This is a genomic window from Spirochaetota bacterium (genome assembly GCA_004297825.1).
GTDB lineage: Bacteria > Spirochaetota > UBA4802 > UBA4802 > UBA5368 > FW300-bin19.
This window is the reverse complement of record SCSX01000086.1, coordinates 1-57,671: the sequence shown is the minus strand read 5'-3', so window position 1 is coordinate 57,671 and position 57,671 is coordinate 1. Positions and strand designations below refer to the sequence as shown.

46 protein-coding genes and 5 tRNA genes (1 of these 51 running past the window's edge) are annotated in these 57,671 nt (G+C 56.3%); 15 read left to right on the top strand and 36 right to left on the bottom strand.

Annotated elements, in window-relative coordinates; translation table 11 throughout:
* The coding region annotated (locus EPN93_19305; GenBank protein TAL30748.1) for a phosphohydrolase crosses the window boundary (this coding region is incomplete at its 5' end): on the top strand, window positions 1–194 show 194 of its 349 nt. 155 nt of the annotated region lie to the left of the window's left edge.
* A 6-nt stretch (window positions 195–200) separates the two neighbouring features.
* Here the strand turns inward: EPN93_19305 and EPN93_19300 are convergent.
* Window positions 201–1,214: an aspartate-semialdehyde dehydrogenase gene (locus EPN93_19300; protein ID TAL30747.1), complete on the bottom strand. Its 1,014-nt coding sequence runs from the start codon at window positions 1,212–1,214 to the stop codon at window positions 201–203.
* Window positions 1,215–1,365: 151 nt separating this feature from the next.
* On the opposite strand from EPN93_19300, the gene EPN93_19295 reads away from it, so the two are divergent.
* A complete protein-coding gene (locus EPN93_19295) occupies window positions 1,366–2,931 on the top strand; it encodes a PAS domain S-box protein (GenBank protein ID TAL30746.1) in 1,566 nt (521 codons plus the stop codon).
* Window positions 2,932–3,008: 77 nt separating this feature from the next.
* Window positions 3,009–4,055 carry an N-acetyl-gamma-glutamyl-phosphate reductase gene (argC, locus tag EPN93_19290; protein TAL30745.1) on the top strand — a complete coding sequence of 349 codons (1,047 nt, stop codon included), beginning with the start codon at window positions 3,009–3,011 and terminating at the stop codon, window positions 4,053–4,055.
* On the opposite strand, the gene EPN93_19285 is transcribed toward argC, so the two are convergent.
* Window positions 4,056–4,730 (bottom strand): protein-L-isoaspartate(D-aspartate) O-methyltransferase, encoded by a 675-nt coding sequence (locus tag EPN93_19285; GenBank protein TAL30749.1) that lies wholly within the window; start codon window positions 4,728–4,730, stop codon window positions 4,056–4,058.
* Between the two features lie 218 nt (window positions 4,731–4,948).
* Here EPN93_19285 and ptsP point away from each other — a divergent pair, with 218 nt between their 5' ends.
* Window positions 4,949–6,691 (top strand): phosphoenolpyruvate--protein phosphotransferase, encoded by a 1,743-nt coding sequence (gene ptsP, locus EPN93_19280; GenBank protein ID TAL30744.1) that lies wholly within the window; start codon window positions 4,949–4,951, stop codon window positions 6,689–6,691.
* A 6-nt stretch (window positions 6,692–6,697) separates the two neighbouring features.
* The gene (locus EPN93_19275; GenBank protein TAL30743.1) at window positions 6,698–7,453 is read left to right on the top strand and encodes a class I SAM-dependent methyltransferase; all 756 of its coding nucleotides are present in this window, start codon (window positions 6,698–6,700) and stop codon (window positions 7,451–7,453) included.
* Window positions 7,454–7,513: 60 nt separating this feature from the next.
* Here the strand turns inward: EPN93_19275 and EPN93_19270 are convergent, their stop codons facing one another.
* The 17 genes from EPN93_19270 to thiC form a co-directional block, all read right to left on the bottom strand.
* Window positions 7,514–9,979: an endopeptidase La gene (locus EPN93_19270; protein TAL30742.1), complete on the bottom strand. Its 2,466-nt coding sequence runs from the start codon at window positions 9,977–9,979 to the stop codon at window positions 7,514–7,516.
* Window positions 9,980–9,998: 19 nt separating this feature from the next.
* Window positions 9,999–11,261, bottom strand: a complete 1,263-nt coding sequence (gene clpX, locus EPN93_19265; protein ID TAL30741.1) for an ATP-dependent Clp protease ATP-binding subunit ClpX — start codon at window positions 11,259–11,261, stop codon at window positions 9,999–10,001.
* An 83-nt stretch (window positions 11,262–11,344) separates the two neighbouring features.
* Entirely contained in the window at window positions 11,345–11,935 is a 591-nt protein-coding gene (gene clpP / locus EPN93_19260) for an ATP-dependent Clp endopeptidase proteolytic subunit ClpP (protein ID TAL30740.1), read from the bottom strand.
* Between the two features lie 163 nt (window positions 11,936–12,098).
* Window positions 12,099–13,436, bottom strand: coding sequence for a trigger factor (gene tig / locus EPN93_19255; protein ID TAL30739.1), 1,338 nt, complete (start codon window positions 13,434–13,436; stop codon window positions 12,099–12,101).
* 365 nt (window positions 13,437–13,801) lie between these two features.
* A tRNA-Gly gene (locus EPN93_19250) sits at window positions 13,802–13,873 on the bottom strand.
* Between the two features lies 1 nt (window position 13,874).
* A tRNA-Leu gene (locus EPN93_19245) sits at window positions 13,875–13,959 on the bottom strand.
* Between the two features lie 82 nt (window positions 13,960–14,041).
* A tRNA-Lys gene (locus EPN93_19240) sits at window positions 14,042–14,114 on the bottom strand.
* Window positions 14,115–14,164: 50 nt separating this feature from the next.
* A complete protein-coding gene (locus EPN93_19235) occupies window positions 14,165–15,823 on the bottom strand; it encodes a formate--tetrahydrofolate ligase (GenBank protein TAL30738.1) in 1,659 nt (552 codons plus the stop codon).
* A gap of 36 nt (window positions 15,824–15,859) precedes the next feature.
* On the bottom strand, window positions 15,860–16,399 hold the full coding sequence (locus tag EPN93_19230; GenBank protein TAL30737.1) for an ACT domain-containing protein: 540 nt from the start codon (window positions 16,397–16,399) through the stop codon (window positions 15,860–15,862).
* A 164-nt stretch (window positions 16,400–16,563) separates the two neighbouring features.
* Complete coding sequence (locus EPN93_19225; protein ID TAL30736.1) at window positions 16,564–17,769, bottom strand: DNA polymerase IV; 1,206 nt, start codon at window positions 17,767–17,769, stop codon at window positions 16,564–16,566.
* Between the two features lie 133 nt (window positions 17,770–17,902).
* Complete coding sequence (locus EPN93_19220) at window positions 17,903–18,829, bottom strand: hypothetical protein (GenBank protein ID TAL30735.1); 927 nt, start codon at window positions 18,827–18,829, stop codon at window positions 17,903–17,905.
* 176 nt (window positions 18,830–19,005) lie between these two features.
* Window positions 19,006–20,169 carry a 3-phosphoglycerate dehydrogenase gene (locus EPN93_19215; GenBank protein TAL30734.1) on the bottom strand — a complete coding sequence of 388 codons (1,164 nt, stop codon included), beginning with the start codon at window positions 20,167–20,169 and terminating at the stop codon, window positions 19,006–19,008.
* Between the two features lie 11 nt (window positions 20,170–20,180).
* Window positions 20,181–21,263 carry a 3-phosphoserine/phosphohydroxythreonine transaminase gene (gene serC / locus EPN93_19210; GenBank protein TAL30733.1) on the bottom strand — a complete coding sequence of 361 codons (1,083 nt, stop codon included), beginning with the start codon at window positions 21,261–21,263 and terminating at the stop codon, window positions 20,181–20,183.
* A gap of 64 nt (window positions 21,264–21,327) precedes the next feature.
* Complete coding sequence (locus EPN93_19205) at window positions 21,328–21,981, bottom strand: redox-sensing transcriptional repressor Rex (protein TAL30732.1); 654 nt, start codon at window positions 21,979–21,981, stop codon at window positions 21,328–21,330.
* A 220-nt stretch (window positions 21,982–22,201) separates the two neighbouring features.
* The gene (locus tag EPN93_19200) at window positions 22,202–23,740 is read right to left on the bottom strand and encodes an NAD(P)/FAD-dependent oxidoreductase (protein TAL30731.1); all 1,539 of its coding nucleotides are present in this window, start codon (window positions 23,738–23,740) and stop codon (window positions 22,202–22,204) included.
* Window positions 23,737–24,447 (bottom strand): hypothetical protein, encoded by a 711-nt coding sequence (locus EPN93_19195; protein TAL30730.1) that lies wholly within the window; start codon window positions 24,445–24,447, stop codon window positions 23,737–23,739. Before EPN93_19195 ends, EPN93_19200 begins: the two co-directional genes overlap by 4 nt.
* A 41-nt stretch (window positions 24,448–24,488) precedes the next feature.
* Window positions 24,489–25,769: a phosphomethylpyrimidine synthase ThiC gene (gene thiC / locus EPN93_19190; GenBank protein ID TAL30729.1), complete on the bottom strand. Its 1,281-nt coding sequence runs from the start codon at window positions 25,767–25,769 to the stop codon at window positions 24,489–24,491.
* 112 nt (window positions 25,770–25,881) lie between these two features.
* On the opposite strand from thiC, the gene EPN93_19185 reads away from it, so the two are divergent.
* The 6 genes from EPN93_19185 (at window position 25,882) to EPN93_19160 (ending at window position 31,099) form a co-directional block, all read left to right on the top strand.
* Window positions 25,882–26,463 (top strand): nitroreductase, encoded by a 582-nt coding sequence (locus EPN93_19185; protein TAL30728.1) that lies wholly within the window; start codon window positions 25,882–25,884, stop codon window positions 26,461–26,463.
* Window positions 26,464–26,580: 117 nt separating this feature from the next.
* Window positions 26,581–26,653: transfer RNA gene (locus EPN93_19180), tRNA-Met, on the top strand.
* A gap of 4 nt (window positions 26,654–26,657) precedes the next feature.
* Window positions 26,658–26,731 (top strand) — tRNA-Met (locus EPN93_19175).
* A gap of 244 nt (window positions 26,732–26,975) precedes the next feature.
* A complete protein-coding gene (locus EPN93_19170) occupies window positions 26,976–29,840 on the top strand; it encodes a response regulator (GenBank protein TAL30727.1) in 2,865 nt (954 codons plus the stop codon).
* Between the two features lie 460 nt (window positions 29,841–30,300).
* A complete protein-coding gene (locus tag EPN93_19165) occupies window positions 30,301–30,828 on the top strand; it encodes a hypothetical protein (protein TAL30726.1) in 528 nt (175 codons plus the stop codon).
* Window positions 30,725–31,099: a tetratricopeptide repeat protein gene (locus tag EPN93_19160; protein ID TAL30725.1), complete on the top strand. Its 375-nt coding sequence runs from the start codon at window positions 30,725–30,727 to the stop codon at window positions 31,097–31,099. The genes EPN93_19165 and EPN93_19160 overlap by 104 nt, the downstream gene beginning before the upstream one ends.
* A gap of 24 nt (window positions 31,100–31,123) precedes the next feature.
* On the opposite strand, the gene EPN93_19155 is transcribed toward EPN93_19160, so the two are convergent.
* From EPN93_19155 to EPN93_19120, 8 genes are all read right to left on the bottom strand, one after another.
* Window positions 31,124–32,290, bottom strand: coding sequence for a hypothetical protein (locus EPN93_19155; GenBank protein TAL30724.1), 1,167 nt, complete (start codon window positions 32,288–32,290; stop codon window positions 31,124–31,126).
* A 63-nt stretch (window positions 32,291–32,353) separates the two neighbouring features.
* Window positions 32,354–32,581, bottom strand: coding sequence for a DUF2273 domain-containing protein (locus tag EPN93_19150; GenBank protein ID TAL30723.1), 228 nt, complete (start codon window positions 32,579–32,581; stop codon window positions 32,354–32,356).
* Window positions 32,581–33,144: an elongation factor P gene (gene efp / locus EPN93_19145; GenBank protein TAL30722.1), complete on the bottom strand. Its 564-nt coding sequence runs from the start codon at window positions 33,142–33,144 to the stop codon at window positions 32,581–32,583. Before efp ends, EPN93_19150 begins: the two co-directional genes overlap by 1 nt.
* Window positions 33,145–33,153: 9 nt before the next feature.
* A complete protein-coding gene (locus tag EPN93_19140; GenBank protein TAL30721.1) occupies window positions 33,154–34,314 on the bottom strand; it encodes an aminopeptidase P family protein in 1,161 nt (386 codons plus the stop codon).
* Window positions 34,227–34,676, bottom strand: a complete 450-nt coding sequence (aroQ, locus tag EPN93_19135; protein TAL30720.1) for a type II 3-dehydroquinate dehydratase — start codon at window positions 34,674–34,676, stop codon at window positions 34,227–34,229. Before aroQ ends, EPN93_19140 begins: the two co-directional genes overlap by 88 nt.
* 12 nt (window positions 34,677–34,688) lie before the next feature.
* On the bottom strand, window positions 34,689–37,529 hold the full coding sequence (locus EPN93_19130) for a tetratricopeptide repeat protein (protein TAL30719.1): 2,841 nt from the start codon (window positions 37,527–37,529) through the stop codon (window positions 34,689–34,691).
* Window positions 37,526–38,755, bottom strand: coding sequence for a CinA family nicotinamide mononucleotide deamidase-related protein (locus EPN93_19125; protein TAL30718.1), 1,230 nt, complete (start codon window positions 38,753–38,755; stop codon window positions 37,526–37,528). Before EPN93_19125 ends, EPN93_19130 begins: the two co-directional genes overlap by 4 nt.
* Before the next feature lie 2 nt (window positions 38,756–38,757).
* A complete protein-coding gene (locus tag EPN93_19120; protein ID TAL30717.1) occupies window positions 38,758–40,425 on the bottom strand; it encodes an arginine--tRNA ligase in 1,668 nt (555 codons plus the stop codon).
* A 208-nt stretch (window positions 40,426–40,633) separates the two neighbouring features.
* On the opposite strand from EPN93_19120, the gene EPN93_19115 reads away from it, so the two are divergent.
* On the top strand, window positions 40,634–42,631 hold the full coding sequence (locus EPN93_19115; GenBank protein TAL30716.1) for an adenylate/guanylate cyclase domain-containing protein: 1,998 nt from the start codon (window positions 40,634–40,636) through the stop codon (window positions 42,629–42,631).
* On the opposite strand, the gene EPN93_19110 is transcribed toward EPN93_19115, so the two are convergent.
* Window positions 42,614–44,911 (bottom strand): hypothetical protein, encoded by a 2,298-nt coding sequence (locus EPN93_19110; protein TAL30715.1) that lies wholly within the window; start codon window positions 44,909–44,911, stop codon window positions 42,614–42,616. The two genes, EPN93_19115 and EPN93_19110, sit on opposite strands and share 18 nt — an antisense overlap.
* Before the next feature lie 104 nt (window positions 44,912–45,015).
* On the opposite strand from EPN93_19110, the gene EPN93_19105 reads away from it, so the two are divergent.
* The gene (locus tag EPN93_19105; protein ID TAL30714.1) at window positions 45,016–45,339 is read left to right on the top strand and encodes an inorganic pyrophosphatase Ppa; all 324 of its coding nucleotides are present in this window, start codon (window positions 45,016–45,018) and stop codon (window positions 45,337–45,339) included.
* Window positions 45,340–45,461: 122 nt separating this feature from the next.
* Window positions 45,462–46,622, top strand: coding sequence for a hypothetical protein (locus tag EPN93_19100; protein ID TAL30713.1), 1,161 nt, complete (start codon window positions 45,462–45,464; stop codon window positions 46,620–46,622).
* On the opposite strand, the gene EPN93_19095 is transcribed toward EPN93_19100, so the two are convergent.
* The 7 genes from EPN93_19095 to EPN93_19065 all read right to left on the bottom strand — a co-directional run bounded on the left by EPN93_19095 (window position 46,605) and on the right by EPN93_19065 (window position 55,389).
* Complete coding sequence (locus EPN93_19095) at window positions 46,605–48,824, bottom strand: tetratricopeptide repeat protein (GenBank protein ID TAL30712.1); 2,220 nt, start codon at window positions 48,822–48,824, stop codon at window positions 46,605–46,607. The genes EPN93_19100 and EPN93_19095 overlap by 18 nt on opposite strands.
* A gap of 88 nt (window positions 48,825–48,912) precedes the next feature.
* Entirely contained in the window at window positions 48,913–50,205 is a 1,293-nt protein-coding gene (locus EPN93_19090) for a hypothetical protein (GenBank protein TAL30711.1), read from the bottom strand.
* Window positions 50,183–50,839 carry a serine/threonine protein phosphatase gene (locus EPN93_19085; GenBank protein ID TAL30710.1) on the bottom strand — a complete coding sequence of 219 codons (657 nt, stop codon included), beginning with the start codon at window positions 50,837–50,839 and terminating at the stop codon, window positions 50,183–50,185. Before EPN93_19085 ends, EPN93_19090 begins: the two co-directional genes overlap by 23 nt.
* Window positions 50,840–50,843: 4 nt before the next feature.
* Window positions 50,844–51,755, bottom strand: coding sequence for a hypothetical protein (locus tag EPN93_19080; protein ID TAL30709.1), 912 nt, complete (start codon window positions 51,753–51,755; stop codon window positions 50,844–50,846).
* 19 nt (window positions 51,756–51,774) lie between these two features.
* Complete coding sequence (locus EPN93_19075) at window positions 51,775–52,764, bottom strand: ABC transporter permease (GenBank protein ID TAL30708.1); 990 nt, start codon at window positions 52,762–52,764, stop codon at window positions 51,775–51,777.
* Complete coding sequence (locus EPN93_19070; protein ID TAL30707.1) at window positions 52,761–53,762, bottom strand: ABC transporter permease; 1,002 nt, start codon at window positions 53,760–53,762, stop codon at window positions 52,761–52,763. The genes EPN93_19075 and EPN93_19070 overlap by 4 nt, the downstream gene beginning before the upstream one ends.
* Window positions 53,755–55,389, bottom strand: a complete 1,635-nt coding sequence (locus EPN93_19065) for a hypothetical protein (protein ID TAL30706.1) — start codon at window positions 55,387–55,389, stop codon at window positions 53,755–53,757. Before EPN93_19065 ends, EPN93_19070 begins: the two co-directional genes overlap by 8 nt.
* 83 nt (window positions 55,390–55,472) lie before the next feature.
* Here EPN93_19065 and EPN93_19060 point away from each other — a divergent pair, with 83 nt between their 5' ends.
* The gene (locus EPN93_19060; GenBank protein ID TAL30705.1) at window positions 55,473–56,714 is read left to right on the top strand and encodes an HD domain-containing protein; all 1,242 of its coding nucleotides are present in this window, start codon (window positions 55,473–55,475) and stop codon (window positions 56,712–56,714) included.
* 4 nt (window positions 56,715–56,718) lie between these two features.
* Here EPN93_19060 and EPN93_19055 read toward each other — a convergent pair whose 3' ends face one another.
* Complete coding sequence (locus EPN93_19055) at window positions 56,719–57,510, bottom strand: lipoate--protein ligase family protein (GenBank protein ID TAL30704.1); 792 nt, start codon at window positions 57,508–57,510, stop codon at window positions 56,719–56,721.
* Window positions 57,511–57,671 lie beyond the last annotated feature (161 nt).

Genomic DNA, 57,671 nt, shown 5'->3' with positions numbered 1-57,671 from the left:
TCGTCGCCCTCGCCGACGTCTATGACGCGCTGTCCTCCCGCCGCGTCTACAAGAACGCCTGGGAGGAGGATTCGGTGATCGATGAGATAAAAAAGCTCAGGGGAACAAAGTTCGACCCCGAGCTTGTCGATATCTTTTTCGAGACACTGGACCTTCTCAGGTCCATCCGCCAGCGCTACCCCGATTCCGAATAATCGCCGCTAGACGAGGTTCTTCTTTATGAGCAGTTCGGCGATCTGCACCGCGTTGAGCGCCGCGCCCTTGCGGATGTTGTCAGATACCACCCACATGTTGATTCCGTTCGCGATCGATTCATCCTCGCGGATGCGTCCCACGAACACATCGTCCTTTCCCGTCGCGTCCGTCGCAAGCGGATACTCGTTCCGTGAAGGATCATCCACGACGGTGACACCGGGGAAGCCCCTTAGAAGCGCGCGCACTTCGTCCGGGGTAATCTTCTTCCCGGTTTCGATATTCACCGATTCCGAGTGCGCGTACAGGACGGGCACGCGCACGGTGGTCGCGGTGACGCGAATGGAATCGTCGCCCATGATCTTCTTGGTCTCGAGAACCATCTTCATTTCTTCCTTGGTATAACCGTTCGGAAGGAAGACGTCGATATGCGGGAGGGCGTTGAACGCGATCTGGTGCGCGTATACCTTTCGCTGGGATATGGGCTTTCCCTGGACGATGTCGCGCGTCTGGATATTGAGCTCCTCGATCGCCTTCAGGCCCGTACCCGATACCGACTGGTAGGTGCTCACCACGATGCGCGTAATGCGCGCGGCGTCGTGGATGGGTTTGAGCGCGACCACCATCTGTATGGTGGAGCAGTTCGGGTTGGCGATTATGCCCTTGTTCCAGTCTACGTCATTCGGGTTTACTTCCGGTACCACGAGCGGGACATCGGGCTCCATGCGCCATGCCGAGCTGTTATCCACGACCACGCATCCCGCCTGGGCGGCCTTGCGCGCAACCTGCTTGCTGATCGAGGCGCCGGCCGAGAAGAGGCCTATCTGGTATCCGTCGAAACAGCCGTCCGCCACCGCCTCGACCTTCACCGTGCGTCCGCCGAAATCTATCTCGTTCCCCACGGTCGTGTTTCCCAGGAATTTTATCTTGTCGATGGGGAACTTCCGCTCAAGGAGTATTTTCCGGAATTCGATTCCCACGGCGCCCGTCGCGCCCAGGACCACCACATTGTATTTTTTCATATTCGCCCTCCCGTAAATGCACGCGCAAAACGCGGAAACCTGGATTTAAACGAATTGCAATTAAACATTACAGACCGTATTGTCAAGACAATTTGCTTGCAATTTTCCGGTTTCAACCGTACGCTTGCGGGGATATCTTGCCTGTGAGCCGATGATGGGAAAAAAAATTCTCATAGTAGAAGATGAACCGATAATCGCCGAGGACCTGCGGCTCACGCTGGAGGGCATAGGCTACTCGGTTGTCGGAACGTTCTCCGGCGGCAGGGATGCCCTCCAGGCCGCAAGAACCCTCGCGCCCAGTGCCGTCATAATGGACATCGTACTAAAAAATGGCGATGACGGAATCGAATACACCCGTCAGATACAAAGGGAGTGCGACGTCCCCATCGTCTACCTTACGGCCCATATGGACAGGGGCACGTTCGATCGCGCCCAGGAAACCTATCCCTATGGCTACCTGGTCAAGCCGGTGGGAGCAAGCGAGCTGTTTTCTTCCATCGAGACGGCAATTCACCGTCACACGCTCGAAAAAAAACTGAAGGAGAGCGAGCATCGGTACCGCCTCCTTTCCGAGCTGGTGAGCGACGGCGCCAGCAGCGTCCGGATCGACCCCGACGGCTCGTTTCACCTGGAATGGTCCACCAATTATTTCCGGGAAAAACTCGGCTATGCGCGGGGCGAGCTCGCATCGATCGAATCCTGGGCCAGGGCGATACACCGGGACGATATGCCGCTATTCTTCCGTTCTATGGACCTTTTAAGACGCGGGGAGCCGGTATCCGGGGATTTCAGGGTCCTTGCAAAGTCCGGCGCGCTTCACTGGATACACGCGACCGTGTACCCGGAATGGGACGAATCCCAGCAGCGCCTGTGCCGCGTAATCACCGCGATCCAGGACGTCACGGAGCGTAAATCGGCCGAGGAGGCGCTCCGGAAAAACGAGGAGCGCCTACAGCTAATCGCGAACAACATGCAGGACATAATCTGCCAGGTAGACCGCGAGGGCATCATCGTCTACCTGAGTCCGTCCTTCCGGCAGCTTACGGGATTCGATCCGGACGAAAAACTGGGGACGCACATATTCGACGGAATTCATCCCGAGGACGTGGGAATCGTCATGGATGCGGTGAAAAAAGCGGCGGGCGACACCATGACGGGACGTGTCCGATATCGCTATCGGCACAGGGACGGCCATTACCTTCTTCTCGAAACGCACGGCAGGTTGCTCATGGGCGACGGAAACGAGATCATGAGCGCCGTGTTCGTCGCGCGCGACATCACGGAGCGCGCCGAGTCCTCAGCCCGGATCGATGAAAATGAAAACTTCTTCCGATCGCTGGCCGAAAATCTTCCCGGCATCGTATATCGCACGAGCCTTAACGACGGAAGCGAGACTTGTTTCTACAACGACATGCTCCGGCAAATCACGGGCTTCCCGCCGGAGGAATTGAACCCCGGCGGGCCATGCCGCATCGAATGCCGGATTCACCCGGAGGACCGCGAACGGGTTGCCTGTACCGTCCGCGAAGCCCTTCTTAACGGGACCGCATTCACCATCGAATACCGTTTCATGCACAAGGACGGCGGCGTCAGGCACTTTCTCGAACGCGGGAGGCCCGTGTGCGACGAACACGGCAGGTCCGAATGCATTGAAGGCATCATCCTCGACGTGACCGACTCGGTCAAATTACGCCCTCGCCTCGTCAGTGAGAATTGACGGGTTTACCGGCAAAAAAATCATTTACTTCCCCGGCGGCTCTACTACAAATCGCTTTCCACGTGCGGAGGAATCTCATGAAAAAGGCACTTATTATCGGCGCGACGGGGTTCGGGGGCCTGGGCCTCATCGAGATACTGCTGCGCCACCCGGGCATTCAAATCACGCAGATCGCGGCGCGCAAGGATGCCGGCGTCCCCATCAGCAGGGTTTTTCCGCACCTGCGGGGATATTTCGACATGGTGGTGGGCCGCCCCGAAGATATCGATTACAGCGGTGCCGATATCGCCTTTTTCTCGACGCCAGACCGCGCGGGAATGACGCTCATCCGGGAGTTTCGCGACAGGGGCATACCGGTAATAGATTACAGCGGGGATTTCAGGTTTAAAACGACCGACGAGTACGCGGTCTACGCAAAAAACAAGGGGATGGAAACCGGGCATCTCGCCGCCGATACGCTGGCCGATGCGGTATATGGTCTTCCGGAGATCTACGCGGACCGCATCCGCGGCGCGAAGCTCGTGGGGAATCCCGGCTGTTTCGCGATTTGCATGACGCTGGGCCTGCTGCCCGCCGTGGAGAAAAAGCTTATCGGCCCCGGTCCCGTGATTTGCGACGGGAAGACCGGCGTCTCCGGTGCCGGAAAGAACCCGGGCGAAAGCAACTTCTACCCGCAGCGCTATGAAAACGTGAACACCTACCGCGAGGGAAGGCACCAGCATCTCATCGAGGTCGAAAACGTTCTGAACGAAAGGGGGTCAGAGCCGGTAAAAATTCTTTTCGTTCCGCAGATAGTGCCCCTCAGTCGGGGGATACTTGTGACCTCCTACGCGCCTGCACCAGTTGGGTGCTCCACGAACGACGTCCTGGATATCTACCGGGCTTATTACGCGGACAAGCCTTTCGTCAAAGTGATCGACACCTCGCCCAATACGACCGATGTGCGCGGGTCGAACCTGTGCGTGATCCGTCCCATGGTGGACGAACGCACGGGTATGCTGTTCGTTACGAGCGTGATCGATAATCTCATGAAGGGGCAATCGGGAAACGCGGTGCAGAATGCGAACCTTATGCTGGGTTTCGATGAAACGGCGGGAATCGACCGGCTGCCCTTCTATCCGTGATCATCTCCCCCGGATCATGGGGACAAAGCGCACATAGGTCACGGTACGCTGGCTCACCGCGCCGTTCTGCTTCCTTATCGTAACGAGCTCCTGGTTGAAATCGCCTACCGGCGCCACCATTATGCCGCCGTCGCGCAGCTGATCCAGGAGGGTTTGCGGCACCGCGGGCGGACTTGCCGTGAGGATGATCACGTCGAACGGCGCCGCTTCGGGCCACCCCTGGTATCCGTCCCCCACGCGCGTCCGGATATTTTTATATCCCATCGCGGTAAGCCGTGATGCCGCGGCCTTTCCCAGGGGCTCCACGATCTCTATCGAGTAGACCGCGGCCGCGAGCGTGGAGAGGATCGCGGTCTGGTACCCGGAACCGGTGCCGATTTCCAGGACCTTCTCCTCCCCTTTGAGCTCACAGAGCTCGGTCATGAGCGCGACGATATAGGGCTGCGAAATCGTCTGGCCGTATCCAATCGGAAGCGGGTGATCCTCGTACGCGCTCGTGATATTCTCCTCCGGAACGAACCGGTGCCGGTCGATGGACCTCATGGCTTCAAGGACGCGCGTATCGGTCACCCCGCGCGCCTCGATCTGCTTTTTCACCATGATGTCTTTTAATCGATCCACGGTTGTTTCCCCCTTGGAACTGCACACCAGGCACGAGCCCGCACACGCGAGCATCAGCGCGACAACAATCTCCGTGGAATCATGTCTCCGGCCCCGCATGTCATGCTCCATGGTTTTTCTGAATTATAAGGTATGAACAACATTCATAATAATCAAACTAAAAAATCAATTATTGACATGGCGCGGTATTTTGCTCTTGACAGGTCCTTTTTTTCTTTACTAACTCTGGTTTTGCGTCCATAAGGATACAGACAAGTCAATCGGGAATTTTTATGCGCACTGTTATTACTGGAATCATCGCATCCCCCGGGATAAAAATCGGCAGGGTCTACCTGTATCGCGGCAACAACATTATCATTCCCAAGTACACCATTGGTGAAGACCAGGTCGAGGACGAGCTGAAGCGCTATCACGCTGCCCTCGAGAAAACGAAAAACGACATTCTCGATATCCAGGAACAGATATCGAAAACGCTTTCGAGGGACATGGTTGATATATTCTCCAGCCATCTCATGGTGCTTGAAGATCCCATCGTCGCGGAAAAGGTCATGCGGAGGATTCGCGAAGAGAAGCGCAACGCGGAATGGATCATCAACGACATTTCGCTCGATCTCATCAAGGGGCTCGGCTCCATCGAGGACGTTTATCTGCGCGAGCGCATAATCGATATTTCCGACATCAACAAGCGACTGGTGAACAATCTCCAGAAAACGACCACCGAATCGCTCAAGGATTTAAAGGAAGAGGTGATCGTCTTCGCGACGGATCTCACCCCCTCCGACACCGCGATGATGAACAAGCGCTACGTGCTCGCCTTCGTCACCGACAGCGGGGGCCGAACCTCGCACACGGCGATCATGGCGCGCGCCCTCGAGATACCCGCGATCGTGGGCACCCTCAACGGTACCGAGCTGGTGCTGGACGGCGACATGGTCATCGTCGATGCGATTCATGGAAAAGTCGTCGTCGATCCTACGCCCGACGAGATCGCCGAATACACCACCTACCAGGAGGACCTGGTACAACTCGAAGCCGAGCTCGCGAAGCTTACGCACCTCCCCTCGACCACGATCGACAACGAGGTCATTCACATCTACGGCAACATCGAGATACCCGAAGAAATGGAGATGCTGCGCCAGCACGGGGCCCAGGGAATAGGCCTGTTCAGGTCCGAGTTTCTATTCCTGGACAAAGCCCTTCCCGACGAAGAGCGCCAGTTCCAGGCGTACAAAAAGGTGCTCGAGTATTTCAAGCCGATGCCCGTCACCATACGCACGCTCGACGTGGGCGGTGACAAGATCTATGCGTATAACAAGCAGTCCCGCGAACGCAATCCGTTTCTTGGCTGCCGCGCGATCCGCTTCAGCCTGGAAAACGAATCGCTTTTCCGCACCCAGCTTCGCGCGATCCTGCGCGCGAGTGAATATGGCAACGCCAAGCTCATGTTTCCCATGATTTCCACCATCGAGGAGATCATCAAGGCGCGCGCAATAGTCCACGAAACCATGGATGAGCTCCGGCGGGAGAAGGTCCCCTTCAACCGGGAGATCCCGCTGGGCATGATGATAGAAGTGCCGTCCGCCGCGATCAACGCCGACAAGCTCGCGCATTACGCGGATTTCTTCTCGATCGGAACCAACGACCTGGTCCAGTACACCATCGCCGTGGACAGGATAAGCGAGAAAATCGCCTATCTCTACAATCCGCTGAATCTCGCCGTTCTAAGACTCTTGAAGAGCGTGGTCGAGATCGCCAACAGCACTGGTACCCCCATCTCGATTTGCGGGGAAATGGCGGGAGAGCCAAAGTACACGATGCTCCTGCTGGGCCTGGGACTGCGCAATTTTTCCATGGGCACCGCCTTCATGTACCAGATCAAGCGCATGGTGCGCTCGGTAAAGATCAGCGAATGCGAAAAGCTGGTCGAGGACCTCATGGACCTGGAAACCACGATCGATATCGAATCCCACCTTATCGGCTACCTGAATAAAAAGTTTCCCATGATGGTATTCTGACCCGGAATGAAGCTCTACCACGAACTGGCCGAATACTACTTCGCGATTGAAGAAGCGCATCGGAACATCCAGGCGGACCTTTCTCTCATCCGTACGATAACAGGCGCAAATCCCGATCCCACGATTCTCGACCTTGGATGCGGAACCGGCGAACACCTGGGGATGCTGGCGTCGCGCGGATTCCGCTGCACGGGAATCGATTCGAGCGAGGACATGCTTGCCATCGCCGGGAAGCGGAATCAGTCCCCCTCGATCTCCTTTCTCCGCCAGGATATGCTCTCGTTCGATTATTACGAGCAATTCGACATCGTTACATGCCTCTTTGGCTCGTTCGATTACCTGCTCGATGACGCAGATGTCGACAAGGTGCTGTGGAATACATGGCGGGCGCTCAAACCGGGCGGCGCGGCGCTTTTCGAGGTGTGGAACGCAAACCCGGTGCGCGAGATATCATCGAAGCCCATGTCCACGGTTTCGATGATACGCTACAAGGACAGGAACATCGAGCGCAGGAGGGGATTCGCGCTCCTGACCAGCGCCCCAAGGACCATTGTCGAGGTCCGCTACGTGTACCTGGTCGCCTGCGGGGACAGGAGCGATACGCTGCGCGACAAGCATGTCATGCGCGCATTTGATCGAAAGGAAATAGAACGTTTCGTCGCCGATAACGGGTTCGCACTCAAGGGAATGTATTCGAATTCTGCGCTCGATCCTTACAAGGACACCTCGAATAAAATCATAGTACATTTCGTGAAGGAATAAAACGAAACGCCCCGCGTTAGATGCGGGGCGTTTTCATAAAGACGATGCTTCCGTTACCGCTCAGGCATTAACGGGGCCGTTTGTGGGAAGCTCGCCGGTTCCGTGATCCCCGGCGCCCCTGTCCGCGTTATCCGCCATGGATTCGCCCAGCCTGTCCTGGAGCATCTTCGCTTTTTCCTGGTCTTTGAAGAACCCCCCCGGGTTTTCAAGCGCCAGGAAAAGAACCTCTTCCATGGTGCTTACCGGGTGGAATACCATCTGCTTGCGCACGTACTCCGGTATCTTTTCCAAATCCTTTTCGTTATCCTTGGGAATGACCACGTGATGAATGTCGGCACGGTGTGCGGCAAGAATTTTTTCCTTGAGTCCGCCAATCTGCAGAACCTTGCCGCGGAGCGTAATCTCCCCTGTCATGGCAACGTCGCATCGGACGGGTATGTTTGAAAGGAGGGACGCCATGACAACTCCCATGGTGATCCCCGCCGACGGCCCGTCCTTGGGAATCGCGCCCTCGGGCACGTGAAGGTGAAGGTCGAAACGCTTGATCGTCTCCTCGGCGATGTTGAAGTACTGCTGGTTGGCTTTGACATAGGTGAACGCGGCATGGGCGGATTCCTGCATGACTTCGCCGAGCTGGCCCGTGAGTATAAGGGCGCCCTTGCCCTTGATGAGTGAAGCCTCTATCTGGAGAATATCGCCGCCCACTTCCGTCCAGGCAAGACCGTTGGCGAGACCCACTTCGCTCTTTTGCTCCTTGGTGCCGTATTTGAATTTTTTGGCGCCCAGGTATTCCACGAGGTCGGATTCGGTGAGGATTTTCTTATAATCCTTGCCATGCCTCACCACGTCCCGTGCCACCTTGCGGCATACCTTCGCGATCACACGCTCAAGGCTCCTCACGCCCGACTCCCTGGTATAGTGCCGTATCGTGAACAGCATCATGTCTTCCGGGTATTCTATGTTGTCCATCGTGAGCCCGTTTTCGGCGACCTGTTTCGCAAGCAGGAATTTTATCCCGATATTCAGCTTCTCCGGTTCGGTATAGCTTGTAATTTCGAGGATCTCCATCCTGTCCTGGAGGGGCAGCGGGATGCGGTGCTGCACGTTGGCCGTCGTGATGAACATGACATCGGACAGGTCATACGGCACCTCCATGTAATGGTCGACGAAGGCATTGTTCTGTTCGGGGTCGAGAACCTCCAGGAGCGCGGATGACGGATCCCCCCTGAAGTCCATCGACATCTTGTCGACCTCATCCAGCAGGAACACCGGGTTGATCGTTCCGGCCTTTTTCATCATCTGGATGATGCGCCCGGGAAGCGCACCTACATAGGTGCGCCGGTGCCCGCGGATTTCGGCCTCGTCCCGCACCCCGCCGAGCGACATGCGGACGAATTTCCTTCCGAGCGCGCGCGCGACGGACATCCCGAGCGAAGTCTTGCCCACACCGGGAGGACCCACGAAGCAGAGTATGGGGCCCTTGAGCTTCTTGGACAGGTGGCGTACGGCGATAAATTCGATGATGCGCTCCTTCACCTCGTCGAGCCCGTAGTGGTCCTCGTTTAAGACATCCATCGCGTGATCGATGTCGCGGTTATCCGTGGTTTTCTTGTGCCAGGGAACGTCCCTTAACCATTCGATGTACGACCGGACCACCGCCGATTCGGCCGAAAGCGGGGGCATCTTCTCCAGGCGCTTGAGCTCCTTGAGCGCTTTCGATTTAGCTTCCTTGTTGAGCTTGGCGTCCTCGATGGAGGTTTTCAGGTCCTCGATCTCGTCGGTGCCGTCATCGCCCTGTCCCAGCTCCTTCTTGATCACCTTCATCTGCTCGTTCAGGTAGTATTCCTTCTGGGTCTTCTCCATCTGCTTCCGGACTTTGCCCTGGATCTTCTTCTCGATATACATGATATCGATCTCACCGTTGATGAGCTCGATAAGCTTGTCCATACGGTCTTTCGGGTTGCCGATCTCCAAAAGCGACTGCTTGAGCTCGAGCCTCATGGCGATATACGAAGCGACCACGTCGGTCAGGTGCGAGATGTCCTCGATGCCGTTTACCGTGGTAAGCGCCTCCTGGGGCACCTTCTTGTTCAGCTTGATGTATTTCTCGAAATGCTCCAGTATGAGCCGCTTCATGGCGGGAACATCGGAGTCCTGTTCCAGGGAACGCTCGATATCCCGCGTCTCGACCTCGTAGTACTCGTCGTTTTTCTCGCCGAAATCGCTGATATAGGCGCGGGAAAGTCCCTCGACGAGCACCTTGATGGTGCCATCGGGAAGTTTGAGCAACTGCAAAATCTCGGAAACCGTGCCCACCTCGTAAAGGTCCTCCTTGCGGGGAGTGGTAAGCTGCGCCTCCGTCTGGGTGGCGAGCACGATGAGACGGTCGCCCTTCATCGCCGCATCGAGGGCGTTGATTGATTTCTCCCTTCCCACGAACAGCGGTATTACCATATGAGGAAAAACCACCACGTCCCGGAGCGGGAGGAGCGGATATTTTTTCGAATAATCGATAGTTCGCTTCATTGTTGGTTCACCCTGTCAGCTACGCTGACTTTTCTTCTTCGACTTTATACGATATCAACGCCGGCTCCAGGCCCTTTATGAAACCGCTCGAAATGACGATTTTCGCGACGCTTTCGCGTGTGGGGATTTCGTACATGAGCTCCATGAGGAGCTTTTCGAGTACGGAGCGCAGGCCCCTGGCGCCCGATTCCTTTTCCTGCGCGATGTTCGCGATTTCGTCAATCGCCTCATCCGAGAAAACGAGCTCCACCTCTTCGAATGAGAATATTTTCTGGAACTGCTTAACCAGCGCATTCTTCGGCTCGATCAGGATTCGCTTGAGCGCCTCCCTGTCAAGCTCCTGGAGCGCGGAGACTATGGGAAGGCGTCCAACGAATTCGGGTATCAGACCGAATTTGATGAGGTCGTCGGTATTACATTCCGCGAGAAGGTTGCCAATCTTGATCTCCTTCACCGATTTGATATCTGCACCGAATCCCATTGCCTTGTTGCCAAGCCGCTTCTGGACCAGCTTTTCGAATCCGACGAATGCTCCCCCGCAGATGAAAAGGATATTCTTGGTGTTTATGGGAATGAATTCCTGGTGCGGGTGCTTCCTTCCCCCCTGGGGCGGAACGTTCGCGACCGTGCCCTCGATAATCTTGAGAAGGGCCTGCTGTACCCCCTCACCGGACACGTCCCTGGTGATGGAAGGATTCTCGGATTTCCGTGATATCTTGTCGATTTCATCGATGTAAATGATTCCCATCTCGGCGCGCTTTACATCGCCGTCCGCGCTCTGGATCAGCCTGAGGAGGATATTTTCGACATCCTCGCCCACGTACCCGGCCTCGGTGAGCGACGTCGCGTCGGCGATGGCGAAGGGAACGCGCAAAATCTTCGCAAGGGTCTGCGCGAGCAGGGTCTTGCCCGAGCCCGTGGGCCCGATAAGCAGAATATTGCTTTTCTCCAGTTCTACATCGTCCTTGCGAATTCCCGTGTTCGAGGCGATACGCTTGTAATGATTGTACACGGCAACCGAAAGAACCCTCTTCGCTTCCTCCTGGCCGATAACATACTGGTCAAGAATTTCCTTTATCTGGACGGGCTTGGGAAGGTTTCCGAAATTTTTTTCGAGGTTGGTCGATTCCCAATCTTCGGACACGATCTCGTTGCAGAGCTCGATGCATTCGTCGCAGATGTATACGCCCGGCCCCGCGACGAGCTTTTTCACGATTTCCTGATTCTTCCCGCAGAACGAACAACTCAGCTTGGTCCCGCTATCCTTCTTTTTAGTCGCCATACTCCCTCTTTAAAAGGGCATGGTCCCAATCAGGAACCATGGTCTCCCGTATTAAAAATAATGCGCCGGCCGTTAAAAACCACTTACGAGGCCGCCTTTTTCTCGATCACCTTGTCGATAAGCCCGTATTCCAGCGCTTCCAGGGGATCCATGAAGAAGTCCCTGTCAAGGTCCCGGTCCACCTTCTCCACCGGCTGTCCCGTATGCCGGCTATATATATCGTTGAGCCTCTTCTTTATCTTCAGTATTTCGTTCGCGTGGATCATTATATCGCTGGCCTGCCCCTGGAATCCGGCGGAAGGCTGGTGGATCATGATTCTTGAATTGGGGAGCGCGGATCGCTTGCCCTTCCCGCCCGCCGCGAGAAGCAGCGACGCCATGGATGCCGCCTGCCCTATGCAAATAGTCGCGACATCGGGTTTGATATACTGCATGGTGTCGTAAATCGCCATGCCCGAGGTCACCACGCCGCCGGGCGAATTGATATAAAGGAAAATATCCTTGTCCGGGTCCTCGGCTTCGAGGAAGAGCATCTGCGCGATGATCAGGCTGGAAATGTGATCGTCGATCGGCTCACCCAGGAAAATGATCCGGTCTTTCAGCAGACGGGAATAGATATCGTATGCGCGTTCCCCGCGCGAAGTCTGCTCAATAACCATTGGTACAAGGCTCATCTGTATCTTACCTCTCACGTTTTTTTAGGAAAACACTTGTTAGGATATGTGTCGGCACCGTGACTATGGTTACCGTACCCATTTTTGGCGGATTGAACGCACCGCCCTGACTCCCCGTTTCACTAAATATTTATATAGCACAATTCCGGGCGATCTTCAAAAATTATTCTCCCTTCATGAATTCCTGGAGGGAAACCTTCTTCTGCTTAGAAATAGTCGCGTTTATATAGATAAAATCAAGCGCGGTATCCAGAAGGAGTTCGGATTCGATCGACTCCCGGGAACCGTTCTGTTCGATAGTCTGAAGGAGCTCCTCCACCGGCTTGTTGTATCGGCGCGCGAGCAATTCCACGAATTCCCGGAATTTTTCCTCGGGTACCTTGAGCTCTTCCTTGAAACCGATCTCGGAGAGCACCAGCGTCGATTTAACGTTCGCCTGCGCCTCCTCACGAAGCTGCTTTTCGAAATCCTCCGCGTTCAATCCCAACGCCGCGGCGAATTCGTTAATATTCTGCGCGGTATACCCGGTACGCTCCTGCACCTTCTTAAAAAGGGCAAACATCTCTTTTTCCAGAAGCGAGTTCGGGATATCGAATGTGCTGTGGGTGACGATTTCTTTCATGAGCTGGCCTTTCGCCTCGCTCTTTGCTTTCTGTGAAACATAGGTTTCCAGGTTTTCGCGCATCTTTTTCTTGAGGTCGTCCAGGGTGGAGTACTCCCCCAGGTCCTTGGCAAAATCGTCATCGAGCGCGGGCAGGATGAGCTTGTTGACTTCGGTTACCCCCAGAATGTAACGCGCGGTCTGCCCCGCGAGCTCTTTCACAGAGTAATCCTTCGAGTATTTCATTTTAACTTCTTTCAGCTCTTCTGTTTTCATCCCCTTGAGCGCGTCATCGAAGCTGCCTTCATCCTTGTCCTTGCCCACGATTATCGAATATTCCTTGAACTCGACCTTGTCGGCCTCCGCGGGGTCCACGTCGTCGATTCGCTTCACCTTGATCTTTACGAAGTCGCCCTTCTCCACGACCGCGCCGTCTTCCTTCTTGGAGACCGTGGCGTTGCGCTCGCGTAGCGAGTCGATCTCCCGCATGACGTCCGCGTCAGTGACCTCGCAGCTTCGCTCCTTCGCGCCGACACCCTTGTATGAAACCATCTCGACAGTGGGGATGGTTTCGAATACCGCGGAAAATTTGAACCCCTGCCCCCGCGACACCTTGTCGAAGGTGAATTCGGGGGGCGCGATGGGGCGATAGCTTTTTTCGGTCACCGCGTCGAGGTAGGTGCTCTTCAATAAATTCTCGGCGACTTCCTGGTCGGCCGCTTCCATGAACTTGCGCTCGATGACTTCGAGGGGGGCCTTCCCCCTCCGGAATCCGTCAAGCTTTGCGTTGTTTTTTATTTTATCGAGCACCGATTTGTATTCGAGCTCCACCCTGTTTTCGGGAACCTCGAGCGTTATTTCCATCCGTGCGTTTTCCAGTTTCTTTTCCGATATGATCAAGGCGGTTCTCCTTACTGTGTGTGAATTGAGATATATGCAATCGCGCGTGTGCCTGGACCCGGGCTGCCATGGGGGCTTCGAAAGCTGATCGTCGTATCAGCTTCGGGGTGTATCGGTTCTGCGGTACCGCCCTATGCGCGCCCCTGGGTACGCCGGCGCCGTCCATGCGGACAGACATACCTGCTTGATTTTGGGTGTCATTAACTGAAAATTAGCAGAATAAATCAATAACAAAATTTCGACCGCAGCAGTCATGCTCGACAGTCTCTTTTCCATTTTTAGACGGCGGGGTATCCCGGTTGACCGGGCGGAGTCGGCAGGCAGGTTTCTAAAACAAAGCCCTCGGAATCTCCGGGGGCCTTATGAGCGGGAAACGGGATTCGAACCCGCGACGTCAACCTTGGCAAGGTTGCACTCTACCACTGAGTTATTCCCGCGTTGTGCGAGCGAAGGGACTCGAACCCCCACGCCTTTCGGTACCAGATCCTAAGTCTGGCGCGTCTGCCAGTTCCGCCACGCTCGCCCGTGCTGCAAGAATCGCGCTCGAATGCCAAAAATCAAGCATTTTTTGGAACATGAATGCATCAAGGCCGCGCACTGGAATTTGGGTTGCCCGAGAATCGAACTCGGAACCTACTGATTAAGAGTCAGGTGCTCTGCCAGTTGAGCTAGCAACCCGTAAGGAGACTTACCTTATTTTGTAAGCGGATTTCGTGTCAAGATTTTTTTCAGAAAATTCCCGTTATAGTGCCGTCGTCGTCAATGTCGATATTGTTGGCGGCCGGGATCTTCGGCAGACCGGGCATGCGTAGAATCTCGCCCGTGATCGGAATGAGAAATCCCGCGCCGGAAGCGATCTTTATCTCGCGTACCGTGACGATGAAATCCTTGGGCAGGCCCAGGAGCGAGGGATTATCGGACAGCGATTGCTGCGTCTTGGCGATGCATACGGGCAGCCGGTCATAACCGAGCTTCTTGATTGTCTCAATATTACGCTTGGCAAGCGGCTGGTAGTCGATCGATACGGCGCCGTATATCTCGCTCGCCACCTTGAATATTTTGTCTTCCACCGGCCAGTTCCAGTCGTAGAGGGCTTTACACGATCCCTGCGACCGGTCGAGAATATCGATGATCCGCTCAGCGAGATCCGTTCCGCCGTCACCCCCCCGCGCGTGCACGTCGACGCGGGCGATGTTCATTCCCTCGTCCTCCGCGGCACGCACCACCATGTCGATCTCTTCATCGGTGTCACCCGCGAACCTGTTGAGCGCGATAACGCAGGGCACGCCGAATTTCGCGATGTTCTCGTAGTGCTTTCGCAGGTTGGCGAGCCCCGCGATGGCGGCCCGGTAATCGGGAACGGTCAGATGTTCGCGCTCGATGCCCCCGTGGTACTTGAGGGCGCGGACCGTCGCCACGAGCACGACGATACCCGGCGAAAGCTCCCCGTACGGCGCCACGATATCGAAATACTTTTCCGCACCCAGGTCGAAACCGAAACCCGCCTCCGTGACCACGTAATCGGCAAGCCGGAGTGCCATGTCGGTAGCGAGAATGCTGTTGGTTCCCTGCGCGATGTTCGCGAATGGTCCGCCGTGGATAATCGCGGGCACATGCTCGCTCGTCTGGACGAGGTTGGGCATGAGCGCGTATTTTAAGAGCGCCGTGACGGAGCCCTCCAGCTTGAGCTCGCCCGCGGTTACGGGCCTGTTATCCTGCGTGAATCCGACAAGGATGTTCCTGATCTTTTGCTTGAGTTCCCCGTACGAGCGCGAAAGACAGAGGATCGCCATGATCTCGCTCGAGGGGACGATATCGAAGCCCGTTTCCCGGGGAACGCCGTTTCCCGCGCCGCCCAGCCCGATGACCATGTCGCGCAGCGTACGGTCGTTCATGTCCATCACGCGCCGCCATGTGATCTTGCGCGCATCGAGCCCGAGCTCGTTCCCATGGAAAATATGATTATCGACAAGCGCCGAGAGCAGGTTGTGGGCGCTCTCGATGGCGTGGAAGTCGTTGTTGAAATGCAGGTTGATGTCTTCCATGGGTTCGAGCCGTGACGCGCCCCCGCCCGTGGCCCCCCCCTTGACCCCGAACACGGGACCCAGGGACGGCTCCCTGAGCGCGACGGTGACGGACTTCCCGAGCTTCGCGAAAGCCTGCGAAAGCCCTATGGAAACCGTGGTCTTGCCCTCTCCCGCGGGCGTGGGCGTCATCGCGGATACGAGTATGAGCTTCGCGCCGGGCCGGCGCTTCGTCCGTGAGAGCAGGTCCAGTTTTATTTTGGCCTTATAGTCCCCGTAGAGCTCAATGAACTCGCGGGGAATTCCCATCGATTGGGCGATCTCGATTATCGGCTTCAGCCGCACTGTCTTAGTTTTTGCCATGGCTCCGCTGAACGCTTGTTGAGATAGTATTTCCCGTCACCGGTTGATAACGGCCTCGATCCTGATATCGATATTGAGCTCGTCGCCCACCCGCGCCACGTCCTTCCGCACATCGGCGATGCGCACGTTCGCGGGTATGGTGAAATAGCAGGTCATGTGGAACACGTTCGCGCCGGTGAACGCGTTGTAGTCCACCTGGGTCTCGAACTCCTCGACGTTGATATCCTTTTCCTTGAGCACCTTGCAGACCTTGTGCACGATTCCCGGGTGGTCCATGGAAGTGGCGATCATCCGGTAGGGAATGGACGGCTTCACCTCGCGGTGCCCCGGCGCCTTCGTCTGGCGCACGTGAATATCGAGCCCGGTTTTGGCGCGCAGCGAATCCAGGTCGTCGATAAGCGACTTGATGTCCTCGGTCCTCCCGGAGGTGAGGATGATCCCGCCGAACTCGTTTCCCATGGTGCTCATGCGGGAGCGCTCGATGTTGATGCCCCGCGCGGTGAAATATTCGGAAATCTCCGACACCAGTCCCGGCCTGTCGGGACCCATTGATGAGAACACCAGGAACGATTTCATGGCGACCTCCCGTTTTTTATATGCACTATCGCGCGGACGCGACTTTCCGGCGCATCGGTCCCGCCGGAACTAGGGGATAGTAGAAACGCTGCATCATGTTGTCAACGACAAAGCGCACGAGGAGGGGATTCGGGGGGCCGATGCGCCTGTCGGCGATCGACAAATCAATCCGGTGTATTTTTCAACAAGGTCGCGCGGGTCACCTTGTCACCGAACCGCGATTTCATCGAATCGAGAAGCGAATCGGTACCGGGCGACTGCGGGGAATCCGGGGGGGGGCCCGCTGACTCTTCGAAAAGGGTGAGCTGTCGGGCGGATTCGGGACCGGGTTCCCGGAGCCCCGTGATGGCGATTCCCACCAGCCGCACCTTCCTGCCTTCACGGTCGAAATTCCGGAAATGGCCCAGAGCGGTATCGAGGATCGTTCTCGTGTCGTCAATTGCGGCGTCCAGGGTCCGGCTTCTCGTGTACGTTTTGAAACCCTCGACCCGGATTTTGAGCGAGATCGTTTTACACCTGAGCCCGTCCCTGCGCATGCGCCGGGAGAGCGTATCGGCGAGGTGCGTGAGGGTGTGCTCGATCAAAGCCTCGTCGTCGACATCACGTTCGAAGGTCGTCTCCTCGCTGAACGACTTGCGCTCCCATTCCAGGCTGATCTCGCGGTCATCGATCCCCTGCGCCAGTGTCCACAGGTGCGTTCCCATTTTTCCCAGTATGCGCTCAAGCGAGGCGCGCGTGCACGCGGCCACGTCCCCGATAGTCATGAGCCCCATAGTATGCAAAATTTCAACGGTCTTTTTCCCGGCCCCCCAGAGGGCCTTCACCGGCAGGGGGGCCAGAAATTCCCGCTCCCTCCCCGGCGGGCACACCGTGAGGCCGTCGGGCTTGTCGAGCTCGGAGGCGATCTTGGCGATCGATTTATTGGTGGCTACCCCCGCGCTTGCCGTAAGCCCGGTTTGCGATTGTATGGCGTCCTTGATCTTTCTCCCGATTTCGGCAGGGGCACCCCAGAGCCACTCGCATCCCGAGCAGTCAAGGAACGCCTCGTCGATGCTCAATTGCTCGACCAGCGGGGTGAAGCTTTTTAAAATATCCATGACCTGCGAGGAGAGCTCCTGGTAGCGATGAAAGCGCGGTGGCAGGAACGCTGCGTGCGGGCAGAGCGAAAACGCCTTTGAAATGGGAAGCGCGGAATGGATCCCGAACGCGCGCGCCTCGTACGATGCCGCAGAGACCACGCCCCTGCCCCTTCCCCCCTTGGGATCGGCGCCCACCACGACCGGCCGGCCCCGGAGCGCGGGATTGTCCATTTGCTCCACGGCGGCGTAAAAGGCGTCCATGTCGACGTGCAGAATGATCCTGTCACCCATACATCTACACGTATATATAGTATATCGGCGAATGTCAATATTTTTTCAATTTTTCTCGACGGTACATGAAGCCCGGATAGAAGGCGCGCAAGCGCTTGCGCGCCTTCTATCCGGGCGCGCCTTCGTGTAACGTTTAAACCCGCACGAGGTTTACCTGGGGCCCCGCTTCCACGACAAGCGTGTCGGCGGTCTCGTAGAGATCCCCGTCCATCATAAAGTGTATCGGCCCCGGTGCCCGCACCACCATGTTCTTCGCGACGGTTTCCAGGTAGCGGGGATGCCTGAGCGGTTTGCCGGATTTAAAGCGGAAAATGTTCCGGACGAGCGTCCCCGGGGTGAAGCCCGCGAAGATCACGTGATAGGTGCCTGGCTCCTCGTATGCCCGGAAAAGGGGCCTGAACCCGATCCCCACGTTGTCGACCGTGGCAGCGAGTATGCCCAGGAAGTCCCTGAACGGCACGCGCTCGCCGTCCACCTCGATGCCCGCGCAGAACCGCGAAAACAGGGTTCCCGCCTGGTTTCCGAACATGCCCGCGGCGATTCCCTTCGCGGCGACCCGGACCGCCTTCACGGGGCCCGCGTCCCCCCCTTCATAATATTCCCTGAGGAAATTCGACGCTATTCCAAGCCCAAAAATGAAGCAGCAGCGATCCCCGACCATGATCGTGTCCCGCGGATGCAGCTCTATCGTGCGCCCCTTGTCGAGCGCCACTATCATTCTTCGAAGGATTTCCGGTCCCTTTCCCTTGAGCCCGATGGTGCGGGAAACCGTGTCCATGGTGCCGCCCTTGAGCACAATCACGGGAGGGAGCTTTCTCCCGAACACGCTGAAGAAATGCGTGAGCACGTGGTGCATGGTCCCGTCCCCGCCGCAGATCCCCAGGTAGGAAATTTGGCGTTTCCGGAATTCCAGGGCCACCGCGCGGATCTCGGCGACGCTGCTCGTGGCGCGCACGATCACGCGCTCACCGCCGATTTTCGCATATATCTTCACGGGATCGCGGGGCATCTTCCTGTTCTTTTTCGCGTTGAGGTTGATGATGATTCCAATGATCGGCACGATGGCGGGAGCCCCCTTTTAATTGGTGAACGGGCAAGGCTACAAAAGCATTGCAGCGTGGACAAGCCTTTTCCCGCGCATGAAAATAAAAAGAAACAAAAATCCCCCAAATACGAAGGCGCGCAAACGTTTGCGCGCCTTCGTAAGATTGCAGCTTGGCATTTTATTGTGCAGGCTTACAGCACCCGAACCATGATCACGCCGTGAATGCTTTTAATCTTGCTTACCACGTCGTCGCCGATATCGCTGTCGGTATCGATAATGTTGTAGGCGTAATCGCCCCGGCTCTTGTTCAGCATCTCGTTGATGTTGATGTTCTTCTCGGCCAGGACAGGCGTGATCTGCCCGATCATGTTGGGGATGTTCTTGTTGGCGATCGTTATGCGCTTCTGCCCGGAAGGCGGAAGCACGCACTCGGGGAAATTCACCGAATTCTTGATGTTCCCGTACTCGAGGTAGTCCTTAAGCTGCTCGACGGCCATGAACGCGCAGTTTTCCTCGGACTCGGGCGTGGAGGCGCCCAGGTGGGGGACGGGAATAACCTGAGGGATGTCCAGGAGATCGTCCTCCGGGAAATCGGTCACGTACCATGATACGATGCCCTGGCCGATCGCGTCCTTGATGTCCGCGTTCTTAACCAGCCCGCCGCGCGCGAAATTGAGTATGCGGACCCCCTTTTTCATCAAGGCGAATTTTTCCTTGTTCAGCAGGCCCTTCGTCTTGTCGTTGAGCGGCACATGGATCGATATATAGTCCGATTCCGCGATGAGGTTGTCCAGGCTTATCGCCCGCTTCACCGAGCGCGAAAGTCCCCAGGCGGCCTCCACCGAGATAAAGGGATCGTATCCCCAGACTTCCATCCCCAGGGCCTGTGCGTCATTGGCGACCATGACCCCGATCGCCCCGAGGCCTATCAGCCCCAGCCTCTTGCCCTTGATCTCGGGGCCCTCGAAATTGGATTTTTCCTTTTCGACGATCTTGGGCACCTGCTCGCCCTTGCCCTTCTGGGCCTTGACCCACTGTATGCCGTCGAACACCTTGCGCGAAGAGATGAGCATCCCCAGGATCACGAGCTCCTTGACCGCGTTCGCGTTCGCCCCGGGGGAATTGAACACCACGATCCCGTTCTCCGCGCATTTTTCGACCGGGATGTTGTTCACACCCGCGCCCGCGCGCGCGATCGCCTTCACCGAGGCGGGTATTTCCATGTCGAGCATGTTGAAGCTGCGCACCAGTATGGCGTCGGGATGCAGTATCTCCGACGCGTACTCGTATTTTTCGTGCGGAAAGAGATCCAGCCCCAGCGGGGAGATCTTGTTGAGCGTCTGTACCTTGTACATGGATGTCCTCCCTATTTGTTTTCCGTCTCGAATTTCTTCATGAAATCGACGAGCTTCTTCACGCCCTCGACCGGCATCGCGTTGTAGATGCTGGCGCGCATTCCGCCCACGAGCCGGTGGCCTTTGAGCGTGGTCAGCCCATTCTTCGTCGCTTCCTTGATGAACTTATCGTTCAGTTCGTCGGAGGGGCTGATAAAGGGCACGTTCATGAGGGAGCGGTCTTCCTTCGCGATGGGGCTCTTGAAGAAGGGGGACTCGTCCAGATAATTGTAGAGAATATTCGCCTTGTCCTCGTTGATCTTCTGCATCCCGGCAACCCCGCCCAGGTCGCGCACCCATTCGAATACGAGCTTCGCGATGTAGATGGCGTAGGTGGGCGGGGTGTTGAACATTGAGCCGTTTTCGGAGTGCGTCTTGTAGTTCATCATCGTGGGAATGCTGTCGGCGGCATGGCCGATAAGGTCGTCCCTGACAATCACGACAGTCACCCCCGCGGGGCCGATGTTCTTCTGGGCGCCCGCGAAGATCACCCCGAATTTGCTCACATCCATGACCTCGGAGAGTATATGGGAGGACATGTCCGCGACCAGCGGAACCTTGCCGGTCTCGGGAAGCGTACGGAAGCGCGTGCCCTCGATGGTGTTGTTGGAGCAGATGTAAAAGAAATCCGCGTCCGGGGTGAAGGTGCTCTTGTCGAGCTTGGGAATGTAAGAGAACTTCTTGTCCTCGGAGGTGCCCACCACCTTCACCGTCCCGAACTTCTTCGCCTCGGGCATGGCCTTCTTGGTCCATTCCCCGGTGTGCACGAAATCGGCCTTTTTGCTGTTGCGGAACAGGTTAAGCGGAACCATCGCGAACTGCAGGGACGCGCCGCCCTGGAGGAAGAGGACCTTGTAGTTGGCGGGAATATTCATGATCTCGCGCAGCGTCGCCTCGGCCCCGTTGATGATCGCCTCGTACTCCTTGGAGCGATGGCTCATCTCCATGACCGACATGCCGGAGGCGCCGTACTCGACGAGCTCGGTTGCAGCCTTCTTAAGCACCGCTTCGGGAAGCATCGCGGGACCCGCGGAAAAATTGTAGACTCTTGCCATGATGTATCTCCTTGTATGAAATTGCTCAGTGTTCGGCACTGATTGAATATGCGAAAAAAGGCTCCTATGCCCCACCCTGCGCCAGGAGCGCCGCGAGCATCCTGAGTTCCCCGATAAAATCGAGGTTGATCACGTGCACCGACGCATCCCTTGCCTTGAGCACCCGGGGCGACAGGTTGACGATCCCTTTCACCCCTCCCTCCACAAGCCGGTCGGCCAGCTCGCGCATGTCGGCCCCGGGGACGGTGATCACGGCAACCTCGATGCGCTCCCTGCGCACCACCTCGGGGATATCGTACGCGGGAAAGACCGGCACCCGCGCCTCGATCGTCTCGACCAGGTTGAGGTTGGAATCGAACCCCGCCACGATGGTGAATCCGCTGTTGAAGAACCCAGGATGTCCCATGAGCGCGAGGCCCAGTTGGTCGAGTCCCACCACGCACGCCCTGCTTCCCCTGTCGAGCCCCAGTCTCGCGGCGATGGCCCCCATGAGCCTTCGCGTGTCGAAACCGCTCCCGCTCACGCCGGTCTCGCTCAGGTAGCTGAAATCCTTGCGGACCGTATGCGACCCGGCGCCAATAGAATCCCCGATCTCGCGGGAGGATATCGTTTCCGTCCCCCGCGCGGCGAGGTCGCCCAGCAGCGAATATACCCTGCAAAGCCTGCCCAAGACCGGCCTTGGTATTTTCCCCCTGGCGTTGCGTAATCTGGAAGGCATGATTTAGCTTGTGATTTATTTCACAAATTATGTCAAACATTATTTCAGGCTGAAGGATATTTCTGGAATATTTCGAATTTTATTCAGGAAAAACGAGTGGATTCGTGAATATTTTCACGGAATTGTCCGCTACACATGTTTTGTATGCATTAAAGAATTTGGGCGTTCGCCGATACGCGAGGTCGCCTGGATCTCCACCGGTTATGGACAGATACCCCGCTCAGCCGGGAATACTGTTTTCTTTCATTATCATTCTCGCCGCCCGCCAGGCTCCCTCGACGACATTGTTCATGCCCGCCCCGCTCTCGCTCTGTGCGCCGATAAACCATAGTCCCCTTACCGGTGTCCGGTGGGGCGCCCCCTTCGTCCCCATAACCGGCGCGCAGCCGCCGAACGCGTGGTGTTTCAGGTGGGTGCGCGCGCGGAAATCCTCCGGGGTAAATACGGTTTTCGTCCGGGCCCCCGCGCGCAGTCCCGGGATGATCTCCTCGGCGAACCGGAGCAGCGTGTCGGCGAGCTCTTCTTTCCTGTCGCTCCAGGACCCTTTATTGAGCGTATTGGGGGCAACGGTGTATACGGTAACCGCGTACTTGCCGGCAGGAGCACTTGTGTTCGAAAATATCGATGGAATATATATGAGAAATCCGTCATTTCCCTCGTGGTAGACGCCCTTCTGCAGATTGTCGACGGCCTCTTCGACGTCGTATGTTCTGTAGTAATAGCACACGGCGTCCTTTTGAAACGGGCGCGGGTCGAAGTCGATGCCCAGGTGGACCATGAGGATCGACTGCATGAGCGGAATACTTTCGATATGCGCCGCAAATTTTTTCGGGAGGAGCTCTTTTCCCACGAGATCGAGAAACGCCTCCTTCGCCCCGCCGCTTGCGAGAACCAGGTCCGCATCATACCGGGAACCGTCCCCGCAGAGCACCCCCTTGACCATGTTGTTTTCGATCATGATCCTGGTCGCCACGACCCCCGTGATAATCCTGCCTCCGCGCGCCTTTATCGCGCCCGCGAGGGCGTCTATGATCGTCCTGCACCCTCCCTGGACGAGCCTGTAGCTGGGCTGCTTTGTACCGGGCGCAATATCGAGCGGGACGCGCCTGTCGAACGCCGGTTCCGGGTTCACGGCCGGGATGCCGAGTCCCGGGAACTGGCTGGGGCGCACCACGAAGTCGGCGAGTATGGAGATGAAGATCGCCTTGAGCCTGTTGTCGGTGAAAAGATAATCGGACATTTTCTGCGCGCTCCAGCGTATCCTGGGGACGAGCGGCAGCAGTGTGGCGTATAACTTCACCTTGAGCGCGAACGCGGACAAGCCCTTTGCGCGCTCGGCCTTCCGTGCGATCGTGATGAGCTTCATGAACCGTACGTACATGCGGTAATATCGGTCCAACCCCTTTCTTTCCGCGGGGAATCGTTCGGCAAGGAAATCCTTTCTCCACCACGTACCCGCGTACTTTTCGGGAGGGCGGATGGTCATGTCGGGGAATACGTAGGTGCGGTCGGAACGCTCCGTGACGATCTGTTCGAGTACGCCAAGTTCCTCGAGAACGATACCCGCCTGTTCGCCCGGACCGAATCCCTCGAGGACGAGCTGACCCATGTCCCAGGAATAGCCGTCGCGTGTAAAGCCCCCGGTCACGCCCCCGATATCGTCGTTCTGCTCGAGCACGGTCACCGCGCAGCCGTACCTCGAAAGGTACGCGCCCGCGGTCATCCCCGCGATGCCCGATCCGATTATCACCACCTTCATATGGTTCCTCCCTTCGTGTCTGTCCCTGTATTTTTCCGACCTGCGATTTCACCAGGCCGATCGGGAACGCCGAAGTAATTGTCCAGCGAATGGACGCGCGCGCTGTCGTTTCGAAATTCCTCGAGCGCGCAAAAAATTCCCGCCCTCTCGCGCGCGTCGATTGTCCGCGGCGATCCGTATCGTGTCGTTATTATTTTCAGGAGGGCCGCGTGATGGATAAGGAGCCCGTAATAAAACCAGTCCCCGGTCAACCGTGCGGCGAAATTAATATGATGCGGTTCGAGCGCCTCACCCGCGGTGCAGGTGAATGTCTTTCCCCGGTAACTGAGGAAACAGTCCGCGATTTCTCCGCGCGCACGTGTTCCCGGATGAAGAATGCATCCGATCGTCGCGCCGTCGCCCACGAAACCTGCGAACGGACAGTGCGCGGCGCTCTCGAAAAGGGGCGGCGGCTCGGGGATCGAGAATCTTTCCGCGGGGAAATAATAGGAACCGGTAAGCGCGCTCCGGCTCGATCTCATTACCGATACGAGATATTCGCGGGAGTAAGCCTCCAGCCGCGCTGTGCGCGCGGAAAACACGCGCCCGAGCTCCTCGCGCGTACAGGAGAGGTTGTGACTTCCGCAGCACATCGCGCAGGAAGCGCCGAATCCAGGCCTGCATATATTCAGTGCGTTTTCGTCACACTGCCGCGCCACTGGGTCCATTCATCCTCGCTTTGTATCAAGGCGGCCCGTTACGGATTATTCTATTTCTCGAGCACCTTCCTGCTTCTCTTTACCGCGCAGAGGTCGCCGCACATGCTGCAGACGTCTCCCTCGACCGGGGACGACGCCCTGTAGGCGCGCGCCTTTTCAGGATCCATCGCGAGACTGAACATCCCCTCCCAGTCGAGGTTTTTCCTGGCTTCGCTCATTTTATGATCCCAATCCAGGGCACCGGGTATGCCCTTGGCGATATCAGCCGCGTGCGCGGCGATGCGCGAGGCGATGATGCCCTCTTTCACGTCCGCGACATCCGGCAGCCTCAGGTGTTCCGCGGGCGTGACGTAGCAGAGAAAATCGGCACCCGCGGCACCCGCGATGGCGCCCCCGATCGCGGAGGTGATATGGTCATAGCCGGGCGCCACGTCGGTGACGAGGGGACCCAGTACGTAGAAGGGGGCGCCATGGCAGAGTTTCTTTTCCAACTGCATGTTCGCGGCGATTTCGTGGATGGGGACATGGCCCGGACCCTCGATCATGACCTGGACATCGGCCTCCCAGGCGCGCTTGGTGAGCTCGCCCAGGAAGATGAGCTCCTGTATCTGCGGGGCGTCGGTCGCGTCGTGGAGGCTCCCCGGGCGCAGCCCGTCTCCAAGACTCAGCGTGACGTCGAATTCCCTGCAAATATCGAGCAGCCTGTCGAAATGCTCATAGAAGGGGTTTTCCCTTCCCTTCTGCTCCATCCAATCGAGGAGTATAGATCCTCCCCGGCTGACCACGTGCGTGAGCCTCATGTTGCGTTTGAGGCGCTCCACCGCAACCGATGTGAGCCCCGCGTGAATGGTGAGGAAATCGACGCCGTCCTCCGCGTGCTCACGCACGGCGCCAAAGAGGTCGTCGACGGTCAGGTCCCCGACCACGGAATCGCGGCGGATCGCGGCATCGTACACGGGCACGGTACCGAACATGACGCTGCATGAACTCAGGGCCAGCTTTCTGAATTTGCGGCTGTCGGGGTTTAGGCTCAGGTCCATCACCGAATCGGCATGCAGGTCGACCGCACGCTTCACCTTTTCAAGCTCCAGCTCGTAATTGCAGCACGCCTGGGAAACCCCGATATTCACGTTAATCTTGGTGGTAAGCCCGGTCCCTATTCCCTTCGCCTTGAGCGCCAGATGGTTTTTATTGGCCGGGACGACTATCGAACCCCGTACCATTCCTTCCATGAAGGCCTGTTCCGATATTTTTTCTTCCTGGATCGCCTCGCGCATTTGCCGGGTTATAATCCCCTTTCGCGCGGCTTCCCTCTGCGTTGCATAGTTCATTGATTTCGATCCGTCCGGTACAGTTGAATTTGAAATGCGTCTTAATTTACTGTTGACATACTAAATATATACTTCACCCTCATCAACAACAAATTCCAGTCAACCGCATTTAATGCTTCCCGGAGGAACCGTAATGGAGCTCATGGACGCGATTCGAGGCAGAAGAAGCATCCGCCGCTTTACCGAACAGCCCGTCACCCACGATGAAATCAAGGAGATACTGGACGCGGCGCGCCAGGCGCCCTCCTGGGCGAATACCCAGGCGTGGGAATTCGTCGTTGTGCGCGACCGCGCGCGAATCGAGGCGATAGCCGGTTCGTATGTCGAAAAAAATCCGGCGACAAAGTGTACTTTGTCGGCATCCGCGGTCATAGTTGCCTGCGCGCGGTCCGGGGTCTCCGGATGCTACGGCGGCAAGGATCTGACCAAGTTTCCCCACTGGTTCATGTTCGACCTCGGCATGGCGGTCCAGAATCTGTGCCTGCGCGCGCACGAGATGGGCCTGGGAACCGTCGTGGTGGGGCTTCTCGATCATACGGCGTGCAGCAAGGCGATCGCGCTTCCGGAAGGGGTCGAATCGGTAGTGGTAATCCCGATCGGACGTCCCGCCGTCGCCGCCAAGGAGGGTCCTCCGCGCAAGCCGCTCGGCGAGATTTGCCATCTCGATTCGTTCGACGGACGATTCATCGATTAATCGCGGGTAGTATCGGAACCACGTATTAATTTTTTTTTCATTTGCGGGAGTTCTGTCCGCGCAGGTCAAGAAAAAGTGTTGACACCATACCTCCATTTCACTACTTTGCTACCAGATCGCGCGGTGGAGCAGCTGGTAGCTCGTTGGGCTCATAACCCAAAGGTCGCAGGTTCAAATCCTGCCCGCGCTAATATGGCGGAGTAGCCCAGCTGGTTAGAGCAGCGGAATCATAATCCGCGTGTCGGGGGTTCGAGTCCCTCCTCCGCTACGTATTAAAATCCCCGGATCCACCGGGGTTTTTTAGTTTATACCCGCAGCTATACTTCGAATTGCTTTCAAGTGATAAGATGCACAGTATTTCCGCATTTTACCGCATCCATGTCCCCCATAAAAGAGCCACAAGCAGCTCAGCGGTATGAATGGCGTGTTTTTTTAATAATCTGAATGTCGGTGCGCAATTCACCCCGAAATGAAGTTTATTGACAATCTTGATTTGAAGGCCACAATAAGGCATGACCATTCGCCGCCTGACAATTGAATTCATTAACCCGCTGCTGATTCTGTGCTTCCTTGCGGCCTTGTCAGGCAGTGCATGCAATCCCGGGTCGTCGAAAACCGGGAAGCCCATGGCCGTCAAGGGGACCATCGATCTCCGGGGCTGGAATTGCGAACGGGATGGATCTATAAATCTCGACGGGGAGTGGGAATTCTACTGGGACCGCGTACTTGAACCGTCCGACTTCCTGAATGCTGCGTACCAGGAGGGCCGCAGGTATATCAACGTACCCGGGTTGTGGAAAAATCAGTCGATCAACGGCGCCATGCTGCCCGGTGAGGGTCAATGCACATACCGTATGCGTATGCTGTACGGCCCCGGCGAAAAGGCGAAAACCCTGACAATTCACCGCATATACGCGGCGTACAGGCTCTGGATCAACGGCGTACTGGCGGATCAAAGGGGAATGGCCGACGGGGTATTAAAAGATAGAAAGGATTATGTGTACGTTCACAACAAGGGGAATTCGACTTTCACCCCCCTTGACGGAATAAATGAAATAATCATCCAGGTGACCAATAGCGAGTTCGCATCCGGAGGCATCGACAGGTCGGTCCAACTGGATGACGGGGAAATCTCCTCACGGAGGTCATTTCTCAATTACACGATCGACATGATCATTGTCGGCCTGCTGCTGTTCAGCGCAATCCATAATCTTATTTTCTATTTTTTCCGCAAAGCAGACGCGGCCTCGCTGTATATGGGATTAGCCGGTCTTGTACTGGCCATTAACACCTATAACATTCATTCTCCGATTTTATCGGGCGGCCTTTCATATCCCGCGAATCCCTTTTTAATCAACTTTATCACGGTAATTTTCATGCCTGTTCTTTTCTTCATGACTTTCAAATCGCTGTTTCCCGATGATTTTTCAACGCGCGTCGTATGGATTATGCAGGCGATAGCCGCAGCCTGCCTCCTTCCGCAGTTTCTTTTCGGTTTCAGAATCGTGGAGCGTATAATCGTCTTCTATTTCGCGGTTACTCTTGTTTTAATCATGTATGGCCTGTATGGTTCAATAAAAACTATCATGGAACAGAGGGATGATGCCGTACTATTCTCGATAGGTTTCTGTTCGGTGTATTTTACAGGCATTAATAATGTGCTTTATTTCCTCAGGGTCATCAATACCGGCAATCTGCTCCATTATGGAATGGCGGTGTTCTGTTTATCGACTACCATGGTCATATCGCGAAGGTTCGCCCGGGCCCTTCGGAATGTCGAGACAATGTCCGGGGAACTCGAGGCAAAGAACATCTCCCTTGAAACGCTGGACCGGCTCAAGGACCAGTTCCTCGCCAACACCTCCCACGAACTGCGAACACCGCTGCACGGCATGATCGGCTTATCCGAGTCCATGCTCGCGGGAGCAGCCGGAGACCTTCCGCCCAAGGCGCGCGAGAACCTGTCACTCATCGCATCGAGCGGCCAGAGTCTCTCGAACATGGTCAACGACATTCTGGACATGGCCAGGATTCAGGACGGGGGCCTCTCCCTCAACCTGCGTCCCATTGATCTCGGGGTGCTTTGTGAAATGGTGGTAAAGCTCTCCCTGCCCCTGGTGGGCGGCAAGAACCTTAAACTCCTTAACAGCGTCGCCGACGACCTGCCCCGGGCGTTAGCCGATGAGGACCGCGTGCGCCAGGTGCTCAACAACCTGGTCGGCAATGCGATTAAGTTTACGAACACGGGAACCGTCGAGATATCTGCACGGGTCGTTTACGGTGAGGACGGGGATCCCGGCGGAAGTTCCTTCATCGAGGTAAGCGTATCGGACACCGGCATAGGCGTCCCGGATGACTACAAAGAAATGATATTCGAGCCGTACCGCCAGGTCGACGGAAGCGATACGCGCTCGTATTCCGGCACGGGCCTGGGTCTCGCCATCGCAAAGCAGATCATCGAGCTGCACGGCGGCAGGATCACCGTCGCGCCGGCAGAAAAAGGGGGCTCGGTGTTTTCATTCACCCTGCCCGCATCCGACGATCCCTCGCCCCTCGCCCTGGACCACGTTATTATCGAGGGCATCAACGAAGTACAGCCGGCGGCCGACGCCGCCGACCTTGCCCGACTTCCGGCGGGGATAAACGACACGGTATTCGACGGGAACCCGGTTTTCCTGGTCGTGGACGACGACCCGGTCAATGTCAGGGTCATACAGGGCTACTTCGAATCGAAGCGATGCGTCGTGAAAACCGCCTTTGACGGCCTGGGTGCCCTCGATATACTGGACCAGGGCGACCCCATTGACCTCGTGCTCCTGGATATCATGATGCCGGTCATGTCCGGTTTCGAGGTATGCAGACGGATTCGTGAAAAGCGGACGCCCGAGGAACTCCCCGTGATAATGCTCACCGCCAAGAACATGATGTCCGATATAGACGCGGCGTTCGAGGCGGGGGCCAACGATTACATCGTGAAGCCCTTCCGGATGAGCGAGCTGGTCGCGCGTGTGGGCACTATGCTGAAGCTCCGGCACGTCAGGAAATCGGTGGCCGAGGGAATCACCATCCGCGACCGGAACCGGGCCTATTCCCTTAAATTCGTAGAGATCATCTATATCACATCGCATGCGAAAAGCATCGTTATCAACACGGCCGAGGGCGATATAGAAGTACCGGTCCTCATGAAAGAGATCATCCATCGGTTGCCGCCAGACATATTTATCAGGATTCATAAAAGCTACATCATCAATATCCATCATATTCACAGCCTTTCTCATGTCCAGTCGGGCCGCTACCGGGTTCGTCTCAGGGATACGGACGACACCAATCTCCCTGTCGGACCCGTTTTCCTGGCGAACCTCCGAAATAAAATGTAATTCGACGCACAGTTCATTCCATGAGAAGCACATCTTGTTCCACGCCTATTGACATACCGTAGTTGCCAAATTAATCTTTTAATCAGCGAGGGCCCCTTATTAAGGCCTTTTTATAAAGAGCGCTAACGTGGTACGGCGGCGATCTTCCACTCCGGCGGATCATGACCGGAATGGAAATCCGATGGACGGTTTCATGGAAAAAATAACTGTGCATCTACTGCCCCAATGTCTGCTGCTTATGGCGGGATTGTCACTTTTTTGCATTGCCTTCACCAGGGGGAATCGGCGATCGGAAACGACTATGTTCGCACTTCTGTGCCTGTGGTCGTCTTTAATAGCGCTTAATCTTGTGCCGAATCTTTTCTTCAGGGGCGATACCGGGCGGGTCATGCGAATGGAGCGGGCCATTCATGCCCTGTACGTGTTTGCTCCCTAGATGGGAATTCTATTCATACATTCAGTGATACACCGCAGGAACGCGGCGATAACGGTTGCAGGTTTCGCCCTGAGCGCGGTCATATCGCTCTCGACCTTTACCGATTACTATCTCAACGGTCTCTGGGAATACCAGTGGGGATACATGGCCAGGGCCGGCATCATGATGCAGCTATTCTACATATACTCCCTGCTGACGATGGTATATGGAATCATCATGTTCGCGAGGAGGAACAGGGTCGAGGCCGATGAAAGCGAGCGCGTCAAGCTCCGGCTCCTGGTATTTTCCATAATTCTGTTCTTCCAGTTGAAGCTGGGCAGCATCCCGGCGATGCACGGAATCGATTTCTATCCCCTGGGAAACTTCGCCTTCATCCCCCTGGTTCTTATGGCCTGGGGCATGTACCGGCATGACATTATCAGTATGAACTGGAGCTCGATGGATCGTCATGACGCCGCCGTCATCGGCATCTTCATCCTTACGGAGTTCCCGCCCTCGGACAACGAGCAGGAATACGGCGCTCTGCAATATGGGGAACGTGTACTTGCTTAACAAGGCATACGCGCAGGCGGTCGACTTCTACGGCCGAGCCCTTGCACAGAAGAGTGATGATGTGAACTCGCGCATCAATTACGCGCGCGCCCTCTACGAGATGGGAGATTACACCAACGCCAGTGAGGCCTACAAGCTTGTCGTTTCTATCAACCCGGGGCTCGCGCTCAGGTACGGCTACCTGGCGCGTGCGACCGATTCAGTGGAAACCACCAGGAGGTCCTGGGACACCGGGGAGAGGACTGAGCTTAACGCGTGGAGCGTAGACTAAGCCGGCGAAAAGGGAGCACCTGGGTTAGCGGTTATTTCCTGTCATGTCCGCTTTCACCGACCTCGCTTCGACATATAGTCTGGTTTCCTGGGCGGCCGACATGAATAGCCCGGTCACCTCAACCGCGTCCCCGTCCCGCACCGTGATCGCATTTTCAGGCGAGTAGACGTCCACGATCCCGTTCGCGGGCGGAGCCTTCTGCATGAGCATCGAAAAAATCATTTTCTCGTCCTTTCGCTTCAGGTCCGCCACTACGCCGTTCCAGGTAACCATACATCCGTGGTACAGCAAGGGTTTCGCCGCGACCTCGGCGAACGAAAGCCTTTCGGGGACGCGCTCGTCCTGCGCCAGGATAAATGAGCGAAGAAATTCCGCCTTCTCCTTTACCACGGGGGAGCTGTTCGCATTCAACAGCCGGTTGAGCTTTTGGAGCGCGTCGTTATACCGCTCATCTTTCATGAACCGCCTTGCTGCGTTGAAATCCCGCGCCAATTCCTCCGCGTTAGAATAGACGTACTCAGTCTTCTTTCCCTTCTCCACGAGTTCGCCCCAGGTCCTGTCCGGCACCATCCTGTCGTAATCCGGGACCGAAGCGGCGGTCTTATCCTTGAGCCTGGCGGCGACCAGTTCGCGGATTTCAACGCGGTAGTGGTAAACCAGGATAGCGAGCAGCGCCGCCGTCATGATCGCACCTGTAATGAGCAGGATGAGCCTAAGTCGCGCGCGTATGCGGTGGTGAGGCCTCGTCACTTTCCGGGAGCCGTTTTTTGGCGGGGAAGGTATGTCGACGTAATGCGCGAACCGCGCGCTGCGCTGGAGGGCGGGGAAATCGTTCTCCCCCCTGAGCGCCTCCATGGCCCGTTTCACGATGCGGTCATTAGGGTAGCGCTGCGCGATATCGAGGTAGCGGGAAATAACGGGCCCGGCGTCCGCCGACGATTTGAGCAGCAGGAAGGCCTCGAGGCGGAGGGCCGGGAGATAGTCCTGTCTCAGGGATCGCGCGCGCTTCACCAGAAGCTCAACGCGCGCGAGCTCGCCGGAATGCAGGTACGCGCATGCGAGGAGGAAGTAGAAATACGGTTCCGAGGGCCTCGATGAGGTCACCTTTTCGAGGACGGGTACGGCGTCGCGGTAGCGTTTTTTTCTGATGAGCCTGTATGCGTCGTTAACCAGGGGATGTGCTTCCTTCACCCTCGCGCGTCCTCCGGGTATGCGGCGTCCGCCGGGCAGTGCCCCCGGCATGCTGGCATGGGCTTATCGGCCCCTGTTCCTCATGAAGTCCTTGATCTGGTCCAACAGGTTCACCTTCTTGTCCCAGCTCTTGCCGATGAAATAGCCGATCAGGACGAGCAGCAACAGCACCATCATTTTCAGGAACCCGACGGTGAACATGAGTATGCCGAACACGAAGCCCAAGAGCGCACCGATCGCGCTTCCCGGGTTATCGTTGATCCAGTCCAGTATGAAGCGAATGGCACTCATTACTTCTTAACCCTCTCTACGTATTCGCCCGTGCGCGTGTCGATCTTGAGGACGTCGCCCTCGTTGACGAACAAGGGTACGTGCACCTGAGCGCCGGTTTCGAGTTTGACGGGTTTGGTGACATTGGTTGCAGTGTCGCCCTTCACGCCGGGCTCCGCGTAAACGACCTTGAGCGCCACGAACGTGGGAGGCTCGATGGTCAGCGCGCGCCCCTCGTAATAGGACATCGCGACGGTGTCGCCTTCTTTAATGTAATCGAGTATGTTACCGACGGCTTCCATCCCGATCGATTCCTGCTCGTAGCTTTCCATATCCATAAATACCAGGCCGTCTCCCTCCTGGTACAGATACTGCATCGTCTTGGATTCGATGTGCACATCCTCGATCTTCTCACCGCCGCGGAATGTCTTGTCGACCACGGAGCCGCGCCTGACCGATTTGAGCTTTGTCCGAACGAAGGCGGCACCGCGCGCGGGCTTAACATGCTGGTATTCCAGCACTGTAAAGAGTTCACCGTCAAGCTTGATGACGACCCCGCGCTTGAAGTCATTACTCGTAATCATGTGAACCCCTTAGACGACAATTAATTCTTTGGAAGATCTGGTGAGCACCCTGCTGCCGGTTTCTGTGACGGCCACAACGTCCTCGATCCTCACGCCGCCCTTTCCCGGGATATAGATTCCCGGCTCGACGGTCACGACCATGTCCTGGGCCAGGGGGATACGCCCGCGCGCCTTGAGGGCCGGCATCTCATGGACCTCGAGTCCCACCCCGTGTCCAAGCGAGTGCCCGAATGCCCATCCGAAACCCTTGTCTGCAATATGGGAACGCGCCGCCTTATCGATCGCGCCCGAAAGCATACCTGGCTTTATCGCGCGGATGGCTTTTTCCTGTGCGGTGCGAACGACGGTGTAGATCTTCCGAAACTCGGGAGCAACGCTACGTACGAAGACGGTTCTTGTCAAGTCTGAATTATAACCCTGGTAGTCGCAGCCCATATCGATCATCACCATTTCGCCCTCACGGATCTTACGGGTCAGCGAGGTGCTGTAGTGGGGCATCGATGAACCGGGTCCCGCCGCGACGATAGAATCGAAGGAGGCGCGCCGGCATCCGTGCTTCTTGTAAAAATAATCGATTTCGATGGCGATGTCCCATTCCTTCACGCCCGGTTTGATGAGCGGGCAAAGGTGGGCGAAGCACTCGTCCGCTATCCCCACGGCTTTTTCGAGTATCTGTATCTCTTCCGGGGATTTACGCATTCTTCGTGCGTTGACAATATCACCCCCCGCCTTGAGCGTGACGGGCGCCAGTTCCGTTTTCATCTGGAAAAAACTGGAGATGGGGAGTCCGTGCTCCTCAAGGCATAGGCGTGATACTTTATTCTTCCTCAATAGCGCGCGTATCGTGGCCACGAGGTCGCTTTTTTGCAATATGAACCGGACACCATCCGGGAGAATGGAACGTGCGTATTCTTCATAGCGCGAATCGGATATAAGGTACGCGTCTTCCTCATCGATAACAAGCGCAGCGTAGGAACCGGCGAATCCGGTAAGGTAACGGATATTCACGAGGTCCGATACGAGGTACGGCGCCTTCCGGGCGGAAATAAGCTCTTTCCTCACATCGGCGAGCCTTTCCGGCTTCATGGGCGCCCCTCCAGGTGTTCGATTATCGCATAGAGCCCGGCGATGTACGAATACCGGCCGAAGCCCGATATCTGTCCCACGCATACCGCCGCGATGATTGACCTGGTTCGAAATTCTTCACGGGCATGTATGTTCGATAGATGAACTTCGACGGCCGGTATACCCGCCGCGGCGATCGCGTCACGAATGGCGATCGAGGTGTGCGTGTACGCGCCGGGATTGATGATAAGGCCCTGGCACGCACGGCTTTGCTGGATGAAGTCAATGAGTGCGCCCTCGGAATTCGACTGGAAGAAGACAATATCCGCTCCAAGCTTCAAGGCCTCGCCGGTCAGGGTTGCGTTGATGTCGTCAAGGGTCGCGGCCCCGTAAATTTCCGGCTCGCGCGTCCCGAGCATGTTCAGGTTGGGACCGTTCACCACGGCGATCGTGTATTTTTTCTTCATCGATATATCCCCCTATTCCTTCGGCTGGAGCCCGGTTTCCATGAACGCCCTCAAATTCTCCGCCTGTATCTTTCCCGAGATATTTTCTTCCGCGAGGATCTCCCGGATCACCTGCTCCGCCGCTTCCCGGTTCTGGGTCTCGTTGAGAAGTATGGAAAGGTTGATCCTGGCCTTGAGACCGAAATCGCTGCCCCGCGGCGCGCCCTCCGCGGCTTTTTGAAAATACACGAGTGCGGTATTTTTCCTGTTATGGAGATAAAGGCTCAGCATTCCCAGGTAATACATGGATTCGGCCTTGTACTCGCTTTCCGTCTGCGACAGCTTGTACAAATAATAATAGGCATTGTCCAGTTGATCTTTTTCAAAATTGAGCTTTCCCGTGTAAAAGTTGATGAATTGCTCGTTCCCCGGAAAATTCGCGAGATACATCGCGTACATGTTGAGCATTTCCAGGTTGCCCGCGGTGAAATAATAGGATATCGCCTCCCTTAAAATCTTTTCCCCGGCCGGGAGCGCCAGCATCCTGTTGAGCGTTCGCGTGAGAAGGATGACGGCTTCCGTTCCCTTTCCCCCGCGAAAATACGCAACTATAGTGAGCGCCGTTTTCCTGTCCTCAAGGCCTGGCTCCAGTATCCCCGCGAGTGTCGCGAGAGCGGCCTCGTATTGTTTCTTTTCGATCAGAATCCCGGAGGACTCTATCCTGGCCCGGTCGGCAAGCGGCGATGCCTGGCATTCCTTAATGAGCCTGGTGAAATAATCGATTGCCTGATCGGGCATGTTTTTCTCCATGTAATACATGCCCAGCAGGTGCAGGGATTCCGCGTACAGCAGGGTGTCATTCTGCAAAAAAGAGCTCACCGTTTGCGCCGTGATAAGATCACCGACCTTGATCGAAGTCCTTGCGATTATGAGAAGGTCCTGGGGCGCGTAATCGCTCAGGGGGCCCGTGAAAATCTTCTTGTAGGCCGATTCGTAATCACCGAGCATGTAATAGCTTCTCCCCAGCCAGAGTGCTGCCTGCTTCGCGGTGTATTCGTCCATGGGGGGCAATTTTCCCTCGGTGCAGGAACGCACCACCTCCTGGTAAACCCCTCCGGCATACAGTGATATGAGCCTGTACAGGAACACCGAACCGGCGAGCGGCCTCCACTTCACGGACAGGTAGCGCGCATAGAAGCTTTCCGCCGCGGCGAAATCCTTGCGGTCGAAACGCTCGTCACCCCATTTAAGGTTTATTTCCCCGGCGATTTCCGTCTCGGGAAATGCGTTTACGATTATCTCCAGGTAGCGCCTGTTGTCCTGCTTTCGCTCGCCTATGAGTTTCGCATAACGGAAGAGAAGCGCATCGGCCCCCTGCCTGTCTAGGTAGCCTGCGACGATCGCGTTCATTGCCAGCTCGGCCGATGCGATATCGTTCAACGCAAGATTTGCAAAAGCGAGAATCTCGAAGCCTTCGTACTTTTTCTCCGCTCCCGGGGTCTGAATATATCTTCCGGCCAGTTCCAGCGCCCTCTTGTTATTGCCCAATTTCCAATATGCATATGAAGCGAAGTAATTCGACTCGCGTGCATAAATGGAGCCGGTTCCCGCAACGATAATTTTTTCGAATCCCTGAACCGCCTTCTCGAAATTCCCGCGATCGAGGGCTACCCGTGAAAGTAAAAATTGCACGAGCTCGATGTCCCGCTGTTCCGCGTAGGTGTTCAAGAGAAGTCCGAGCAGGCGCTCCGCGTCTTCGAGCCTGCCCGCGTCGATATACGCGCGGCTCAGGGAAATCATCGCGATCTTCTGATCCTTCGGGTCTTCCAGCGAAACGGCGTCTTCAAGATAGGGAATAGCGTCCTTGGGATTGCGGCGAATGTATATTTCGCTCAGCGCGAGCGCGGCCTGGCTCCTTAGACCCATCTTGCGAGTGGAATTACGCACTTCCTCGAGAGCCTCGATGCCTTCTCTTTCGCGCCCCTCCGTCAGTAAAATTTTCCCCAGTTCGTACTTTGCGTTGAAATAGAGATCCGATTTTTTCCCGATGAGGATGAAAGATTCCAGGTACAGCTTGGCGGAGTAGGCGTCGCCCATCGCCAGTGAGGAGGTCGCCTTGTAATATTGGGCGTCCGAAAACGGCGCCTCGTTCAGGAGCGAATCCGGAATGTCAAAAAACATTCTCAGGGCGTCGCCGTGCCTGTTCTTCAGCTGGTATATCCTGCCGATAATAAGCCTCGCGTGGGCCTCGACGGGCCTTTCCGACTTTGAGGCAAGCAGGGATTCCAGTACCGAAAGCGCCTCATCGTAATTCTGGTTGAGGAAAAACGCTTCCCCGATCCGTACTATGCGCTGGTTGTTCAGGAGGGCGTTCAAGGATGCGGTGCCCGCCTCCTTCCATTCGATTACGGCCTCGTCGTACCTGCCCTGCATGAAATATATTTCGGCTATCCTGTCCCTCGCGGTGATCGCGAGCGGGGAGGACTTTGACTGGTCGATAAATCTCCGGAATTCGTCAATGGCGCGGATAAATTCCTTCAGGTAGTAATGCGACTCGGCGATCCAGAACCTGGATTCGGCGCAGAGTTCCTGCGACGTGCAGGTGAGGACGAACCTGTTGAATTCGAAAATCGCCGCCTTGTACTTCTTCTGGTTGAAGACCGAAAGCGCGAGATAATACCAGGCCTTGTCCCGATACTCCGAGCTGTCCCCGTTCTCCACGACCTTCCTGAACAGCAGTTCGGCCGATCCGAAATTTCCCGATTTAAAAGCCTCGCTTGCCTGCTCGAAATGCGACTGGACACCATTGGCCGCGAAGGCGACCTGGCAGCAAAGCAACAGCAAGGCGATAACCACGTGCGAAATGCGCATCATATAGATTTACAGAATATCCTGATAGTGTTGAGGGCCTGCATGGAGGCCATTGTCCTGACGCGCTCCCGGTCTCCCATGATCATGGAGCTGAACGTGCGGGTCCCCGAGCGTGTCGCAAATCCGAAACATACCGTACCGACCGGTTTTGTATCCGTTCCGCCCCCCGGGCCGGCTATGCCGGTAATCGAAACGGCGATATCCGCACCAGACCGCATGCGCGCCCCCTGTGCCATGGAAGCCGCGACAGCCTCGCTCACGGCTCCCTCCGCATCGATTAGTTCACCGGGAACCCCAAGCAGGTCCGTTTTCATGGCATTTCCATATGCGACAACGCCGCCCATGAACACCCGGGAGGAACCGGGTATGTCCGTAATGAGCTGGGCCACCGTTCCGCCCGTGCACGACTCCGCACAGGCCACGGTTAAATTCTTTTCAACAAGGAGCGCTACCACCTCATCCTCCATGCTTGCGGAGGAATTGGCAAGCATATTATCGCCGAATACGCGGTGCAGGGCCTCGATCAGCACGGGCCCGTCGAACGGCCTACCCTCCTTTTGCAGAAAGGTGAGCGTGTTGATCCCGGGACGCGTGGTGATGCCCCATTCGACGTCGTCCGTGAGCGCGGGAAGCGAACGAACCGCCGCGTCTACCTCCGCCTCCCGCATCATCGCCACACGAACTGCGAGAAAACCGCGTTCTATTAAACCGAATCGGTTTGCAAGATACGACATCACGTGAGTGTCGAACATCCATCGCATCTCCCGGGGAACGCCCGGCATTACGATAAGGATTTTACCGTCTACTTCCAGGGCATATCCTACGGCGAGCCCTATATCGTTCGGGAACACCGCAGCGTTACGCGGGACGCTTACCATCTTACTATCGCCGCCGATCGCGGACCGGTTCATGGACGAGAAGAACTCGTCCATCCGACGTCGAGAAGGCTCGTGGATTTCGATAACCAGTCCATAGAGCGATGCGAGCGTTTCGGTAGTAAGATCGTCATTCGTAGGCCCCAGGCCCCCCGTAAGGAGCACGACGTCGGCATGCGCGATCGATTCCGACGCGGCCCGCCCGATATCTTCCCGGTCATCGCCCACGGCCACATGACGGCGCACCTTGAAACCCCGATCGAAGAGCCTGCCGCTGAGAAAATGGGCATTGTCGTCGCGGACACGACCATACATCAGCTCGCTGCCCGTCGATATGATGATTGCTTCCGGCATGCTTACATCCGTTCCGGCGCCGTTACCCCGAGCAGGTGCAGACCGTTTTTAAGCACGATGCGCACGCCGTCACACAGGGCCAGAAATGAGTTTCTTTGCACCGGGTCGTCGGCAAGTACGCGGTGTTCAGTATAGAACCGGTGATACCCCTGGGCAAGTCTCAGGAGGTGGTTGGTTATCCTGTGGGGCTCGCACGTGTTCGCCGCATCCGCGATCTCCTCGGGGAAACGCGCAAGCAGCTTCAGGAGCGCGACGGCCTCGGGATTTTTCAACTGGTCCCCTTCCATGGATTCGGGCGCGTAACCAAGGCCGCGCTTTTCGGCCTCCCGGAAAATCGAGCAGATTCGCGCATGCGCATATTGTAAATAGAACACCGGGTTTTCGGAGCTTTGCTTTTTCGCGAGCGCGAGATCGAAGTCCAGGTGGCTGTCGGTGGAGCGCATCACGAAGAAATACCGCGCGACGTCCACGCCGATCTCGTCGAGCAGCTCGCTCATCGTGGAAAATTTCCCCAGCCGCTTTGACATCTTCACAAGCTCCCCCTCCATGACCAGGTTCACCTGCTGTGCAATGAGCACCTTGAACGACCCTTCCCCGTATCCGAACGCCTTCATGGCCCCCGCCATGCGCGCGATGTATCCGTGATGATCCGGGCCCCAGATATCGATGATAAGGTCGTATCCGCGGCGTATCTTATCCCGGTGATACGTGATATCCGCGAGCAGGTAGGTCGGCCTGCCGTCATCCCGTACCACGACACGGTCCTTGTCGTCCCCAAAATCGGTGGACCGGAACACGCATTTCCCTTCTTCCGTGTAAAGGAGCCCGCGTGCCTCCATTTCTTCCTTTGTACGGGGGACCTCGCCCGCCTCGTGCAGCGAGCGCTCGCTGAACCAGGCGTCAAAATTGACATTGAACCGCGCGAGATCGCGTTTCTGTCCCGACACGTTCAGCTCGATCGCCTTCCTGGCCATGAAGTCGATTTTCTGGGCCTCGCCGGAAAGCCTGTCGACATCCTGGGCGAGATTATCCTTTATATACGCGGCGATGTCCTTCACATACGCGCCGTGGTAGCCGTCCTCCGGAAAGTTGACGGTTTCGCCGGCGAGCTCACGGTAACGGCATAGTACCGATAAGCCCAGAAGGTCGACCTGGTTCCCGAAGTCATTTACATAGAACTCTTTCTCGACGTTGTCCCCCGCTGCTTCGAGCAGGTTGGCGAGGGTATCCCCGATAGCCGCCGCGCGCGCCGATACGATATTCAACGGACCCGTCGGATTCGCCGATACGAATTCGATGTTCACCCTGCGCGGCTTCTCCTTCCTGTTTCTGCCATAGTCGTCCCGCGCGGACAGTACGGTCTTTAGAACGCCATACAGATACGCGCTGGAAAGAAATATGTTTATGAAACCGGGCTTCACGACATCCACGCGTTCAAGCATGTCCGAACCCTGCATGTAGCGCGCTATCACCGACCCTATTTCGAACGGGGAGCGCCTGAACACGCGCGCCGCTTCCATGGCGAACGGCGTGGCGTAATCCCCGAATTTTTCTTCCTTAGGATATTCGATCTTGATAGGGGGGGTGTCTCCGGAGGAAATGGCCCCGTCCTTTTCCGCGCAGGCGAGCGCCTCGCGTACGATCCCTTCAATCATGTCCTTGGTGTTCACCTTGCCGCCTCGCGGGCCGCCGGGCCCGCACGCCGGCCGTGTAATTCACGGCAGGCGCGTCTCGCATTTTTGATTTTTTTAATTACGGACATTGGCCTATTCCCGGAATAATTTTTGTCAACCATTTAATAAAGTACTTGAAAGTTGGCCCGCGCGACGACAAACTCCAGAAACCTAGACTTGAATTCCTTCACTCGAGGGAGAACCCATGAAAAAGTTCCTGCAGACGCACAAGAATTACGCGATCGGTATTGCGGTTTCATTGCTTACATTCCTGGTGTTCGGCGCCATCTACACCCAATCGAACCTTCTTGACGGATTGGAAAACGGTTCCGTCAATTTCCGTTTCTTCCTGCGCGACCCTTCCGAAAAATCAAAGAAACTCCAGGAAGGCGTCAAAATAACCAAGCCCAATCCGCGCGCACGCAAGGATATAATGATCGTCGGCCTGGATGAGAATACCATACGGAAATTCACGGAACAGGGAATCATGTGGCCTTACCCGTGGAACATGCACGCCAAATTCACCAAGTTTATCGGCAGCGGCAATCCCAGGGCCATATTCTTCGATATCATGTTTCTCGACCATAAAAAGTACGAGGACGATCTCGCAGACGCGCTCAAGGAGGCGAAGGTCGCCTTCCTCGACTTTCCCTTTGAAACCGAGGATGTAGACGTCAAGTATTCCGATATCAAGGAGCGCATCGAGATACTGAACCGCGTAAAATTTCCCGTCGACCCGAATGACAAGACGCAAAAGTGGGTTGAAGAAGTCGTTCCGCCCACGCCCAAGCTCGCAAGCGCCGCGAAGGGGATCGGGTATGCGAACATCCGGCCGGACTCGGACAGTATCAACAGGAAACTGCCGCTCCTCATCAAGTTCAACAACGCGTATTATCCGTCCATCGACCTCGTACTCGTAATGCACTATTTCGGCATTGATGCGAAGGATGTCGAAATCAATATGGGTAGTTATGTAAAGCTCAAAAATCTTCCTGCCGACAGGATGGCGAAGCCCAATGATGCCCGGGAAATTCGCATCCCTATTGACGATAAAGGCTTCATGGACATCAATTTTATCGGCGGCCCGGGAAGCTTCAGCAATATTCCCTACTACTATTTCGTGAAGGACGGCAAGGACACATCGAAATCCCTGGAAAACAAGATACTGCTTGTCGCCGCGTACTCGGTAACGGGGGTCTCCACCGACATACACAAATCCCCCTACGGCGACCTGTTCGGGATCGAGCACCACGCCAATGCGCTTAACACGATCCTCAACCAGGACTTCATCGTGAAGTTCTCGGAGGGCCAGAACCTTTTGCTCCTCTTCGTGATCTCGCTGCTCATGGGATTCACCGTCTCCAAGTTTTCCATAGTGAAGTCGCTCATCGTAACCGTTCTGCTTTCGGTCGCGTACGTCGTGGCCGCGTACCTGCTCTTCGACAAGGCCAATATCATCATCGCCTTCGCGACCCCCATAATCCAGGTGGGTGCCACGTTTACCGTGATCACCGTCTACAGGGTCCTTACCGAGCAGCGCGAGAAAAAATATATCCGGCAGACATTTTCCAAGTTCGTATCCAAGTCCGTGGTGGACGAGCTTCTTCAAGATCCGGAAAAACTCAAGCTTGGCGGCGAAAAGAAAATCCTCACCGTGCTCTTCTCCGACATCCGCGGATTCACCTCCATCTCCGAAAAGCTTTCACCGGAAGCCCTTGTCGAACACCTTAACGAATACCTCGAGGCGATGACCGAGCTCGTGTTCAAGTACGACGGCACGCTCGACAAATACGTGGGCGACGAAATCATGGCGTTCTGGGGCGCGCCCATTCCTCAAGATGACCACGCGATTCTCGCCAGCAAGTGCGCTGTGGAAATGATGAGCAAGCTTCGTGAGTTGAACATTGCGTGGACCCATATGGGAAAACCCGAGCTTCATATAGGCATCGGCCTGAACACCGGGGACATGGTCGTGGGCAACATGGGATCCTCGTCGCGCATGGACTACACGCTCATGGGCGACAATGTCAACCTCGGGGCGCGTCTCGAGGGAACCAACAAGGTTTACAGCACCGATATCATCATCAGCGAATACACGTATGAATACGTAAAGGACCAGGTGATTACGCGCGAGCTGGATCTAATACGGGTTAAGGGAAAACAGTTACCCGTGAAGATCTACCAACTAGTCGACATCAAGTAGGTGGAATTCGGCGGCATCGGCGCCTTTCTGAATGGCAATTAACGGGTCCAGTGCATGTCCCCGGAGCACGACGGGGACATGCATGATCCGCGGGGGCGAGCCCGGTTCCGTAGCCGGGGATGTGAACATGAGCGCGATGGGAAGCTGAAATCCAAAGTAAAAACTGTACGGCCCGAATGCGCGGAAGTTCAGCCTGTCGCTTTCGATAGTGAGGTTGCGCAGGAAAAAGGAGTCGCTTTTCTGGGCAAGCGTGATGGTCGCCTTCTCTACCTGAATATCCTCCGGGGTGATCCCGGGAAAGTTATTCCCCGACAGAAATTCTGCAAGCTTTCTTTGCAGCGAGGTTTCCTTAAAATCGCCATCCGCCAGTCGTATGGTGATGTCGCCTTTGCCCGTTTCCACCAGGTGCGCCATGCGATACCCGCTTGCCTCGTAATCGAAGCGGATGGCGCATTCGCCTTTCGCGCGCCCCGGTGCTTTCATATCCTTGTAAAACCGGCCTACATCGAATTTTTCAACCCCGCCCTTCAGTTTGATATTCGCGTAATCGCCGTTGAGAAAGCTTTGCAGCTCCATCGTATAAGTCCCGCCGTAACCCGAGAGGGCAAATGAGTCCATCTGAACCACGCCGCGATCGAGCCGCACCGCCGTTTTAAAGCCCGTCAGCGCGGCGGCGGATTCGCCGAACGAAAGCCTGTCGATGGCGCACTCAATTGAAATGGAATTATTATTTGCGAAAATACCCGCGGGCCTTTTGCGGAACAGTATCTCCTCGAATCCCCTGAGCTTGTCTTCGAACGCGCTTTTTATCGCCCACTCCGACATTCGGGAAATGAGAAACCATGCGTCGCCGGCCATAGCGGAACGTCCTTTTACCTCTACCCCGGTCCTGGAGCGGAACGGCCGCCATGAAGATACGACGGATTTCACTGAACAGGAAAGATCCGCCCCTCCGCGGTCCGTCATGGAATTGAACTCGATGGCGTCATCCGTGCATACGAGCGTCGCATCCGCGTTTTTAATTATATACGATTTCGCCCGGGGTGTACCGCGCCAGAGAGAAAGCGATTCGACTTTTCCCGTTACATTGATCGATGAGGTCTTTTTCCCCGACAGATCTAAAAATACTTTTCCCTGTGCCGAAGCCGTACCGCCGTATGACACGCCGCGCAGCGGAGAAAAGACCAGAGAAAGCTCGGATAGTTTTATCTGGTTTGTCGAAAACGAGAGATCTATATAGCGTTCCAATTCACCTGATGCGAGCGCCCCGGTTACGGAAAGTTTAAGGTTATCATCGTAAATTCTCAGGTCCCGGAACACGATCTTGTCGAAATCATCCAATATATCCGCGGTCAAATCGATATTGAGATTTTCGTTCGCCACCACCGAGTGCGCGCCTTCGCCTTCCCCCTGCAATATATTCAGGTTGTTGAACCGCATGCTGCCCTGAATTCCGGTCTCGTTCGCGAGCGTTCCCACCTTGAGCTCGGCTGAAAACCCTCCAAAATACGCAAGGTTCGATTCCCACTCCTCGGAAGAGTGCACGTTCAGGTGCGAGAGGTCCACATTGTCGAGTTCAATTGAATTCTTCGTGCCCGTAATGCCGGATTTTCCGTCCAGCTTCAATTCTCCCTTCGCAGTAAATTTTCCCGGGGAAATGTCCCTGGTTTTACCGGGCATGACTTTTCCGCGAATTTCATAATCTGCGCGTCCATCCGTCAGACTCAGTCCACCCCTCACGTCGGTCATTTCGACCGATAATCTCTTGTCGTTGATGCCCTCGGCGTACGTTACCGTTGTATCGTTCAGTTCGATATCGAACGCTCCGGGATCGGCGTGCATCATCTCGGCGGGCGGCCTGGCATCCCTGATCGTCTCGCTGAAAAATTCCGCATAGCTGAGGCCCAGTTTTTTGGCAATAGCGATCTCGGCGCCGTTAAATTCGATCTTCCTGACCAGGAGGCTTCCCCTGAGCAGCCTGAACAGCGACAGGTGCACGATGGTTTTATCGGCGCGCAAGATGTGCTGGTTGTCGTTAAAATCGCTCGATACCGAAACACTGAGCTTCGATATGGCGACGTTACCGAACGTGCTGAACGAAATGTCGTCGAATTTTACCGCCCGGTTGAAATTGTCCTTAAAGAATACGGTAACGGACTCCTTCAGGGTTTTTTCCGGAACCGCAAAAAACAGGACCGCTCGGAAAATGAGCAGCAACGCGACAGGGCCGCCAATCGCCGCCAAGCCGTATATTATTATTGACTTTTTTCTTTTTATCATGCAGTTTGATAGTAGTACGACGTATCTATAGTGATGCCCCTGAAGTCCGTCAAGTAATATTATGGGGCGTCGTAGTTGCGACAGGTGAGGATTGGCAGGAATTCATGGAAGAGAGGACATACATTCAGAATCTGCTGGAATCTTCCGGCAAATTCGACATACAACAGCACCAGGGTCTTAATTTCAAGAAGACCCACATGTCCTTTACCGGTACGCCTCGAAAGCACCCGACCGACAAGACGAAGGTGGTGCTGGTGGCAGAGCCGTTCGGATCACGTTCGGTAATGTACGAGTTTTCACTCTCGTCGATCGCGTACATCGAGGAAGTGGAGACCATTACCGACTCCGCCGGGAAAAGCGCCTTCGTCATGCGACTCTGGGTAAGGAAGGGTGAAATTGCGAATAAAATCGAGCCCTTTCTGGTCTGAAAGGCGGGCCGGGTTTATCCCCCATTATTTAAATAATATTTGATTTTTTAGATTCGATCCGCCAAACTTTCGTCTATTCTCTCTTCAGGGAGAGTTAATCTTGTAAGTGCGACCACGGCAAAATGGCAAAACATAAAATCGGGACCATTCATCAGAAGAACAGGATCATCGACAATATCATCCGTACGATCGTCGAGAAAGACCACTTCCTCATTTGCGGGCACAAGACACCCGACGAGGACTGCATCGCATCCATGGTCGCGTTTGCGATCCTGCTGACCAAGTTCGACAAGACGCCCATGATTTACCTTGGCGGATCGATGCCGGCCAACCTTTCCTACCTGCTCAACATCTGCAAGTATAACTCGATCCGGATCATCAATGAAAAGCAGGCCATCAGGAACGCGGTCGATGTAATCATCATCTGCGATACGCCTAAAAAGACCATGTTGAATATCAACCGGAAAATTTCGGCCATGTTCGCCGACAAGAAAATAGTCAAGATAGAGATCGACCACCACCTCGGGGGCGACAGCGACTATATCGGCGATCCTGAATACTCTCTGGTCACCGACGCCTCGTCCGCAAGCGAGCTGGTCGGCTACATCGCCCTCAAGCTCCGGACCAGGAAGGAACTCCTCAACGAATACCTCATCTCCGATCCGTTTTCGCGCAATCTGGTGCTCGCTATTCTAACGGGAATTGTGGGCGATACCCAGATGGGCAAATTTCTGAAATCAAAGCGCGAACACCACTTTTACAATATCTTTTCGGATATGTATAATTCGATACTTCAGCGGACGACGGTCAAGGAGACGAATTTCACCGATATCGGCCAGGTGTTCAAGGAGCTGCAGCATCTCTCCGAGGACGAGGAGCGCTGCTACAGGTTCATTTATGAAAAAAAGCAGATTGCCGATTCCATCGGGTACGTGCTTCTTCGCAAGGGTGACATGAAAAAACTCTCATCCCTGTACGATGGCGAAACCATAATCACCGTAACGAGGGCGATCGCGGACACCCTTGCGGAGGAAAGCGGAAAGCTGAGCCTGCTGTGTTATTACGACCAGGGTCACGGCCTTGTCCAGTTCAGGATGAGAAGGAGCCGCGCATTTAAGAGTTTTGATCTCAGGGACGTTCTCAAGATATTCGAAATCCCCAACGGCGGCGGGCATGAAGGGGCCATAGGCTTTCGCGTCGAGGAAAATAAAATATCCGATATCGACGCCTATCTGAATGACTTTCTCGTCACCATGGAAAAGGAGCTAGCCGGCTTTTCGTAATTCCGACAGCTCGAATTCCGCCAGCCGGTTTTCCGCGTCCAGGTTCACGACGCGCTCGAAGCAGCGGATGGCGTCGATTTTCGCCCCCTGCTTCTTGTACGCCATTCCCTGCGCGTACAGTGCATTCACGAAATTCTGGTCTATCCGCAGCGCTTCCTCGAGCATTTCAATGGCCTTCAGGTAATCCAGCATCTGGTAATGCGCGGCCCCCGCGATGTAATACGCGTACTTGTTTCTCGTGTCGTGCTGCAGGTACTCGTTGATGCTCTCCACGGCCTTCCCGAAATTGTTTATACGGAAATAGGTTTTCGCGAGATTGTATATGAGCTTCCTGTTCTTGGGATAAAGGCGGAGTCCCCGTTCCAGGTAATCGATCGCCTCGTAATACTTTCCCTCATTCACGAGGCTTTTGGAGCTTTTAATGATGTCGATGGCCTCGTCACGGGCGAGCTCGACGACCATCAGGGTGATGTCGTCCTCAACCTGGGTGTTGCCGATATAGCGCTGTACGTCGTCTATAATCGCGCTCGTAAAGTCTTCGAGGGTAAGATGCTTGAACTTGCGTATCGCCTCGGTGAGCCGCTCGACCGAGTATTCGCGGCGCTGCTCGTCGACCGCTTCGCTGATGCCGTCGGTATAGAGTATTATCCGGTCATTGTAATTGAGCCTGGCCGACTTTTCCTCATAGGTGTCCCGCGCTTCTTCGATGGCCCCGATGAACAATCCGTTGGTGTCGAGAAGCTCGATTTTTCCCTCGTCCCTCCTCAGCAGTATGGCCTTCTGATGGCTCGCGTTGGAATACGACAGATTATATTCCTCGTCGAAGGCGAGGAAAAAGCACGTCAGGTAATCCTGTGTTTTCACGTGGTCGATAAGGCTCTGGTTTACGTCCTGAAAAATACGCCGGGGGGAATCGTACTTCGCGCATGCGTTACCGAACGCGATTTTCGCCATCGTGGTCACGAGGGCGGCGGGTATACCGTGCCCCGACACGTCCGCGATGAGCAATCCGAGCTTGTTTCCCTTGAGCTGGAACACGTCGTAGAAATCGCCGCCTATCTTCTCCATGGCGATGTAGCGCACCGAAAATTTCATTTCGTTCCAGTCGTCTATTTTTCCGGGGAGAATGCCGCGCTGTATCGTGCCCGCGATATCGAGCTGCTTCTGGATAAGATCGTCCCTTTCCTTCAGGTCCGAGAGCGCGCTCTGGAGCTCCATGGTGCGCTGCTCGACCTTCGTTTCCATGTTTTTGCGGTGCTCCTCGATCTCCCGCGCCATTTCCATGAGCCCGAACTCGATGACCGAGAATTCCCGGTCGAGCGAGAGGACCTCGAATTTATGCTGCGCGCCCCCTGCGACGGCGATCGAGAATTGTTTCATGTCGTTGAGAACGCGCAGCATGGAATTCGTATTCACCATCATGAGCAGGATGGCGGTCAGCACCGATGCCAGGAAATACGCGACCATCGTGGTAACGTCGATTTCCCGGAAATACATGCCCTTCTGGATGAGGGCCGCAAAGGTGATGAGGGTGAGCACCATGAGGATAACGAAGAAGCTGAATTTAAAATTAATCCCGATTAACATGCGCGGATTTACAATGATACCGCGCCTTCTCAGCTCGTTATAGCAGGTCGCCCTCTCCCTCCCGGTCAGGATTTCGGTGAGAAGGTAGGTCGACATCCCGTATAATATCCAGAGCACCATCATGGCGACCCCGGTGGCCTTGATAAGGTGCCGGAATTCCCCGGCATCGAATGTCCCGGTCATCTGCATTTCGATATAGACGAAAACGGCCACGAACACGCCCGCGAGCATGGCATGATACACCCCGGCGATCATGTTATAGAGGGGCAGTTCCGATACATAGACATAAAGTTTCCGAAGCTCATCGTCGGGAATTGCCGGGTTCAGCTCGTTTCCGGAAATATTGCGGTTAATCGAACGGAGCGATTTATAAAAGGCGGGAATCCTGATTCCCGTCAACATGCCGAATTCGAAATAATGGTGAAACGCGACAATACCCACCGCCCAGGGAAGCCAGCGTGCAATATAGCCGATAAGGGGACTGTCCTGTGATACGATGAACGCGGTTCCGATAAAATAGCCAAAGAGGCCGCTTATCCAGCCGCCCATTACCGTGATGAAGACCAGGGCGAATGTGTAATTGATTTTGCGGGCGAGAAAATAAAAGAACCTCATGGCATACCCTTTTCCGTTCGAAGAGTCGTCGGGCCGCTACTATTCGCGGCTAGGCTAGCAGACTGGTATGTAAATTCAACCACAAAAATTATCGTCCCGTGCGGGAGCCCTCTGCGTCAACGACATCGGGGATTTTCACGCACCGGATTCCCCCGATCGCGTCTTCGCGGAGGTTGGGGATACCTCCCACCTGGCGCCGGGTGACCCTGATTTCTTCCGCTTTTGAATACCACGCACCCCCCCGGAGGACCTTAACCTGGGTGCCGAAAAGCCTGTTGGTATTCCTGGAACCCATATAGGCGCGGTACCAGCTCGATGTCCATTCCGGGGCGTTGCCCGCCATATTTACAATCCCGTAGGGGGAATTACCCTCGCCGTCCAGGTCCGTGACAGGCACCAGGCCGCGCGCCTGTCCGGCTTTTTCACCATCCCCGGCGGATCCACCGCTTAACGACTCTGCACAATTGGCGACACCGGGCTTGAAGCGGTTTCCCCAGGGAAAGCGGATCGGCTTCTTCCTGTACTCGAAGCGGTCTCCGGCTTTGAAGGGATCGAGTCCCTGGCCGCGGGCCGCCTTCTCCCATTCCTCTTCCGTGGGAAGACGCTTCCCCGCCCAGTGCGCGTAGGCTTCGGCTTCCGTATAGGTCACGATAACAGGCAGGCGCTCCTCACCGGGGGGAATCACTTTCCCGCCCCAGGCCCGCGGGGGCGACGTCTTCTCCGCTGTACTATACGCAAGATATTCCTCGTTCGATACTTCGAACCGGTCGATGTAGAAGGCCGGAATGTCCAGGACCTGCTCGGGAGATTCATCGGCGTCGCCGTCTTGTGCGCCGAACACGAACCTTCCGGCCGGGACGAGCACCATTTCCCTGGAATCCCCGGCCGAGATAATCTCCTTGCGAAACACGACCGGGTTCCCGGCCAGCTTCTCGGGCTGCGGGGTCGGTATAATTTTTACCGGCACTTCCGTTCCGACCGTCATCCCGGATCGAACGAGGGAATCGTCATACCCTTCGTTCAACCTGTACCGTCCCAGGGCCCTGAAGCACTGGGCGAGCCCGCATGTTTCGCGTCCGGATTTGATGATGTCGACCGAGCCTATCGGCTCCCCATTTTCAATTAAAATGTACCGTGCTTCCCCCGGCTCGTTCTCGAAGAGGATGGTGACGAGGGAGTCCTTTCTCTTCGACTCGATTCGGCCCTTGATTTCCAGGGACGCCCACCCGATCTCCGCGGCCGTTATCAACGCCGCGGCGAGGATGATGAAAAGACCGAAATACCATATTTTTCTTCTATTCATAACCTGTTTGCGCGCACGCATGCGCTTCTTATTTCGACAGCCGGGAAGTACCCGTTCATGAGTGAAACTCCGCACCATCGGGCCAGCGGAGGCAGCTCAATACGCCCCCGTACACCGCGCCTGTATCGATCCCGATAATATTGTGCTCGCGATCACGATATATCTTCCGGTACGAACCGGTAAGGTAGATGGTAGGCGTATGTCCGAATATAACCGTTTTTTCCCACCGTCGATTCGACCGGAAAAAATCCTCCCTGATCCATGTCAGGTCATGGGCGGATTGCGCCTCTATACTGTATATTTTCGGATTGAGGCCCGCGTGAACCGCAATGAAATTTTCCCCCTCGAAAAATAGCCGCAATGAATTGAAAAAGTCCAGGTGACCGGCGGGTACTTCAAACAGGCCGCCCCGGTGCTTACGGTAGCTCCTGATGGTGCTGTCCCCGCCGTTCATCCGGTATATGTTGGAATTGAGCCCGCGCTCGGCGTAATCCAGGAAGAGGCCTTCATGGTTGCCTTTCAGGAAAACGCAATTTCTCCGATCCGAGAGACCGCGCAGGTATTCGATCACCTCGAACGACTCGGCTCCCCTGTCGATGTAATCGCCCAGGAACACGAGGGTGTCGTCCCGGTTCATTTTTTCGTCTATGCGCGTGTAAAGGGAATCGAGCTTCTCCAGGCAGCCGTGAATATCGCCTATCAGGTAATACATTGAATCACCCGGTGCCGGCCGGGACCGGCGGCAGTTCTTCCCTCAGTTTCTCGATTGTCGCCGCGGCGACGCGTTCGTCCGGAGCGTCCGTCACCCCGAAAATCCACTCGCGCTCGATCGTGATCATCAAAACGCCGCCGCCTTCCAGGCGCTTCTGGGCGATGCGCCGGGTTCCCGCGTCTCGAAGCTCCAGTGCCCCGCTTCCCGCCAGTGCCCCCGTGAATTCCCTGAGCGCCTGCCCGGGGGAGTCCTTTCGCGCGTAGATGACCGATATCGCCAATCCGTCCTTGATGCGCCGCCGCATGAAAAAAGCGCCCGAGGAGGGAATAAAGCCCAGTCCCTCCGGGTAATAGCTCACCCGGAATCTGTCCGATTCGCCGCCAAAGGTATCGACGTCGGAAGGGAGCCGTTCCCCCGTGGACATGAGTGCCGCGCAGACCGATTCCGCGCATGCGAGCATATCTTTTCTTGCCTCACGGGATCCCGTGCCGACCGAAACGATCCCGCAGAACCTTCCCTTTCTGAATCGAAGAACGCGGTCCGTACAGCAGGCATCGTCCGCGTTCGCGACGGTTATGCCTTCCGGTTCATGAATCGGGTCGAGCCTGCCCATGAGACCGAACGCATCGAGGGCGGAGGGCGCCTCGTACAACTCCAGGGACAGTTCCCTTCCCGGATCGGAGTACCACACGAAGGACATGCGCGCGGCCGCCTCCAGGCGGAAACGCGCCGCGAGGGCCGCTTTTTCGGGGCCCAGGAGGGATATATCGGTCCCCTGAAAGCTGCGCGGTGCATCCCGGAGTTTCCATCCCGGGAGGTCCGATTCGCGCGGCAGCGCATCCTGAATCCGTTGTCCCGTCGTCGCGGCGGTCGCACAGGACAGCACCGCAGCCAGCACGGCGGGAGCTACAAGCATCCTGACGCGGGACGAGATGCTACTCGTTGACCTTGAGCGCACGGGGATTAATGGCATCCTGGAAGCCCTCCCCCACCAGATTGTAGGCGGTGATGGTAATGAAGATAAAGGAGCCCGGAATAAGTGTCAACCACCACGCGAAGTCCATGAAGTCGCGCGATTGGGAGAGGATATCCCCCCAGCTCGGGGTGGGGGGCTGGACGCCAAACCCCAGGAAGCTGAGCGACGATTCTATGAGAATGGTAGACGCGACCCCGAATGTCGCGGAGACGAGCACGGGGGCGAGACTGTTGGGAAGCATGTGCCTGAAGATGATCACCGCGTCCCTGACGCCGAGCGAACGCGAGGCCTGTACGTATTCCATCTCACGCAGCTTCAGGAATTCGCCGCGGACGATCCGCGCGATCCCGGTCCAGCCGGTTATGCCTATGATCACCATCACGTTCACGAGGCTGGGTCCCACCAAGGCGAGCATGGTAAGTATAAGGAAAAAGGTGGGGAAACAAATCACTATCTCGATTACCCGGGAGATCACGATATCCACCGCGCCCCCGTAATAGCCGGCGATCGCACCGATCGCCATGCCTATGCTCACGTATATGATCACCGCGATAAGTCCCACCATCATGGAAACCCGTGCCCCGTGGACCATGCGCGCCGCCAGGTCCCTGCCCTGTTCGTCGGTACCCAGCCAGTGCGCCCCGCCGGGACCGGTGACGATCGAATCGAGATCATATTCCGAATACGAATACGGTATGGGCGGGAAGAGCTTGAAGCCCTTCACCGCAGGGTTCCTGAGATCGACGTCGCGAAGCTCGGGGTAGTTGAAGAACAGGGGGAAAAACACCCTGGATTCGCCCACGAAGACATAGGGCTTATCGTTCGCGATAAGCGGGGCGAGGAGCGCGATCGAAAGGAGAATGCCCACCACGCATAATCCCGCCAGGGCGAGCCTGTTCCTCCTGAACTGATGCCAGACATTACGCCAGTATCCGCGGTACGCGCTCATGCCTTCGCCTCCAGCCGTATGCGCGGATCGACCACGCTGTACATGATGTCCGCGACAAGAATCCCCATAAGCGTGAGCATCGCCGATATCGACGCGATCGCCATGATCACGGGAATGTCCCTGGACAGTATCGCCTCGAACGCGAGGAGCCCCATCCCGGGGATCGAAAAAATCGATTCCACGATCACGCTTCCCCCCAGCAGGCCGGGTAGTATGCTCGCCATAAGGGTGACGAGCGGGACGAGCGAATTCCGGAACGCGTGAATGAAGACTACCCTGGAGCGGCCCAGGCCCTTCGCGCGCGCCGTCACGATATATTGCTGGCTGATCACCTCGAGCAGGTTTGCGCGCATGTAGCGCGCAAGGAAGGCGAATCCCCCGTAGGTGAGCGTCACGACGGGAAGGACGAGGTGCCACGTCACGTCGCCGAGATACCGGTACCAGGGATAATCCGCCGCGCCGTCGGACACGATGCCGCCGAGCGGAAACAGGTTGAGGAACTCGCCCCCGCTGAGCACCATGAGAAGCAGTAGTCCCACCCAGAAGCTGGGGAGAGAATAGAGCACGAAGAGCGCGACGCTCGAAACGCGGTCATAGAGCGAATCCTTCTTGAGCGCCGATACGATCCCCGCCGGGATGGATATGATATAGACGAGCACCATGCTGATGATGTTGAGCGCGAGAGTAATCGGGAGCGATTCGGCGATGCGGGCGCTCACGGGACGGCCGTCCTTTCGCGAGGTTCCGAAATCGAGCACCACCATTCTCCCCAGCCACTCGAAATACCCGGTGATAATGGGCTTGTCAAGTCCGTACAGCCGGCGCTCCTCTTCCATGGCCTGCTTCGCCGCGGCGGTCGTCTTGAGCTCGCCCTGCATCCCGGCGCGCAGGCTCGTGTAATCCCCCGGCGCCAGGCGGACCATTGAATAGGTTATCAGGCTGATCCCCAGGAAGGTCGGCAGTATGAGAAGGAGCCGCTTCAGCAGGTATTTACTCATGCGTTTTCCTTACCTTCCATTCGTGGAGATTAAGTCCCTTCGGGTGCACGCGGACGCCGTCGAAGCGCCTGCTCACCGTCACGAGATTCGGATTGCAGAACAGGAACGTATACGGCTGCTCCTCGTGCAGAATCGCATGCAGCCGGTGGAGCATGCGTATCCGCGCCTCTTCATCGTACTCGACACGGAATCTCTCGATGAGCGCGTCGGCCTCGGGGTTGGAGAAACCGCAGTGATTGGAGCCCTGCGTTATCTGCGAGGAATGCCAGAGCTGGTACGGGTCCTCCTCGAATCCGAGCGACCAGCCCAGGGTGACCGCGTCGAAGTCGCGCGCGTCCAGCTTTTGCACGAACACGGCCCATTCGAACCGGAGGATATCCATCTCGATGCCGTTTTTCATGAGGTCTTCCTTGAGTATGGTGGAAAGCCTCTCGGCGAACTTGCTGGCCGAAGAAATGGCGATCTTGAACGAAAATTTTTTTCCGTCCTTGTCGAGTATCCCGTCGTTGTCGGTATCGGACCACCCGGCCTCTTTCAATAGCTCCCTTGCGCGGGCCGGATCGTAGGGCCAGGGCTTGATCGAGGCGTCGTATGCCCTGCTGTTAATATAGGCCGTCCCGCTCACGATTTTGCCCAGGCCGAAATTCAGCTTCTCGAGTATTCCCTCGCGGTTGACCATATGCGTGAGCGCGCGACGCACACGCCGGTCGTTAAAAGGTTCGCGGCGCGCGTTCCAGCCTATGTAACTGTAATTGGGCGTGTAGTATTCGAGTTTGTAAAAACCCCGGTCGAATTTTTCGGAATTTGTCTGGCGCACCCACTGGATGGGGCGCAGCGACACAAGGTCGAGCTCGCCCTTTTTGAGCATCTGGAGCGCGACGTTCGGCTCCTGCACGATCTTGTAGACGATTCGGTCGATCTCGGGCGCCCGGTCGCGGAAACGCGGGTTCCGCGCGAGTGTAATGCGCTTGCCGGTATCCCATTTTTCAAAAATATACGGGCCCGTTCCCACCGGGTGTCGCCCGCCCGGATGCGCATTGAAATCCGTCCCGTCGTCGAAGATGTGCCGGGGGACTATGGGAATGGTGCCACAGATTTCCAGCGCCCTGAAATACTGGCGGGAATACCTGAACTCCACGGTATATCGGTCAAGCCGGCGAACGCTTTCAACGTCGATGTAGTAAACCTTGAGGGGGGCACATGCGGTTTTCGGGTCTTTAATGACATTGTACGAATATACGATATCGTCGGCGGTGAGCTCAACCCCGTCGCTCCAGAGAACCCCCTGCTTGAGGCGAAACACGTACGTAAGCCCGTCCGCGGATATCGTCCAAGAGTCGGCGAGTTGCGGGACGATCTTGAGCGAATCATAATCCCTGTCAAGGAGCGACTCGTAGATATGCTCGTTGATCGCGGAGGCCACCGCCTCGTTCGAGGTTATGGGATTGAGGTGGCCGGGCTCCGCCCCCAGGTGAATGAGTATCGTTCCGGGATTGTCGCGCCCCGCGGTAGAACCGCACGAACCCGCGCCCGCAAGCGCCGCGATCACCAGCAATAGTATCCTAAATCCTTTGAAGCTCACCCTTACCCCCGATTCGTTAACCTGAACAGGTGTACTTGTATCCATCCGATTTCCTTTTTCGCAAGTCTTTTTCTTGGGACAGGAAACCCGCGTGCAGATGTAAAAAATTGCATGACAGGGAACGGGCAATGGTGTATCTTGAACCTACGAGGAGTCGTAACCCTCGATTGCACATCGATATATATAAAGAGGAAGGATCGATGAGTGTGCGCAGAATCAGGATCAACCTGAATTATGTCTCACCCGAAAGCAGTTTCATCTACCCCATTCACTCCGAGTCGGGAGACCAGATTCTCGATGCAAGGATGATGATCTCGGCGAAGCTCCTGGCGGATATTCGCAGGCGCTTCGGTGATTATGTCTACTACACGGATACCGGCGAGCGCGCGATCATCCCCGCCCATCATATGCGCGCCGCCTACAACAAATCCCGCGAGCTCGTCGAAGAGATAGGGAAAACCCAGAAGATATCCAGGATCGCCTTTCGCGAAACGGAGCGCGTGGTCGAAGAAATCGTCAACGACCTGAGCGCCCGTGAGATCGAGGCCATAGATCTCATGAAGGATTTGAAATCGGCGGACGAGTACCATTTCACGCATTCGGTGAACGTGGGCGTGCTGGCGGGCATGTTCGCGAAGAAGCGCGGCATCTACAGCAGGGACGAGATAAAGTATATCACCCTTGGCTCGTACCTGCACGACGTGGGCTGTACGCGCCTGGACCAGCAGCTTTTAAAGAAACCGGGAAAGCTCACCGTCACGGAGATTCAGAAGATGAAACGCCACCCCCAGCTCGGCTACGAGCTGCTGAAAAGCCTGGAGCATATAAGCCCCATCGTGCTCCAGTGCGTGCTCTTCCATCACGAACGGTTCAACCATGAAGGATATTACGGGCTCCCCTATGAGACGCTTCCCGAATTTCCCAAGATGGTCTCTATCTGCGATATCTACGACGCCCTCACGTCGAAGCGGCCTTACCGCAGCGAGGTCGCGCCCGCGTTCGCCCTCAAGGCGGTCGTGAACGCGATCGAGTCCCATTTCGACTACGAGCTCATCTCCGAGTTCGTCAACAAGATATCCCCCATCCTCAACCACACGCAGATGTTCTACACGATGAACGACATATGCGAGCTCAGCACGCAGGAGCTTGCCCTCATCAAGGGCTACGGGCGCGACGACTTCATGAAGCCGCGCGTCAACGCGTTCTGCAAATTCGAAAGGAAGGGAAGCCAGCTCCACGTGAGTTACTATACGGATCCGGTGCCGATAGACCTGTCGTCCGATCCGGCGCGCAAGCTCACCAAGATACTCAACAACGAACGGCAGGTACAGGCGATCCGCGAGAAGATCGAGGAGCGGGGCCTCGATTGACGCGTCAGGGCTTGACCGCCCGGTCGCGGTTCCACGCGGGATTTTCGAAAAGGCGCTCCCGCGCACCGCGCGCATCCTCCTCCTCGGCGGGCGAAAGGACTGATTCCGAAAACTCGATCGAGCATTTATCCCGGAATGATCCGATTATCGCCGCATTCATCTCCCCGATAAACGCCTCACCCCCCGCACGCGGACCGATCATTTCCCTGAGGGAGGTCACGCGCGATGCCGCGCCGGCCGGCTCCTTTCCCGCGAGTTTTTCCGGGGCGATTTTCAGGTACCTGAACATCCTGGCGGCGTCCAGGTCCAGGAGCAGGGTTCCGTGTTGCAGCAATACCCCGTCACGGCGCGTCTGCGCGCTCCCCGAGATTTTTTTGCCGTTGGTCACGATATCGTTCACGGGCTGATACTCGGCCGTAACGCCCACGCGCGCGAGGGCTTCTATCACGGGAGCGAGAAGTCCCCGGTAGCTGTCAAGGACGGTCCCGAATGCGAGCGGATGCGCCAGGGGTACGCACACGCTGTAGGTGATCTCGAACTCGTGGAGAACGGCGCCCCCGCCGGTTATCCTGCGTATTATGGGAACCCCGTCCGATGCGCACGCCTCCGCGTCGAGCTCCTCGTCTATGACCTGGAAATACCCTATCGTGACGGCCGGGACTATCCACCGGTACAGGCGCAGCACCGGCGGGCTGTCGCCGCGCGATACGGCCTTCATGAGGGCGTAATCCGCGCCCATATTGAATGCCCCCGGAAGCGCGGGGTGCTCTATAAGACGCCATGTCTCTCTCATCATTCCACCGGAACCGCGGTCGCGATCGCGCGGGCGATCGATTCGGGGCTTACGCCCACAAGTTCAATTGTGCCCCCGCGGATGAGATTTTTCAGTATTTCTATGGCAGAATTTTCATCGAACGGCGTATTATTGAGGGAATTTTCGAGGCTTTCGACGGCGTC

Bases quoted from the DNA above. Each gene is read 5' to 3' on its own strand.
- serC (TAL30733.1), bottom strand. From the start codon at position 21,263: ATGGCAAGAGTCTACAATTTTTCCGCGGGTCCCGCGATGCTTCCCGAA.
- EPN93_19150 (TAL30723.1), bottom strand. From the start codon at position 32,581: ATGAGTGCCATTCGCTTCATACTGGACTGGATCAACGATAACCCGGGA.
- EPN93_19185 (TAL30728.1), top strand. From the start codon at position 25,882: ATGCTTCCCGGAGGAACCGTAATGGAGCTCATGGACGCGATTCGAGGC.
- EPN93_19065 (TAL30706.1), bottom strand. From the start codon at position 55,389: ATGGATACAAGTACACCTGTTCAGGTTAACGAATCGGGGGTAAGGGTG.
- EPN93_19140 (TAL30721.1), bottom strand. From the start codon at position 34,314: ATGCGTGGGACAGATATCGGGCTTCGGCCGGTATTCGTACATCGCCGG.
- aroQ (TAL30720.1), bottom strand. From the start codon at position 34,676: ATGAAGAAAAAATACACGATCGCCGTGGTGAACGGTCCCAACCTGAAC.
- EPN93_19105 (TAL30714.1), top strand. From the start codon at position 45,016: ATGGAAGAGAGGACATACATTCAGAATCTGCTGGAATCTTCCGGCAAA.
- EPN93_19295 (TAL30746.1), top strand. From the start codon at position 1,366: ATGATGGGAAAAAAAATTCTCATAGTAGAAGATGAACCGATAATCGCC.
- EPN93_19070 (TAL30707.1), bottom strand. From the start codon at position 53,762: ATGAGTAAATACCTGCTGAAGCGGCTCCTTCTCATACTGCCGACCTTC.
- EPN93_19205 (TAL30732.1), bottom strand. From the start codon at position 21,981: ATGCCTTCCAGATTACGCAACGCCAGGGGGAAAATACCAAGGCCGGTC.
- thiC (TAL30729.1), bottom strand. From the start codon at position 25,769: ATGAACTATGCAACGCAGAGGGAAGCCGCGCGAAAGGGGATTATAACC.
- EPN93_19270 (TAL30742.1), bottom strand. From the start codon at position 9,979: ATGAAGCGAACTATCGATTATTCGAAAAAATATCCGCTCCTCCCGCTC.
- EPN93_19085 (TAL30710.1), bottom strand. From the start codon at position 50,839: ATGTATTACCTGATAGGCGATATTCACGGCTGCCTGGAGAAGCTCGAT.
- EPN93_19285 (TAL30749.1), bottom strand. From the start codon at position 4,730: ATGCTCGCGTGTGCGGGCTCGTGCCTGGTGTGCAGTTCCAAGGGGGAA.
- EPN93_19075 (TAL30708.1), bottom strand. From the start codon at position 52,764: ATGAGCGCGTACCGCGGATACTGGCGTAATGTCTGGCATCAGTTCAGG.
- EPN93_19195 (TAL30730.1), bottom strand. From the start codon at position 24,447: ATGGACCCAGTGGCGCGGCAGTGTGACGAAAACGCACTGAATATATGC.
- EPN93_19230 (TAL30737.1), bottom strand. From the start codon at position 16,399: ATGAAATCGTTCCTGGTGTTCTCATCAATGGGTCCCGACAGGCCGGGA.
- EPN93_19090 (TAL30711.1), bottom strand. From the start codon at position 50,205: ATGGTGCGGAGTTTCACTCATGAACGGGTACTTCCCGGCTGTCGAAAT.
- clpX (TAL30741.1), bottom strand. From the start codon at position 11,261: ATGGCGACTAAAAAGAAGGATAGCGGGACCAAGCTGAGTTGTTCGTTC.
- EPN93_19275 (TAL30743.1), top strand. From the start codon at position 6,698: ATGAAGCTCTACCACGAACTGGCCGAATACTACTTCGCGATTGAAGAA.
- EPN93_19060 (TAL30705.1), top strand. From the start codon at position 55,473: ATGGTGTATCTTGAACCTACGAGGAGTCGTAACCCTCGATTGCACATC.
- EPN93_19200 (TAL30731.1), bottom strand. From the start codon at position 23,740: ATGAAGGTGGTGATAATCGGATCGGGCATCGCGGGGATGACCGCGGGC.
- EPN93_19160 (TAL30725.1), top strand. From the start codon at position 30,725: ATGACGCCGCCGTCATCGGCATCTTCATCCTTACGGAGTTCCCGCCCT.
- EPN93_19115 (TAL30716.1), top strand. From the start codon at position 40,634: ATGAAAAAGTTCCTGCAGACGCACAAGAATTACGCGATCGGTATTGCG.
- argC (TAL30745.1), top strand. From the start codon at position 3,009: ATGAAAAAGGCACTTATTATCGGCGCGACGGGGTTCGGGGGCCTGGGC.
- EPN93_19095 (TAL30712.1), bottom strand. From the start codon at position 48,824: ATGAGGTTCTTTTATTTTCTCGCCCGCAAAATCAATTACACATTCGCC.
- EPN93_19055 (TAL30704.1), bottom strand. From the start codon at position 57,510: ATGATGAGAGAGACATGGCGTCTTATAGAGCACCCCGCGCTTCCGGGG.
- EPN93_19225 (TAL30736.1), bottom strand. From the start codon at position 17,769: ATGGGTGACAGGATCATTCTGCACGTCGACATGGACGCCTTTTACGCC.
- EPN93_19300 (TAL30747.1), bottom strand. From the start codon at position 1,214: ATGAAAAAATACAATGTGGTGGTCCTGGGCGCGACGGGCGCCGTGGGA.
- EPN93_19110 (TAL30715.1), bottom strand. From the start codon at position 44,911: ATGATAAAAAGAAAAAAGTCAATAATAATATACGGCTTGGCGGCGATT.
- EPN93_19170 (TAL30727.1), top strand. From the start codon at position 26,976: ATGACCATTCGCCGCCTGACAATTGAATTCATTAACCCGCTGCTGATT.
- ptsP (TAL30744.1), top strand. From the start codon at position 4,949: ATGCGCACTGTTATTACTGGAATCATCGCATCCCCCGGGATAAAAATC.
- EPN93_19125 (TAL30718.1), bottom strand. From the start codon at position 38,755: ATGCCGGAAGCAATCATCATATCGACGGGCAGCGAGCTGATGTATGGT.
- EPN93_19130 (TAL30719.1), bottom strand. From the start codon at position 37,529: ATGATGCGCATTTCGCACGTGGTTATCGCCTTGCTGTTGCTTTGCTGC.
- EPN93_19235 (TAL30738.1), bottom strand. From the start codon at position 15,823: ATGGCAAAAACTAAGACAGTGCGGCTGAAGCCGATAATCGAGATCGCC.
- EPN93_19215 (TAL30734.1), bottom strand. From the start codon at position 20,169: ATGTACAAGGTACAGACGCTCAACAAGATCTCCCCGCTGGGGCTGGAT.
- efp (TAL30722.1), bottom strand. From the start codon at position 33,144: ATGATTACGAGTAATGACTTCAAGCGCGGGGTCGTCATCAAGCTTGAC.
- EPN93_19080 (TAL30709.1), bottom strand. From the start codon at position 51,755: ATGCTTGTAGCTCCCGCCGTGCTGGCTGCGGTGCTGTCCTGTGCGACC.
- clpP (TAL30740.1), bottom strand. From the start codon at position 11,935: ATGAGCCTTGTACCAATGGTTATTGAGCAGACTTCGCGCGGGGAACGC.
- EPN93_19100 (TAL30713.1), top strand. From the start codon at position 45,462: ATGGCAAAACATAAAATCGGGACCATTCATCAGAAGAACAGGATCATC.